Below are 57232 nucleotides of genomic sequence, written 5' to 3'. Positions count from 1 at the left end.
TTCGCGCCCTCAGGTACGATCGCCTGGTTGGCGCGGTTGGGCACGCCCTGCATGCGCTCGGTCTGGTAGAGAAGATCGGTGAACTCCGCCCGCGCGCGCTTGTAACCAGTGGTGTTGATGTTGGCGATGTTGTTGGCGATGACTTCCAGATTGGTCTGCTGGGCGTCCATACCGGTGGCAGCGATGGCAAGAGCTCTCATGTCAATATTCCTGCTGGGCTAGATCTGCATCTTGGTAATGTCGAGATAGGCCGACACGATCTTGTCTCGGAGCGCGATGGCGGTCTGTAGCGATTGTTCTGCCGACAGCATGGCATCGACGACTTCACGCGTATTCGCCTTGCCCTGAATGCCTTCGAACGAAGCCACTTCGGCCTTTTTGAGGTTGTTCATCGCGTCGACGGAGATGTTGCTGAGAACGCTTGCGAAGCTCTGGCCGGTCTGCTGGGCTGGCGTCGTCTGCTCGCTGCCGAAAATATTGTCGGTGAGCGAGGAAACGCTGCCGGCGCCGCGCGTCAGCGAAAGGGAGCCGAGTTGTTTGATGCCGTCGATCATTGCGATGCCTTCAGAAGGTCGATGGTGGAAGCGACGAGGTCGCGTGTCTGGCGGATGACCTGAAGATTGGCGTCGTATGTGCGGTTTGCCTCGCGCATATCGGCCATTTCGATCAGGATGTTGACGTTCGGCATCTTCACCATGCCGTTGCTGTCGGCGGCCGGGTTGCCGGGATCGTATTCATGGGCGAAATCACCGCGGTCGACGCCGAGCTTCTTCACGGTCACGCGCTCCACGCCGCTCACGCGGTCGAGCTCTGAACCGAAAGTGACGGTCTTGCGGCGATAAGGGTCTGCGCCGGGGGTATCTCCAGTCGATCTTGCGTTGGCGATGTTTTCGGAGACGATGCGCAGTCGGGTGGACTGAACTTCCAGGCCGCTGCCCGCGATCTTGCTCGCCGCACTCAAGGGATCCATGGTTTACCTCTTAACCGTCATCAGCATCATGCGATGGAAGGATTTGACGAGATTGGCGTTCAGGTCGTACTGCCGCTTGATCTCGCCCGTCTTGGTCATTTCTTCCGCAAGAGCGACCGAATTGCCGGATTCCTGCATGCCGATCTCGTTGTTGACCGGGTTGTCGCGCACGGCGATGTTGTCGCTGAGCGTGCTTTCGCCGAAGTGGGCCGGATTGGTTCTCGCCATGCCGACCTGCTGGCTGGTGGCCTGCATCACCGCCTCGAAGGGGCTGACGTCCTTGGCGCGGAACTTGGGCGTATTGGCATTGGCGATGTTGGTCGCCACGACTTCCTGGCGCACGCTCAGCCATTCCGCTTGGCGGGATGCCAGTTCGAACAGTTGAATCGGTTGCATATACTTCTCCATCTCGTATGGCCCGAACCTACGGGGCTAATCTTGCGTCAGACTTGCGAGGAGAGATGAGGCGGGGCGAGAAGCCGAAAAGCGCTGATTGAAGTCGATTGAAATATCAAAAGGCGTGTCCGATACCAGACACGCCCTGAAGCATTGCAACAGATGAAAACCATGCCGAAGTCATCTCCGGACCAGAGGATCCATAAGCCACTGAAATTAATGTATCTTCGAGATAAGCCCGAGGATGACCGACTTGGGCCAAGAGTTTTCGCCAAGCCTTGAGTGCGCGCCCGAAGACGTCTGTAAGCCCGGTAGACGACGGCTATTTTTCCGGACGATAAGTCTTCCCGGAAGACGTTTCTATCAGCCACTCGCCGTCGCGCTGCTCGATCTTCGTCAGTAAGGCGTTGTCCGGCAGTGTCGATCCGACCCTGACCATATACATGCCGGATCCGTCCTCGATCAGCGCCCGGCCATTGGAAACGTGCAACAGGCGGAAGGACGTCTGGCCGGGGAAGGGCTGCTCCTCGACCCCGGCAGCCAGATCGTTCTGCTTTTCCTTGCCGCCCGCATTGACGGTCGCCGTCGTCAGCATGTCGGGCAGCTCCGCCGGCGGCGGGGTGTCTTCCTTGTTGCGGTTGGTCATGGCCATGGGCGAGACGCTGAAGACTTCCCGCGGGCCGGTATGGGGCAGATCGCGGGTGCGGTCGCCGCCTGCCACCTTCAGCCCAAACTTTTCCTCGTTGAAGAAGACATACCAGGGAAAGAAGGCTGCTGCGGCGGCGAGCGTGATGCCGGTCCAGGCGAGAAGGCGGTCCGGCGTGAAGAAGGCGGGCTTCGTGATCGCGCCGTCGTCGCGGCCATCCTTGTTCCGTTTTTTCGTCACGGCGTCAGCCTCTCATTCTCGGGGTTACCTGCGGCTGACCGTTCTGCGCGCCGTTCCGCAGGGCGGTGGCGAGATCAGCATAGGCATCCTGTGCCGCCGGTTCGCTCGGCAGCTGCTTCAGTGTTTCGTAGATGATCGGAACCTGCTTCACGGCCATGTCGAGATCGGGATCGGTGCCCGGCCGGTATCCGCCGATGAGGCGCAGGTCGCGGGTCTCCTCGAAGCGATGGACCAGCGCCTTGAGGCGCGAGACCAGCTTCTCCTGATCCGGCGTCCAGGCTTTTTTGGCGAGACGCGAAATAGAGGCGAGCGGATTGATCGGCGGATAACGGCCTTCCTCGGCGAGGCTGCGGTCGAGCACGATATGGCCATCGAGAATACCGCGGGTCGAATCGGCAATCGGATCATTGTGATTGTCACCATCGACCAGAATGGAAACGATGGCGGTGATGGTGCCGGTGCCTTCGGCGCCCGGGCCTGCCCGCTCCAGAAGACGCGGCAGCTCGGTGAAAACAGAAGCGGGATAACCGCGCGCCACCGGCGGCTCGCCGGAAGCGACCGCCACTTCGCGGATGGCGTGGGCAAAGCGCGTCACGCTGTCGATGATGAGAAGAACGTTGTCGCCCTGATCGCGGAAATGCTCGGCGATGGTCACCGCGGAAAGGGGCGCCATCTTGCGCAGCATCGGGCTTTCATCGCTCGTTGCGACAACGGCAATCGACTTGCTCATGTTCTCGCCCATCGTATCTTCGATGAACTCACGCACCTCGCGTCCGCGCTCGCCGACCAGCGCGATCACCACCTTGTCGAAGGCATCGGCCTTTGCAAGCATGGAAAGCAGGGTGGATTTGCCGACGCCCGAGCCGGCAAAGATGCCCAGGCGCTGGCCGAGGCACAGCGGCGAGAAAATATCGATAGCGCGGACACCCGTCTTGAATGGCGTCTCAACGCGCTTGCGCGTCATCGAAGGGGGTGCGTTGTTGGAGATCGAACGGCGTTCGATGCCGGGCGCGAGCGGTCCCTGGCCGTCGATCGGCTCGCCGAGCGCGTTGATGGTGCGGCCGCACCAGCTGTCGTCGGGCGCGACGCGGAAAGCGCCCTTGCGGATGACGGTGTCGTGAATGCCGATCGGTTCGCCAGGCTCGATGGGGCAGACGTAACAGATATCCGGCTCCACGCGCACGACTTCGCCGAGGTGAATGCCGGTCGCGCTGCGGTGGGCGACAAATTCTCCAAGCCGCACATGCCGTGAAAGGCCCGAAACCGTGTAGTGCCCGGCGGCGATGGTGCGGACATGGCCACCATGCGCCACCGAAAATTCCGGATCGGCATAATGTGCCGCCAGTCCCGCCAGCTGCGCGAGCTTCGGCGAAATGGCGTCAGCCGAGAGCATGGATTCCGGCATTGTCATTCGTCAGTTCCTTAACGCGCGCCGCCGAGCGTCTTGATGCCCTCACCGAAGGTCGATTCCGTATCGCGCATCAGCGAGGAAATGCTTTCAAAGGCTCGGTTGACCTGGATGAGCTGCGTCATCTGAGAAATGCCGTTGACGTTGGACTGCTCAAGATAGCCCTGAACGACGCCGACTTCATGATTGTTGACCACCGGAACCGGTTGGGCGACCGGCTTCACACCACTATTGGGGTGCCGCAGGAAACCTTGAGAAAAATCCGCCTGGAAAATGCCAAGCGAAGCGACGGTAGCGTCATTCTGTCGGATTGCTCCATCAAGGCCGACGGTGATCGGGCCGCCATTCGGATTAAGGCGGATCGGACCGCCGCCGGCGTCGAGGACGGGATAACCGCTGGACGAGATCAGCGCACCATCTGGACGCATGGTGAAGCGGCCGTCACGGGTGAGGATCTGGCCATCGGGCGTATCCAGCGAGAACCAGGCGTCGCCCTTGATCGCGAAATCGAAGGAATTGCCGGTCTGCTCGAAAGCGCCCTGACGGGTGGAGAGATAGTCGTTGCCCTGCGATACGAAAGCGACCTTGGCGTTCATGTCATTGTGGTTCTTGGCGATCATCTCGTCGAATTTAACTTCGGAGCCGCGAAAGCCGACCGTGTTCACATTCGCCATATTGTCGGAAATGGTGGTGAGACGGCGCTCCAGCGCGATCTGCGAGGACAGGGCGACGTATAGTCCGGATTGCATATCATTTGCCTCCGAGTTTCAGGGAGTTGATGGAGATCAGCAGGTCGGGAGAAATGCCGTAGCCGCTGGAGGAGCCGAAAACGGCCAATGGGTCGTAGGTCGTCGAGGGATTTTGCATTTCCCACATGATGGTGAAGCGCTCGAGCAACTTGCCCACCTTTTCAGGATCCTGCAGATCCTTGATGTTGATACTTTTTTCGATCAGCGCCGCCTGTTTTTCGATATCGGACGCGGCAACGGCGTCGGGCAGGTTGAACGTCGTGCGGAACACCTGCGCCAGCGCATCATCGGCAAGGAAATCGAACCCCGATTTGATCGTTGGCGCCTTGCGCTCGAAATAGAGAGCGAGACGGACGCCGTTATTTTCGTCGCCCGCTTCCTGTTCCAACGTCTGGCGTGCGTATTTGCTGATAACGCCCGATTTTGCGGCTTCCATGGAGGTGGCCGCCGCACCGAGGCCCGCGAAATCCAGTGATTTTGCAAGATCGGCGTAACGGCTGTCGGACAGCTTGTTGGCGAAGGCGTTCTTGTCGCTCGTGCCTTCGGTCAGCACCTTGCGGATAAAGGCCTTCGCGTAGGCCATATCTTCAAGGCCGTGGGCTTTCAGCGCATAATTGTAAAGACGTGTATCGGCCATGAAATCGTCGATGGATTTCACGTTGCCGATCTTTGAGCGGTAATACTCGGTCTCGCGCGCCACGTCTGGCTGCGTCGACACCCGCTCCAGCGATTTGCCGATATCCTGACTGATCAGTCTGTAACTGGTGTAGGTGGAAGTCACTGAACCGCCGCTCTGGTTTGATCCCGTTCTCAAGGCGCACGTCCGCCTTTGTCGACATCATGCATCGGTTTGCTTGTGCGAAACTGGCTGCAGAAGGAGAGGGGCTCGGGGCTGGCCGACAGGTTCACGCAAGCCACATTTTCTAGACAGAGCGCCATGGAACACTGTTCGAGCGTGGTCGATCAATGAATATTGTAATTGGACTTATAATCACCTTCGGCTGCATCATCGGCGGCTATATGGCGATGGGCGGTCATCTCAACGTGCTGGTTCAGCCGTTCGAATTGATGATCATCGGCGGCGCCGGCCTTGGCGGCTTCATCATGGCAAACCCCATGAAGGTCGTGAAGGACTCAGGCAAGGCGCTCGGCGAGGCGTTCAAGCACTCGGTCCCGAAGGAGCGCAACTATCTCGACGTGCTCGGCGTGCTGTATTCGCTGATGCGCGACCTGCGCACAAAGTCGCGCAACGAGATCGAAGCGCATATCGACAATCCCGATGAGTCCTCCATCTTCCAGAGCGCGCCGTCGGTCCTGAAGAACAAGGAACTGACGTCGTTCATCTGTGATTATGTCCGCCTCATCATCATCGGCAATGCCCGCAGCCACGAAATCGAGGCGCTGATGGACGAGGAAATCGAGACCATCCTTCACGACAAGCTGAAGCCTTACCACGCTATTACGACCATGGGCGACTCCTTCCCCGCCATCGGTATCGTCGCGGCGGTTCTCGGCGTCATCAAAGCCATGGGCAAGATCAACGAATCGCCGGAGGTTCTCGGCGGCCTGATTGGCGCGGCCCTCGTCGGCACCATGCTCGGCATCATCCTGTCCTATTCGATCTGCAACCCGCTGGCATCGCAGGTGAAGATCGTGCGCACCAAGCAGCACCGCCTCTATATCATCGTCAAGCAGACGCTGATCGCCTACATGAACGGCTCGGTGCCGCAGGTTGCGTTGGAATACGGTCGCAAGACCATCTCCAACTACGAACGGCCGTCAATTGACGCCGTCGAGCAGGAGATGATGAACCCCGGCGGCGAAAACAAGGCGGCATGACCATGGCAAAAGCTGCAGCGCAGAAAGCTCCCGCCATCGACACGGCCTTGCTTGCAAAACTCACGGGCGGGCTCACCGACCGCAAGACGATCGCCAAGATCGGGCATGATATCGGCCATCTCTACAGCGAATTCCTGCCCGATATCTTCCACAGCGAAACGGGCATAGCGATCGAAGTCGAGTATATCGGGTCCGAATCGGGCTTGATGACGGATCTCATCGCCAATGTCGGGGATAATGTTGCGGTTGCCGATTGTTCGTTGCGCAACTGGTGCCCCAATTTCATGATGACTGTTGGCAATGGCTTCGTCATTGCACTCATGGAGCGCATGCTCGGCGCGGCTCCTGACAGTATCGGCGAGCCGGATGAGCGCAGCCTTTCCCATATCGAGCTCGATCTGGCGGCCATGGTCCTTGGCCGCATCGGGGGTGTGCTACGGTCCGGTGTCAACGCCCCGGGCGGATTTGAGGCAACCATCGATCCGCCTTTCAATTCCAACGGCAAAAGCGCCTTCGATGAGATGATCGCCGGCGTTTATGGCGTGACCATCCGCATGAAAATCGATATCGGCAAGGTGTCGTCGGAATTCTCGCTGATCGTACCGCAGCGTCCCCTGCTCAAGACCTCCATCGTCGCTCCCAAAGCTTCTGCTCAGGCCTTGAAGAAGCAGGAAGAATGGATGGAGATGATCTCTGAACAGGTCAAGCGATCGCAGGTCACGCTGGAGGCACGCATCAAGCTCGAGACGCTGACACTGCGCACGATCTCGAAACTGGTGGCCGGCGATGTCATTCCGTTTCAGGCCATGACCCAGGACGATATCGGTGTTGAGGTCAGCGCCAACGGCTCCAAGCTCTATAATTGCGAATTCGGCAAGTCTGGCGACCGCTACATGGTTCGGGTCAAGAACAATGTCAGCACGGACGACGAGATATTACGACATTTGATGGGTTAAAATCCTGACCGACCTTTCGGGGTTTGGGCAGGCTGACGCAAGTTTCAAAGGGAATAATCAGCGCATGGCTACGAAGAAAACACCCCTGACCGATGATGCGGCGTTGCCGTCGTTCGAAGACGGCGGCGACCTCGACCAGGCTATCGGCGATCTGCGTGGCGTCCTCAAGACGGATGCGGAAGGTTCGCTCTCCGATTTCGGCGACTTTGGCGATTTCGGGGGCACGGACGAGGTTTCGACGGACACGGACCTTTCCGCCTTCGGTGGCGGAGCGGCCGATTTTGCGATGGACGATTTTGCTGCCGCCCCGCAGGTTGCGGGCGTCAAGGCACCGCTTGGCAGCGGCCTGTCGGAAAACATGGAAATGATCATGGACATTCCGATTGATGTCCAGATCGTTCTCGGCACCAGCAGAATGCTCGTTTCGGGGCTGATGAGCCTTGAGGAGGGCGCAACGATCGCGCTTGACCGCAAGATTGGCGAGCCGGTCGAAATCATGGTGAATGGCCGCCGTATTGCGCGCGGTGAAATAACGGTTTTGGAAGACGACGATACGCGCTTCGGCGTAAAATTGATTGAAGTATTAAGTACGAGAAAAGCCTGATCCCTGTGGGGACGGAGAGGAAAGACCATGATGGACTTCGAGGATTTCGGTAATCCCCTTGCGGGCAAGCCGTTGTCTCAGGCCGACAAGGCGGCCGCGGTGCTGCTTGCCATGGGCAAGGGTGTCGCCGGCAAGCTGCTGAAATTTTTCACGCAGCACGAATTGCAGATGATCATTTCCTCGGCGCAGACGCTCCGGGTCATTCCGCCGGACGAACTTGCGCAGATCGTGGCGGAGTTTGAAGACTTGTTCACCGAAGGCACGGGCCTGATGGACAATGCCAAGGCAATCGAGAGCATTCTCGAAGAGGGCCTGACCCCTGAAGAGGTGGACAGCCTTCTCGGTCGCCGCGCGGCGTTCCAGGCCTATGAAGCATCGATCTGGGACCGCCTCCAGGAAGCCGAGCCAGAATTCGTCAGCAAGTTCCTGTTGCGCGAGCATCCGCAGACCATCGCCTATATTCTTTCCATGCTGCCCTCATCCTTCGGCGCCAAGGTTCTCCTGACCATTCCGGAAGAACAGCGCGCCGATATCATGAACCGCACCGTCAACATGAAGGAAGTCAGCCCGACGGCTGCGCAGATCATCGAGAAGCGTGTGGTCAATCTCATCACTGAAATCGAGGCCGAACGGAATGCCGGCGGTTCCACCAAGGTTGCGGATCTGATGAACGAACTGGAGAAGCCGCAGGTGGATACATTGCTGAGCTCGCTCGAGACGCTCAGCAAGGAAGCGGCCAACAAGGTCAAGCCAAAGATCTTCCTGTTCGACGATCTCATGTTCATGCCGCAGCGCAGCCGCGTCCTGCTGCTCAACGATGTTTCGGCCGATGTTCTGACGATGGCACTGCGTGGCGCCACGATGGAAATCAAGGAATGTGTGCTCTCCAGCATCAGCCCGCGCCAACGCCGCATGATCGAATCGGACCTCGCGGTTCCGCAGGCCTCGCTCAACACCCGCGAAGTGGCCATCGCCCGCCGCGCGGTGGCGCAGGAAGCAATCCGGCTGGCAAATTCCGGCCAGATCCAGCTGAAAGAAGCAGCGACCGAGGAGCAGTCGGCCGCAGCGTGAGCGGAAGCCGGTTGATAACCGGGCTTAACCGCGGAGCCGGCCATTGCGATGGCCGGTCCAGGGCGCTAGTTTCGGGATGACGGCCTGCCGGGAGCGGCGGGCCTTTTTTATTTCGGGAACGTGCCTTGGCAGACGATCAGGACAAGGACAGTAAAACAGAAGACCCGACGGAGAAAAAACTCCGTGATGCGGCGGAAAAGGGCAATCTGCCCTTTTCACGCGAGGTGCCGATTTTCGCCTCGTCACTTGCCTTCTACTGTTATCTTGTTTTTTTCCTGCCGGACGGCGCCGGCCGTCTCGGCGTCACGCTCAAAGACCTTTTCGGCCAGCCTGAGCAGTGGAACCTCAGCACCAGGCCGGATGCGCTGTCGCTGCTTTATTTTCTCGGAACGTCGATGGCCTATCTGCTGATGCCGGCGATGCTAATGTTCATCGTCTTCGGGCTGGCATCGTCGTTTCTCCAGAACCTGCCGTCGCCCGTGCTGGAAAGGGTGCGGCCGCAGTGGTCGCGCGTCTCGCCCGCGAAAGGCTTCACGCGTATCTACAGCAAGCAGGGTTTCGTCGAATTCGGAAAATCCATTTTCAAGATCATGATCGTTGCGGTCATCATGTTCTTCGCCTTGCGGGGTGACTTTTACAGCCTCATCGATCTGATGTTTTCCGATCCGCAGGTTATTTTCGTAAGAGTGATCGAGATCGTCAAGAAGATGATGGTCGTCATCCTGCTTTCAACCGCCTTGCTCGCCGCCGTCGACGTTCTGTGGACGCGCCATCACTGGTTTAGCCAGCTGAAAATGACGAAGCATGAGGTGAAGGAAGAATATAAGCAGTCGCAGGGCGACCCCGTGGTGAAATCACGCCAGCGTTCGATTGCCCGCGACCGTGCGCGCCGCCGTATGATCAACAATGTGCCGCGCGCAACGCTGGTCATTGCCAACCCCACTCACTTCGCGGTGGCGCTTCGTTATGTTCGTGAAGAAGGTGACGCCCCTGTCGTTGTCGCCAAGGGTCAGGACCTTATTGCATTGAAAATCCGCGAGATTGCGGAAGAGAACAATATCCCCGTTTTTGAGGACCCTCCGCTTGCACGCTCCATGTTTGCGCAAGTCTCGGTAGATAGTGTGATTCCACCAGTCTTTTACAAGGCTGTGGCTGAGCTCGTTCACCGGGTTTACGCCATGAAGTCATCGAAAATACGGGTTCAATAAAACCAATGAAAAAATCCGCCTATTCCGAACAGCGGGAAATGATCGTCGCAGAGGCGATCAACCCGATCGCCACCGAACTTCGATTGCTAGACCCGGCCGACCTGATCTCACTGCTCCGATTCGAGTGCTACGGCAGTATCGCCGACCTCGTTTCTTCCGCTGCCGAGCTTTATTATCATCCCGGCACAATCAATTTCGGTGCTGGCGGCGAATATAAGCTTGAATGGGAAGGTGCCCCGGAGATCGTTCTCGATCTTGAGCTGAAGCCGAAGGGCGCGACGGTTTATGCGCAGTTGACGCTGGCCAATCAGCACGCGGCGATCGAGATCAATCATGTCTCGTTTCAGAACCCTTCGGAAAACCCGGATGAAAACACCGAGTTTCTCCGCAGAAGCCTGACGGCCGCCCGATTCGTGTCTGCTCAGCAGGACGAAGCGGCGTAAACGGCCCCACACTTAAAGCACCCCTTCATCTCCGTTGTGCCCTTTGAATCAGGGGCGCAGCGGTTTTTCCGTTGCGAATGAAGCCGAGCTTGCCCCAAGCCTGCCGGTTTGTGCGAAAGCTGGCTGCGGGAGGGACGAACGCCTTGCAAATCAACCCTGATGTTTGTTACCAATCGCGTTAACGATTTGTTAACGAACGGCAGGTCGCGATGGCCCTTTCGTCATCGCCGATGCGCATGATGCTTCTGCTCGTTGTCGGCACCGCGCCGGATTTTTTCTGAAATTTTCAGTTGGGTGGACCCCATGACCAGCATTTTGACCAATGCGGCGGCGATGGCCGCGCTGCAGACATTGCGCATGATCGACAAGAACCTCGAGACAACGCAGGCGCGCGTTTCATCCGGCTACCGCGTCGAAACCGCGGCCGATAACGCCGCCTACTGGTCCATTTCAACGACGATGCGGTCAGACAATACGGCCCTCTCCGCCGTGCAGGACGCCTTGGGTCTTGGCGCCGCCAAGGTCGATACCGCCTATGACGCGCTGGAGAGCACGATCGAGGTCGTTAAGAAGATCAAGGCCAAGCTGGTCGCTGCCTACGGTGTGGGCGCTGACCGCAGCAAAATCCAGGACGAAATCAAGCAGTTGCAGGAACAGCTGAAGAGTACGTCCGAGTCAGCCTCCTTCTCCGGTGAAAACTGGCTGCAGGCCAGCATCAGCAATGGCGGCACGCCGCCGGTGGAAGAATCGATCACGAAAAAAGTCGTCGCCTCCTTCACCCGCACGGGCGCAGGCAATGTCGGCGTCACCACGGTTGATTATGTGCTCGACGGCAGCACCGTGCTGTTCGATCTCAGCGGCGGAAAGCTTGGCATTCTCGACAAGAACGCGGTTTTCGTCAGCAAGACGGAGAGCGAAGTTACCCAGACTTCGACCACCGCGGGCAAGGCGACGAATGCCGGCTATGTCGTCGAGAAGCTCAGCGACGCACAGATCGGCGCGCTCAACGCCGGGGCGGCCGATACCAACACCGATCCGAATGTCTACAGCGCCGGGGGCGTCAATTATCTTCGTCTCGCCGAGAACGCCTGGGTGAAGGTGACGGCGACCAACCCGTCTGCCGGTGCCACCACCGTTTCTCCCGCCTATCGTGATACCAGCGCCACCGACTGGTTTTATGACCTCGCGGGCGCGCCGACGGCCGCCAGCCGCTCACTCGCCTTTTCTGTATCCACGCTCGATCTCGGCAAGCTTGATGTGGTCGCCGCGGCGATGGGTGGTTTTGCCGGCGGCGGTACGACCTATACCGATGCCGACGCGATCGACATGATGATGTCTTTTGTTGATGGACAGCTCGAGGCGATGACGAGTACGGCCTCCAGCCTCGGTTCGTTGCAGAGCCGCATCAGCATGCAGGACAATTTTGTGTCCAGCCTGATGGATGTAATCGACAAGGGCATTGGCCGTCTTGTCGATGCTGACATGAACGAGGAATCGACGAGGCTGAAAGCGTTGCAGACGCAGCAGCAGCTCGGCATCCAGGCGCTCTCCATCGCCAATGCCAACGCGGAAAATATCCTCCAGCTCTTCAAGTAACGGCTTCGGCCGGCGTTGGTTCGCCGGGATGATCGGCACAGGCTTGCCGTTCAAGCCCGCCTTCATCCTCGCACAAGTTTGAACACCTAACGTCGGTCGATATGAGCGGATCGCATGGCGCGATCTGCCGGAAACGTGGACGAGACGGGCAGGGTAGCAAGGATGACGGTAATGCCGCCAAACGGCTTAGAGCATTTCCAGACGACGGAGATCGCGGTTTTCCCTCCGGGAAGGCCGCGAGGCCTCAGCGATTCGCGTTACCAGGAAACCAGCTCTGCTCGCATTTCCCTTTTTGTTGGGGGGCAGGCATGAGCGCGTCCATTGCACGGTTTTTGAAAGATTTCGGCGAAACAAAACCGCAGCTGCCGGCACCTGCCTTCGGCGACGTGTTCACCGACACAGACCTGATGTCGGGCTTTGCCGATAGTTCTTCCGGTTTTGCCGATCTTGGCCCCGTCGACATCGAGAGCGAGAAACAGGCAGCGTATGAGCGCGGCCGCGCCGACGCGACGCGCGAGCTCACCGAAAAGATGCAGGCCGAGCGCGAGGAGCTGCTTGCCGCGCATGCGGCAGAGTTGGAAGACCTGCGCACTGTCTATCTCGAAGAGACGGCTATTTTTCTGTCTCGCGGCCTGCGTGAGGGCATCGATGCGATCGCCGCCAATCTGAGCGACCAGGCCGCCGCCATTCTCGCCCCGCTTTTGACGGAAAAACTCTCGCTAAAGGCGGTTTCCGCGCTTGCAGATGTCGTGCGCGCCGCCATGCCCGATGGCAAGGCCGTCACACTCGTCGTGAAGGGTCCGAAAACTCTGTTCGACCAGTTGAAGACCCAGCCGGGCTTTGAAGAAGAAACGATGAAATTTACCGAAACGACCGATATCGATCTTTCCGTCGAGTTGGATGAAAGCGTGTTCGTGACGCGCATGTCCGCCTGGGCGTCCAGTCTTCGCAAGGTGATGAAATGAGTGAAGGCGAAAATCACCACCACGGCAAGAACGAGATCATCATCGTCAAGCGCCACAAGGGCGGGCACGACGGCGCCCATGGGGGTGCCTGGAAGATCGCCTATGCCGACTTCATGACGGCGATGATGGCGTTCTTCCTCGTCATGTGGCTGGTTAACGCCGCCAACGAGGAAACCAAGGCCTCGGTCGCGAGCTACTTCAACCCTATCAAGCTTTCCGACGAAAAACCCTCGTCCAAGGGGCTCGAAAAGCCTGTCGATAAGGAAGAGGGCGTCGAGAAAAAGGACAAGTCGAATATCAAGGCGGAGAATGTCACCAAGGGCTCTGCCGCCGCGACTGGCGAAGACCTGACGTCACAGACGGGCGAGCAGTCGAATTTTTCCGAGGCTGACTTTTTTCAGAACCCCTATTCCGTGCTGGCGGAAATCGCCCAGCAGGTGGGCCAGCAGGCCAATGTCAGCGCCAAGGGCGAGGGCGGCGCTGCCGATTCCGGCCCGGCGACGGGCGCAAGCGGCGGCGAAGCCTATCGTGATCCTTTCGACCCGGATTTCTGGACCCAGCAGGTGAAGATCACCCGCTCCGACCAGAAGCAGGTTCCGGTGGAAACCACCCAGGCTGCAGAGGCAAAACAGCAGGATGTGGCGGCCAGGAACGATGAAAAGAGCGTTGAGACGGTCGCGCTGGCGCAGGCCGATACCGCTGTCGACAAGGCGGCGAGCGACAAGCCTGCGACTGGCAAGACGGATGACAGCAAGCCTGCCGAGATCGCGGCCGTGGTGCCCCAGCAACGACCGGACGCCACCGAGCAGGCAGCCCTTGCCAGACCCGCTCCGGACGAGCCGAGCAAGGCCAGCGATGCCGAATGGGACAAGGCCGACAAGCTGCGCGAAGAAATCGAGAAGCAGATATCGGGCATCACCGGCAAGCTTTCCGAAGGTCTGGTGGTGACGCCGTCCGAAGGTGGATTGCTGCTGACCATTTCCGACCAGACGGAAACGCCGATGTTCAATATTGGGTCGGCCGTTCCCCGGCGGGAAATGGTTCTGGCCATGGAGAAAATCGGCAAGCTGCTGCAGGAGCGCGGTGGCAGCGTCGTGATCCGGGGCCATACCGACGGGCGGCAGTTCAAGGGCGAGGCCAACGACAATTGGCGCCTCTCGATGGATCGCGCGCACAGCGCCTATTACATGCTGGTGCGCGGCGGGCTTTCGGAAGAGCGGGTGAAGCAGGTCTCAGGTTTCGCTGACCGCAGATTGCAGGTGCCGGCAGACCCGCTGGCGGATGCAAACCGCCGCATCGAAATTCTGCTTGAGGCTGATCGGGGGTGAGTGTGACGAAAACCTCGAAACGCTGGCTTCTTCTTGCGGCGACGCTTTGCGGTCTCGGTTCCGAGCCGAGCAAGGCGTTTTCGCAGTCGCAGGACAATCTCATGCCCTATGCCATGCTGCGCTCCCTGCAATTCGTGCAGGACTCGGTGGCGATGGGTGACCATTCTGCATCCGAAATGCAGCGGTTCCTGCTGCAGACCATCGATGAGCGGCTGAGAAGCGCCCCCTCGGCCATCTTCAAGGATCCACGCAATGTGGATGCGGCGCTGATCTATGCGATGAGCGGTGGCAATCCGGCCACGCTGGAATTGCTGGTCGCGCGTGACGTGGACGGCAATTTCGACAGCCGCGTGGCCGACATTCTGCGTAAATATCTCTCCGGCAAGGGAACACTTGTCGCGCAGAGCATCGCGGCCATGGTGCCTGAATATCGCGGCAAGCGGATCGGTGCTTATCTGGCCCTGATCGGCGGCAACGTCACGATCCCGCGCGATCCGCTGGCTGCACTCGGCTTTTATGATATCGCCCGGCTGGAAGCGCCGGGCACGATCGTCGAAGAAGCGGCATTGCGTCGTTCGCTCGCCATTGCGGTGGAAGACGGCGATGCTGCGCGTGGCGTCAATTATGCCCAGCGTTATGCCCGACGGTTCCTGCATTCGCCTTATGCCAGCCAGTTTGCAGATCTTCTGGTCTCGCTTGTCGTCAAGCGCGCCGATGCCATTGGCGAGGAGGCGATCCAGGATACCTTCGCCATGATGGATACCGAAAGACAGAAGGAAGCTTACCTGCGCCTTTCCCGTCTCGCGGCAATCAGCGGTAAGGATTCCCTGGCGCGGATGGCGGCCCTCAAAGCCAAGGCGCTGTCCCCCACGCAGCCGGGTGAGCCGGAAGTGCAGGCAAATCTCTATGAAAGCCTGTCGAATATCGGAACACCCGACGTGGTGAGCGCGATAGAGACAATAGGACAAATTCCGGACGAGCAGCTTTCGGATCGGGACAGGGCATTGCGGGAGGCCGCAAGGGCCATTGCAGAACAGGTGGTACGCCCGCCTTCGCCCCACTCCGGGACAGGCGGAGACAGCGCCACCGTTAAAGACACAGGGCGCAATGCGCCCGAAAACAAGGCGACCGCTGCCGAGACCAAAAGCATATGGCGGGTCGAAACCCAGAAGGTTGACGATCACAGCGAGGATGTCCGGCAGCTCGTGACGAGCGGTCGCAGCAAGCTCGATGAAATCGACAGCCTGTTGAAGAAAGGCGAGGGGGCACCATGATCGACGCAGCCATCAACGCGGTAGTGAATGCGCCACCACCATCCGATCCGCGCGCGGGCAACGTCCGGGATGACGCAAATGGCGGCAGCTTTGGCGATGCTCTTTCCAACGTCCGTGACGACCGCCAGCCACAGGCACTGCATTCGCGCCACCAGCAGGATGAAAACCCGGCTGAAGAGCAGCAGGCACAGCCTGAAGGGGAGGCGGAGAAGATGGATGTTCCGGTGAAACGGCCCTCGACGTTCCTGAATGCGCTCGTCAACGATCATGTTGGCGAAGGGCGTGCCAATGAGACATTGGCCGAGTTCCAAAGCGCCGTGAAGACGCTGGGGAAACCCGAGAACACTAAACCCGGTAAGAAAATCCGCGACGATGAGCACAAGGACGCCGAGAAAACGGCCGATGTGATCGATCCGAAGCTAGCTGCCCTGCAACTGGTCGCGGCCAATGCGGCCGATGTGGCGACAGCCAAGACGCCGCTTGAGGAAATCGCCCAGGCGATTGCCGGAAAGGCCGATACGGTCAAGGCCGACAAGGCCGAACCCGTGCGCAGCAAGGTGGAACATTCGGTCAAGGACATGCCGAGCCGGATTGATCCGACCGCTAAAGATGCAGGATCGGCATCGGAAAACGAAGGCAATTCCTCGGCATTCCGTTTCTCATCACCACGCTCCGGCGCGCCCCGCGCGCTTGATATGGGCACGGTGCAGCGTGAAGGCCGCGTCGAATTCGATGCGCGGGAAAGCGGCGGCAAGGCCGCCGATACGATAACGGTCCTCGATTCACGGCGTTTCATTGGCCTTGCGCCCTCAACAAATGCCTCGGCCCTGACCGGCCTGATCGCCAATGATCCCGAATGGGTGAGCGCGATGCATCCGGGTTCGTCGCTCTCCAACGCCGCGGCCCAGAGCAGCACCGGCCAGGTGGTTCATACCCTGAAGCTGCATATGACGCCGATCGAGCTAGGATCGGTGACGATGTCCTTGCGCCTTGCCGGCGACGAGCTTGCCGTACACATGACGGTGGAGAGTGTCGCAGCCTATAAAAAGCTCCAGGACGACAGCAAGAGCATCCTCGAGGGCCTCAAGGCGCAGGGTTTGACCGTCGATACCATCACGATCAGCATCGCTTCTTCTGACAAGAGTGACCAAACGGGCACACAGGGCAACAATCAGCAAAATCAGCAGGCGCAGCAACAAGGCCAGCAAGCAGCGGCCGGGCGCAACCGTGACGAGTCCGGCGCACGCGACGGCCGGCAGGGCAATGGCAATAATTTGGGGGTGCATAATGAAGGCATGGATGGCGCTCTTGGCTCTGCCCGCTCTTCTGCTGACAATGGCGTCTACCTCTGAGAAGGCATCGGCTTCGGCAACCTCAGGCGTATGTGAAAGAGAGATCCAGTCGGCGGCGCGCAAATATGGCGTGCCGGAGGGAATTCTCTATTCGGTGGGGCTCACAGAGACCGGCCGCAAGGGCCGGCTTGACCCAAATGCGATGAATATCGAAGGAAAACCGGTATTTGCCGCCTCGACCGAGGAAGCTTTGATGACTTTTGAGGCGGCAAAACGCAGCGGCGCCAAGCTCATCGACCTCGGTTGCATGCAGATAAATCACTATTTCCACGGCGAAAATTTCACTTCCGCGCGGGAAATGTTCGATCCGCGCCGCAATGTGGAATATGCCGCCATGTTCCTGCGCAACCTCCACAACAGGCATGAAACCTGGACGATGGCCGTCGCGCGCTATCACGCGGGCCCGAACAACGACCCGGCACAGAAGAAATATGTCTGCCGTGTCATCGCCAATCTCGTGGCGACCGGTTACGGAAAATGGACCTCGAACGCGAAAAATTTCTGCGACGCATAACAACCTGAAATTGCTTCTTTGAAGTCAAAGACTCGCAAACGGAAATGTGGCGAGAGAGAGCCCGAAAAAAGGCGGATCAAGCGTTTTTCGCATTTTCGAAAATTTTTGCACAAAAATTTTGTACCATATATGGTTAACAACCACTATATGTAGATCAAATCGGCACATAATAGTTAATCAATTATTAATAACTATCGATGATTTCCTACAGTTGTGACGGAATTCGCCGATTCGTACCAATGCCTCATTGGAAAACACCACACTGATTCGGAGGCGGACGAATGATCGTAGTGGTTGATGAGCGCGAGCTCGTTAAAGACGGCTATACATCTCTATTTGGGCGTGAGGGCATTCCCTCGACCGGGTTTGATCCGGTCGAATTCGGGGAATGGGTCACGACGGCGGCGGAAAGCGATTTGGCAGCTGTGGAAGCCTTCCTGATCGGCCAGGGCGACCGGAGCTTCTCATTGCCGAAGGCGATCAGGGATCGCACGACGGCACCGGTGATTGCGGTGAGCGACCAGCCATCGCTGGAGGCGACGCTCGCATTATTCGACAGCGGCGTCGACGATGTCGTGCGCAAGCCTGTCCACCCCCGTGAAATCCTCGCACGTGCGGCGGCTATCCGCCGCCGGCTGCAGGTTATCTCGAATTTCACCGACGCCGGACCGATCCGGGTCTTCTCCGATGGACGTGACCCGGAAGTCGGCGGCGAAGTTTTTCCCCTGCCGCGCCGCGAGCGCCGCATCCTTGAATATTTGATCGCCAATCGCGGACGCCGCGTTTCCAAGGCGCAGATTTTCAATGCCATCTACGGCATCTTCGATGACGACGTCGAAGAAAACGTCGTGGAAAGCCACATCAGCAAGCTTCGCAAGAAGCTGCGCAAGAAACTCGGCTACGATCCGGTCGATTCCAAGCGCTTCCTCGGCTACAGCATTGATTGGCAATGATTTTCATTGACCCGCGTGGTCCTTTTTCAAACGCGGTATTTCAGACAGCTTCACGCAAGCCAAACGCTTTACCTTCTTCTTGAAAGATGACCACGAGGGTTTTTGAATGAGTATTTTCGGCACTATGCGAACCGGCGTGTCCGGCATGAATGCACAGGCGAACAAGCTGGGCACCGTGGGCGACAACATCGCCAACGCAAGCACCACCGGCTACAAGCGCGCATCGACGTCGTTCTCCTCGCTCGTTCTGCCCTCCTCGTCGGGCAGCTACGCTTCCGGCGGTGTGCAGTCCAACGTTCGCTACAGCATTTCGGAGCAGGGCAACCTCTCCTACACCACGTCGAGCACGGACCTTGCCATTCAGGGCAACGGCTTCTTCGTGGTTCAGGATGGATCGGGCACGCCTTATCTGACGCGCGCCGGCTCCTTCCAGAAGAACTCGGAAGGCTACCTGGAAAACGCTGCGGGCTTCCAGCTGATGGGTTACCCCTACGGTTCCAACCCCCCTGCTGCCGTCGTAAACGGTTTCACGGGTCTTGAAGCCATCAATGTCAACAATTTCGGCCTGACGGCATCGCCCTCGACGCAGGGCAGCTTCCCGGCCAATCTTAATCGCGATGACAAGGCCGCGACGGCACCGCTTCCAAGCGGCAACACTGCGACTGCGGCATTCGGCAACAAGACGTCGTTGACGGCATTCGACAGCGGCGGCGCAAAGGTGCTTTACGATTTCTACTATACCAAGACAGGCGACAACACCTGGGAAGTAGCGGTTTATCGTCAGGATCAGTCGACGAATGGCGGTTTCCCGTATACGGCAACGCCTGCCGCTAACCTTGTCCAGACAAAGGTGGATCTGGAATTCGATCCTGTCACCAATAAGCTGACCACCGCGTCTCCGAAATCGATCGTCATCAACGATCAGGTGAGCGGTGTGCCGCAGGCGGTCAATATCGACCTGTCGCAGATGACGCAGTTTTCGGCGAAGTTCACGCCCGGCACAGCCGTTCTGAATGGTAACGGCCCGAGCCAGATCAAGGACGTCGAAATCGGTAAGGACGGTGTCGTGACGGCGGTCTATCAGGATGGCGGTCGCCGCAACATCTACCAGCTGGCGCTGGCAACCGTGCCGAGCGTCGACAATCTGAGCCCGCAGAACGGCAACGTCTATCTGCCGAGCAACGAGTCGGGTGTCGTCACCATCGGTTTTGCCCAGACGGGTAGCTTCGGCTACATCCAGAAGGGCGCGCTCGAAGGCTCGAACGTCGATATCGCCAGCGAACTCACCGACATGATTGAATCCCAGCGCATCTACACAGCGAATTCGAAGGTCTTCCAGACCGGATCGGATTTGATGGACGTCCTGATCAATCTGAAGAGATAGTAATTCCTACGGGGACAGATGAATGTCGCTCACGTCAGCAATGAATACTGCGCAGTCGATTTTCAATAACACAGGTAAGCAGACCGACGTTACTTCGAAAAACATTGCCAATGTCGGTAATGCGAACTACGTCAAGCGTACCGCCATTCTCGGCACGACCATGGCTGGAGCGAGTATCGTCTCCAACGGTCGTGCCCAGAATGAAAGTCTTCTCAGGCAGACGATTTCCAGTTCCTCTCTCGCCACCGGGCAGAGCGCCGTGCTGAGCGGCCTGGAGGAGATGAAGAGCGTTTTCGGCGGCAACAATTACGAGAGTTCGCCAGCCAACTACATGAAGGAATTGCTCAAAAGCCTCGACGGTTATGCCGCGAAGCCGAGTGATGCCGCTTTGGCCGCAACGGCCGTCACCTCCGCGACGGATGTCGCCAGCTCCCTGAACAAGGCCTCAAGCGAATTGCAGGCGATGCGTCTGCGCGCCGATAAGGAAATGGCCCTTCAGGTCGACAAGCTGAACGGTTTGCTCGCAAAATTCGAGGAAGCCAATAACGAGGTCAAGGCACAGACCGCGATCGGCGGCGACCCAAGCGACGCTCTCGACCAGCGCGAGACGCTTCTCAAGGACATTTCCTCGATCATCGGCATCAATGTCGTGAACCGGCCCAACAATGATGTGGCGCTTTACACGACCGATGGGGCGACGCTCTTCGAAATCGTGCCGCGCAAGGTGACGTTCAACGTCCAGCCGGGCTACGACGCGACGACCACCGGCAATGCCATTTACGTCGATGGCGTTGCGCTCAAGGCCGCCACCGGTGCCAACACCACGGCCGCCGGCTCGCTTCAGGGCCTGATGCAGGTCCGTGACGATCTGGCGCCGACAATGCAGAGCCAGCTTGACGAAATCGCCCGCGGTCTCATCACCATGTTCGCTGAAAAGCCGGCGGATGCGACGAGCGGCCTGCCGAACATGCCCGGCCTCTTCACCTATGGCTCGCCTCTGGCGACGACCATTCCGGCAGACGGAATTGTCTCTCCCGGGCTCGCAGCCAGCATTACCGTCAACCCGGCGTTAATTATCTCCAAAGGTGGCAATCCGGAATTGTTGCGTGACGGCGGCATCAACGGTACCGATTATGTGATCAATACAGCAACGTCGGGTGGAACCGGTTTCTCCACGCTGATCCGCAGCTATGTCACTGCTTTCGACGCGCCCATGAATTTTGCCGCGTCGACACGTATCGATACGAATACCAGCATCCTGAAATACGGCACCAACTCGATGGGGTGGCTGGAGCAGGAGCGTTCCGGCGCAACTTCGGCAAACGAAGCAAAAAGCGCGCTTTATGAGCGCTCCGCCACCTCCTACTCGAACAATACGGCGGTCAGCCTGGATGAGGAGCTCTCGTTGCTCATGGACATCGAGCAATCCTACAAGGCCGCCACGAAACTCGTGACCACAGTCGACGAAATGCTCAAGTCGCTGATGGACATGGTGAGGTAAACGATGAAAACGTCATTCATTTCATCGCTGGCAATGCAGAACAGCATGCGCAGCACCATCCTCAAGGCTCAGGTTGAGATGACCGGTCTCAACACCGAGCTGACGACGGGCAAGCATGCCGATCTCGGCCTGACGCTGGGCGCAAATACGGCCCGCAGCCTCGATCTCAACCGTGATGTCGACCGCATTTCCTCGCTGGTCAGCGTCAACTCGATTGCGACGCAGCGCCTCAAATCCTCGCAGACCGCGCTGGATGGCATGGCGAAAGCTGCGCAGGAGATCCAGAAGGTTCTCGTCCCCAATACGAGCAGTGAAGCGCCGACGCTGACGACGGTTGCCCAGACGATCTCGAATGCCTTCAACAACTTCACCAGCTTCGCCAATACGGCTGTCAACGGTGAATATCTGTTTTCCGGCATCAATACGGATGTGAAGCCGGTTGACGACTATTTTGCACCCGGCTCTCCGCTGAAGGCAGCCTATGAAACGGAACTGAATGCCTATATGGCGGCGCAGACGCCACCGGTCGGCGATTTTGCCAGCCTGTCGAAAGCGCAGGTCGAAGGCTTCATGACGCATATCGAAGGCGTCTTCAAAGGCACGACGACGGTCACAAACCCGCCGCACACCAGCCTGACGGCCGGCCAGAACTATGATTTCTGGACGACATTCGGCTCGAAGGCGAGCGACACCAACATGACAAGCCGTATCAGCCAGAACGAGATCGTCGAAACATCCACCAACAGCAATTCGCAGGGCATGCGCTATTTCGCACTGACCGCAATGACGTCGATGACTTTCCTCGATCCGAAAGTCGACAGCGGTATCCGCGAAATGGTCGCGATGAAGTCGGTGACGAATATCGGCTCGGCCATCAACGGTCTGAACCAGCAGCAGAGCCAGCTCGGCCTTTCCGAAAGCCGTGTCTCGAAAGCCAATGAATCGCTGGAGGCGCAGAAGAAGATCATCGAAACGCATCTCTTGGATATCGAGGGGATCGATACCTACGAGGCGAAGACCCGTCTCGATCTGCTGCAGCAGCAACTTGAAATCGCATACAGCCTCACGTCGCGTCTGCAAAAAATGAGTCTGGTGAACTACCTCTGATGAACAGGGGTGGCGGCAGATAAAGGATACATGAATGTACCAGTTTTCCTACGCCGAAATCATGGAGGATGGTGTCGCCAACGCAAAAGATCGCGAGCGGCAGGCGTTGACCAAATCGATCGAACTTCTGGTGGAGGCGAGGGACTCCTCCTCCCAGCGACCGACGATCGAAGCACTTTTTTACACTCGACGGGTCTGGATCCGCTTCATTGAGGATCTTAAGCAGCCGGACAATCAGCTTGCAATCGAACTCAGAGCCAATCTGATCTCCATCGCGATCTGGATTTTGAAAGAGTGCGAACTGATCCGGAAACGTCAGTCGACGAATTTCCAGGGCATAATTGACGTGACAACCATCATCAGGGATGGACTGAAATGAAAAGTACACTTCGGATTTCGCTGAAATCGGGCGAAAAGATCTTCATCAACGGCGCAGTTCTGCGCGTCGATCGCAAGGTCGCGCTTGAATTCCTGAACGATGTCACGTTTCTGCTCGAAAACCACGTGCTTCAGCCCGAGCAGGCGACCACGCCGCTTCGGCAGCTTTATTTCATCGCGCAGATGATCCTCATCAACCCGGAAGGGCGCGACCAATCCACCAATATGTTCCGCAAGTCGGTCAGCATGCTGCTGAACTGCTTCCAGCATGACGAGGTTCTGGCGGAACTGAAGCGGATCGACGGGCTTGTGGCATCCGGCAAGGCTTTCGAAGCGCTCAAAGCCATTCGCGGTCTCTACCCGATCGAGGAGAAAATCCTCAACAATCAGGAAATGACCCCGGCAACCATCGAACAGATTCGCAAGGAGATCGCACCATGGCGGTAGATGCAGTCAATGCGGCAGCGGCAAACCCCTGGGCGAATGCCGGTGCCAGCAGCAGCGATAAGAATGCGGCCTCGCTGAACTATGACAGCTTCCTGAAGCTCCTCATCGCACAGATGAAGAACCAGGACCCGACCAGCCCAATGGATGCGGGCCAGCAGATGTCGCAGCTCGCAAGCTTCTCGCAGGTCGAGCAGACGATCAAGACCAACACGCATCTGAAGAGCATGCTGCAGGCGGAAGCCCTGACGCGCGCCTCCGACCTGGTTGGCAAGACCGTCAAGAGCGCTGACGACAATGTTACCGGCGTGGTCAAGGAAGTGCAGGTCTATTCCGATGGTATCGTCGCGGTCACCGAAGCCGGTGATAAAGTGCTGGTGCAGGCCGGCGTGGTCTTCTCCAACGGCCCGATCACGACTAAATCTACAGGGACAACCACCGATTCGAACAATTCGGCCGGTTCCTGATATCGAGGCGGCATGATGCCGCTTCCATGAAACAAGGATGCGACGATGAACGAGGCCGATGCGCTTGATATCATGCAGGCGGCAGTCTGGACGGTTCTCGTCGCGGCCGGTCCGGCGGTTCTCGCCGCCATGATCGTCGGCGTCGTCATTGCCTTTATTCAGGCCCTGACCCAGGTTCAGGAAATGACGCTGACCTTCGTTCCCAAGATCGTCACGATCATGCTTGTGCTGGGCGTCGCGGCCCCGTTCGTGGGTGCGCAAATATCGCTGTTCTCCAATCTCGTCTTTTCGCGCATCCAGTCCGGCTTCTGATGCCCGGCCGCCGTGGCTGCCACCTTCGCGCAAGCTTCAGCGGCTAGGGATAGGCCTGAAGCATCGGGCCGAACGGCGTTCGCTTTTCGAAAACCGGTGCCGCGGAACCGTGCGGCGGCTTTTCCGTCGCCCTTCTCATGAAGAGACAGGACGAATTCATGGCGCAACCACCAGTCATATCCCTGCCCAAGGTCAGTCCGAGCACGCGCGACATCGGATTCGCGCTGGGCATTGTGGCGATCCTCTGCGTCCTCTTCCTTCCCATTCCGGTCATGCTGGTGGACATCGGCCTCGCCTTCTCCATCGCGCTCTCGGTTCTGATCCTGATGGTCGCGCTCTGGATTCAACGGCCGCTGGATTTCTCGTCTTTTCCGACCGTGTTGCTGATCGCGACGATGATACGTCTGTCGCTGAATATTGCGACGACGCGCGTCATCCTGTCCCACGGCAATGAGGGCCCAACGGCGGCCGGCGGCGTGATTGCGGGCTTCTCGAGCCTTGTCATGTCCGGCGATTTCGTGATCGGTTTGATCGTCTTCCTGATCCTGATCACCGTCAACTTCATCGTCATCACCAAGGGTGCGACGCGTATCGCGGAAGTCGGCGCGCGCTTCACCCTCGACGCCATCCCCGGCAAGCAGATGTCGATCGACGCGGATTTGTCGGCCGGCATCATCGACGAAAAGGAAGCCCAGCGCCGCCGTCGTGAACTGGAAGAGGAAAGCTCCTTCTTCGGCTCGATGGACGGTGCCTCCAAATTCGTTCGTGGCGATGCCATCGCCGGTCTTATCATCACCGCCATTAACGTCTTCGGCGGTATCATCATCGGGTATTTCCGCCACGGCATGCCGATTGGCGAAGCGGCTGACGTTTTCGTCAAGCTCTCGGTCGGTGACGGTATCGTCTCGCAAATTCCGGCCCTGATCGTCTCGCTGGCAGCCGGCCTCCTTGTCTCCCGCGGTGGTACGGCTGGATCGACCGACCAGGCCGTCGTCAACCAGCTGAGCGGTTATCCGCGCGCCCTGATGGTCTCGGCCATGCTGATGGGACTGCTGGCCATCATTCCGGGCCTGCCGTTCCTGCCCTTCATCTTCCTCGGCGGCATCATGGCTTTCGGCAGCTGGTATATTCCGCGCCAGGCGGAAGCCGAAAGTGCGCTTCGCCGGCAGGAAGAGGAGAACAAGGTTCTCCAGAACACCGAGGCGGAGAAAGATTCCGTCAAACAGGTGCTGAAGACCGCCGAGATCGAACTGGCGCTCGGCAAGCAGGTGTCGACGCGCCTCCTCGGTGCCCATCAGGAACTGGCATTCCGCGTCGGCAAGATGCGCAAGAAATTCGCGAGCCAGTATGGCTTCGTCGTACCGGAGATCAAGGTGTCCGACGACATCATGATCCAGGAAAAAGCCTACCAGATCCGTGTCCACGGCACGACCATCGCTTCCAGCAACCTGCGTGTCGGCGATGTTCTCGTGGTGACGGGGGCAGGGCGCAAGCCAAGCATTCCAGGCGACGAAATTCGCGAACCCGCCTTCGGCATGCCGGCCGTCTCGATCCTCGAAACCTTCACCGAAGATCTGAAGCGCGAAGGCTTCCATCCGATCGACAACGTCTCCGTGGTGCTGACGCATCTGAGCGAAGTCATCCGCAACAATCTGCCGCAGCTTCTGTCCTACAAGGACGTCAAAATCCTCATCGACAGGCTGGATCCCGAATACAAGAAGCTGGCCGACGAAATCTGCTCCTCGCACATGTCCTATTCCGGCCTGCAGGCGGTGCTGAAACTGCTGCTTGCCGAGCGGGTGTCGATCCGCAACCTGCACCTCATCCTTGAAGCCGTCGCCGAACTTGCGCCGCATGTGCGCAAGACGGAGCAGATCGTCGAACATGTGCGGGTGCGCATGTCGCAGCAGCTCTGTGGCGACCTCGCCGACAACGGCGTGCTGCGGGTGCTGCGACTCGGCAACAAGTGGGACATGGTCTTCCATCAGGCGCTGAAGCGCGATCAGAAGGGTGAAATCGTCGAGTTCGACATCGATCCCCGCCATCTCGAGGAGTTTTCCGAGGAAGCGTCGAAAGTTATCCGTGAATTCATGGATCGCGGCCTGCCCTTTGTCCTTGTAACCTCGCCGGAAACGCGGTCCTATGTGCGCATGATTATCGAGCGACTCTTTGCGACCCTGCCGGTCCTCTCCCATGTGGAACTGGCCAAGGGTCTCGAGATCAAGATTCTGGGCGCCATTTCATGATAACCGACCCGCAGGGAACAATCATTGCATTGTTCCTTGCCATCTGCCGTATCGGCGCATGCTTCATGACCATGCCGGGTTTTTCAAGCTCGCGCATTTCGCCGCAGATACGCATGCTGCTCTGTGTGGCCGTGTCCATGGCGCTGTTGCCGGTGCTGTGGGACACGATTTACCCCAAAATCTCCGGTGCGAGCCAGGGCACCGTTGTCGGGCTTATAGCGACGGAAATCCTCATCGGTGCGATGTACGGCCTGATCGCGCGCTTCTACACCCTCGGTTTCCAGTTCACGGGGGCGCTCATCGGCGCCTCAATCGGTCTCAGCGCACCCGGCGGTTCCGATCCCATTGAAGATGCGCAGGAAAACCAGATCGCCAACTTCATCACCTTCGGCGGCCTGCTCATTCTCTTCATGATGGACTTCCATCACATCGTCCTTAAGGCGCTGGTGGATTCGTACAATGTTACCCCTGTCGGTGCGCTTATCAGCGGCCAGAAGATGCTGATCACGCTGACCGACACGCTGAGGGCTTCATTTTCCATCATGCTGCGGCTTGCGAGCCCGTTTGTGATCTACGGTTTGATGTTCAACGTTGCCGTCGGCCTCATCAACAAGCTCGCGCCGCAAATCCCGGTCTTTTTCATATCGACGCCCTTCATTCTCGCGGGCGGCATGTTCATGCTCTACCTTTCGGTCGCAGCTCTCATCCGGCAATTCGTGGATGGGTTCGGTCCCGTCTTCATCGGTTTCTGATCGGGGGAAACGCCATGGCTTCTGACAAACGCTCGGACAAGCTCAAACGTCTGGTGACGGTCCAGCGCCACATGGAAAAAATGGCCGAGGTCGAACTGGCCGACACCACGCGGGCACGCACCGAAGTGGCGCAATCCATGGAAAGCACGCTGGAAGCGATGAATTCCCTGGAGCCGGTGCACCAGACGTTTTCCCGGCATTATCAGGGTCGCTACGGCCGTCTCGTCGTGCAGGACCGGCAGCTTGAAGGCGTCCAGCATTTTCAGGAAAACAAGGTTCTGAAGGAAAAGACCAAGGCCGACAGGCTTGAGGACAGAATGCACGTCGCCCGCGATCTCGAAGACCGCGAAGCAGACGATAATGCGATTTACGATTTGTTAGAAATTACGAATGTTGCCCGTTCAACACCAGCCTCCAGCAAGGTTGGCGATTCATAGTCTCCCCGTTGTTGCATCGCGGCGTTCTTGAACACACTGCCCGCGATGTTTCTTGATTGAGTGAACGCGCCGTTTTGCGTCGGCTCGTTCATCGGCTCGGGAGTTCGGGACGTGGCGATATCGGTTATAAGCGATCTGGTGATGGATGTGGTTCGCGCGGCGGACCCTCTGGAAGTACAGGTCGCCCAAGAAAAATTGAAGGCGAACAAGGCGGCGTTTGCCGCGACCAGCCTCGCCGATTCCGGCAAGGGTTTTGGTGCCGCCGTCGATATGCTGGATGGCGCCTCCTCTAAGGCTGGCCTCGGCAATACCAATATTCGTTCCGCGCGCACCGAAATTCCCGAAACATATCGCAAATATGAGGCTTCGGTTCTCCAAACCTTCGTCGCCAACATGCTGCCGAAAGACAGCGAAGAGGTTTACGGCAAGGGTAACGCCGGCGAAATCTGGAAGAGCATGATGGCCGAACAGTTTGCCGACACGATTTCCAGAAATGGCGGTGTCGGCATTGCGGAGCAGGCATACAAGGATGCGCTTCGGAAGGCTGAAAGCAAAGGCATCACCGACGTATCGATGAATGAAAAAGACCATAATGCTGCAATTCGGATGGTGGCGGAGTTCGAGCGGCAGGTCCTCGGCGTTTCAAATGACAAAACGGACGAGGCTTGAGAATGATAACCCCAAACGAGGAGACAAGCATGGACCTTATGTCGAACGACCACCGTATCCAATCCGTTCTCGGCCGCCTTGAGATGATCATCGACAACGAGAATGAAAATATCGGTAAGGACCCCAGGTTCGATTTTAAGGTCTCCAATGCCCATAAAAGCCGTTGCCTCTATGAGCTGACGATGCTGGTTCGTGACACGCCGCACGAGGAAATCGCTGCCGGCTACATGGAGCAGGTGAAGGGCATCAAGTCCAAGCTTGCGACCAATGCGAGCCGCGTCGAAGCACATCTCAACGCGGTCCGCGCGGTCGCGGATCTGCTCAAGAACGCGATCCAGGAAGCCGACACGGACGGCACCTACTCGCAGGAACAGTTCATGTACGGTGCCGCCTCCTGATGTTGAAGCTTCTTCTCACCGGCGTCTGGGTTTGCGCCGTCACGCTCGGCGCGGTGTATTTCTCCGTCCAGTTGGCGTCGGCGCCCGCGCCGGATGAGGCGGAGGCGAAAAAGGCCAATCTGCAGTTGGTGAAAGGCGAAAGCATCACCATTCCCGTCATCAATGATGGCGGGGTGAACGGCTATTTTCTGAGCCGGATTTCGCTGCGCGTCGACAAGGCCAAGATGGCCAAGATTGAGCTGCCGGCAACGCAGCTGATGACCGACGAGCTTTTCACGCTGCTGGCCGGTTCTTCCATGGTCAATATCGGCAACATCTCGACGTTCGACCCCGAGGCCTTCAAGCAGCGCATCCGTGAGGGGTTAAACAAGAAGCTTGATGACGAGGTGGTCGAAGACGTGCTGATCGAGCAGCTCGACTATCTGTCGAAAGCCGACATCCGCGAGCAGAACGGCAACGGCACGCCACGCTCGGTCAAGCTCGTCGAAGGCGAAAAAGCAGAAGCCGCAAAAGAAGCTGCTCCGAGCCATTGAGGGCGACGGCGTGATGGCCGTCCGCCTTTCGATGCGGCAAAAAAGGCATTCGTCCGGTTAACGGTCTCTTGCGGCAGCCCACGATATTCGAGCGATTGCTTTCAGGCTAAATTCAAGCCGAGCCTCTATAACGAACCCATCAGCCACCGACCCGCAGGCCATCCGGCCGCGTCGGCGGGGATGGGTCTGAAATTGGGGGTAGCAATGAGTTTCGCGTCGGATTTCGCGCAACCGGTATCGCAGCGGACTGTTCACGGCTTGCGGGTCTGTGACCTCGACTGGAATGGCGCTCTGGAGCTGGTCAGCAGCAGGGCGTCGGCCGCAAACGGCCATACGATGCTTTCCTTTCTGACAATCGATAAGGCGAAGCTTTCGCTGAAAAACAGTGCGTATCGGCAGGTTCTGGAAAGCTGCATGCTTCTGCCGCAAGGCAAGGCAACAAGGGCTGCTGCGCGTCGCGACGAGGGTGAGCCTCTGTCCGCCCCCATCGACGGCGTCGCCTTCACCATGGCGTTGTTGACCTACATGGCGGTGCCGAAGCGCATCGGTGTTGCAGGCGACGATGGGGCGCAGGTCGGTGAGGTTCTCGCGAGGTTGCGCGCCCACGCGCCCTGGCACGATTTCGTCATGCTGAACCGGGATGCGACGGGTGTTAAGGTGGATGTGTTGCTGGCGGGAATGCTGAAGGAAGAACAGGAAACATGGCTGCACCGCACCGTCAGCCACGAGGATGCGCGGCTGACGATCGCCGTTGGCCCGCTGTTCAAGGTCCTGATCTCTGAGGTCGCCGGCATGCCGGAGATTTTCCGCAAGCTCCACATGAGCTGGCTTTACAGCCTCTGCGCCGAGCCCTGGCACATCGCGCTTGGTAAGGGCTGAATGCTGAAGGGCCGCCCGCGTTAACCATTTGTTTGCCACGATCCTTTAACCTCTCGTAAGGTTTTGACAGTCGCCCGTTGCGGGCGGCGCCGAGGGTGGCAGACGAGTTCAGATGGTTGATGACAATCCGGACATGATGGCGATTCGCCCTGACGAGGATGCTGTCGCCGCGCCGTCTTCTGAGTGGCGCAGACATTGTCGCCGGCTCCTGACGGCCGGTTGTGTGGCAGCAGCAACAATGGCTGGCGCTGCCCTTCCACTTTTCCTCGTCGATTCCGGTTTTCGCGGTTATGTCTCGCAGGCTCGCATCGAGGTAACGCAGACCGCCTATGATGCTCCCGACGCCTCACGTTTTCTGGCAATGGCACGCCGCACCCTGCTTTCGCCCTCCGGGCTTGAGCGCGTCACCGCCGATCTGAAGCTGACGCCAGCCGATATGGTCGGCGTTCGCAATCAGGGCGAGCTCGGCCTGCTTTTCGACCTTTTGACCGGCGGTCAGGGCCGGGTGGTGTCTCCGCGGGAGGCATTGAACGGCGCCGTGGGCGAGGCCATCCGCCTGGAGCTCACCCCGGATGAAAACACGCTCGTCGTGACCGCCAAGGCCGCCACGCCTGAGACCGCCATGCGGCTGACGGATTATCTCTCCATGCGCGTGATGGCGGATGGCAAAGCCGGCACCATGACGCCCGCCATGCGGATAATGGAAAACGCACGTAAAAAACTGGATGAGGCGGAAGCTGCCGTCAACGGTTTTCAGATGCGCCATGGCGATGCGGTGCTGACGGAAGTGCAGCAACTCGAGCAGCAGTTGCGTGACGTGAATGAGGGGCTGGCGCGGTCCGGTCGCGAGCAGCAGCTGGTCAAGGCCGATCTCACGGCAGCTGCCGCTCTGAAGCCGAATGATGTGTTTTCCAAACCCTTACCCGCCGGTGCGGCTTTTTCTGCACTTGAGGATATCAGGCAAAAGCACGCGAGCGCCAGCATGGCGCTTGCCACCGTTTCTGTCGACTATGGTCCGAAACATCCCCGCCGCATCGCCGCCCAGAACGCGGTGGATGCCGTGCAGGCGCTTGCGGCTCCAGCATTGCGGCAAGTGCTCGACGGGCTGCGGGCGGACGAGAAGCGCATCAGCCAGGAGATCGCCACAGATACCGCCGGGCAGAAGACATATCTTGATCGTCTGAATGCGCTGGGTGTCGCGCCCGGTGAATTCTCCAGGTTGCAGAATGAACTGGAAGCGGCGCGCAATACCTATCTGGAAGCAAGCGAACGCCGGGACCTGACGGCTTCCGCAACGCCCGCCATCGAAACGCGCCTGACGACAAAAGCTGGTCCGGGAGAATTGTCCCGGGACCTCACGCAGGCTGCGATGCTTGCGGGGGGCGGGGCCTTGATCGGCCTGCTGGGCAGCCTTTATCTCCTCAGCTATCGACGCCATGACGAAGAAGACGATGTTCTTCCGACTGCCGAAACCGGTGAGCAGCCAGTTTCCTTCGTTGCCGCGCCGCAATTTTCCGATTTCGAGCCGATCGAGCCCGCCGTATTCGACGACCTGCAGCCTCTTCCCGCAGAAGCGGATGCGAACGCTGACGAGGAAAGTTTTGCCGAGTATTACGGCGAGGCCGCAAACGACGCGGACGATATGCCGCTGGACGAACGCGTGCGTCAGGTACTGATGGGCAACCGAACCGTCAGAACGGCGGATCCCGCATCACCAGGGTTGCCGCCGCTTCTGGCAGAAGCCCTCTCCGGGGACTTCGATCATGCTCAGGCCGAAGCCGAGGAGCTGATGGAATTGCGACGGGAATTGGCGTTCCTGAAGGAGTGCCTTACCGATTACGCCGACCGCCGTGAAGGCTACCGCAAAACAGCCTGAAAACGCCGCATTTTAGCTTGCATTCCTGCGACGGGGGCACCATACGGAGCCTACGTAACCCAGCAGGAGCAGGACGCATGGCAGTTGTGATTGACGGGAAGGCGAAGGCGGCTTCGGTAACGGAGGCGGTCCGCAAATCGGCAGAAGCGCTTGAGACGGACATGGGCGTGAAGCCCGGTCTCGCGGTTGTCATCGTCGGGAATGATCCGGCAAGCCATGCCTACGTGAACTCCAAGAGCAAGATGGCCAAGCAATGCGGTTTCAACTCCATCCAGCACACGCTGCCGGAAGAAACGACGCAAGGTGAGCTACTTAAGCTGGTCGGCGAACTGAACGCCGATACTTCCATCCACGGCATTCTCGTGCAGCTGCCGCTGCCGAAACATTTCAATTCGGATGAGATCATCCAGTCGATCCTGCCGGAGAAAGACGTCGATGGTCTCAGCGTCTTGAATGCCGGCAAGCTCGCGACCGGCGATCTCGCCACCGGCCTCATCTCTTGCACGCCGGCTGGCGCCATGCTTCTGGTGCGCGGCATTCATGGCGACGATCTTTCCGGTCTCAACGCCGTTGTCATCGGCCGCTCCAACCTGTTCGGCAAGCCGATGGGCCAGCTGCTTCTGAATGCCAACGCCACCGTGACCATGGCGCATTCACGCACCAAGGACCTCGCCAGCATCTGCAAGACGGCGGATATTCTGGTCGCCGCTGTCGGACGTGCGGCAATGGTGAAGGGAGACTGGGTGAAACCGGGCGCGACCGTCATCGATGTCGGCATCAACCGCATACCGGCCCCGGAAAAGGGCGAAGGCAAATCCAAGCTCGTGGGCGATGTCGCCTTTGACGAGGCGAGCGCCGTCGCCGCCGCGATCACGCCTGTCCCCGGCGGTGTCGGTCCGATGACGATTGCCATGTTGATGGCGAATACGGTTATCGCTGCCTATCGCGCGCTGGGTCTGACCGCGCCAAAGTTTTAAGCCTGTCGCGTTCAATCGAACGATACGGCACAGGAATTTTTGTGCGCTGCCACTCACTTCCGTCATTCCGGCCTTGAGCCGGAATGCAGCCGACGCGCGTCTGCGCGGCAAGGCGACTCTTTTCAGCCCAAGGACTAGGGCTGGCTGGATACCGGCTCAAGACCGGTATGACGGCCGGGGGGATGGAGGCCAGACTTTACGTTCTCGGAGCCGGTCCCGTCGAGGCGCGCACCACAAGTTCCGCCTTCCAGAGTTCCTGATGTGGGTCTTTGTGGTCGTTCTTGATGTGATTGATCAAACGCTGACCCACACGCACCCCCGCTGCCCTCAGCGACGAGCGCGTGGTGGTCAGCGGAACGGAAAAATTATCGGGCTTGAGAAGCGGCAGCACGTCGTCGTGAGCGATGAGCGAAATATCCTTGCCTGGTTTCAGGCCCCGTTGATTGAGCGAGCGAATCGCGCCGAGCGCCAGCGCGGTACTGGCGCAGAGAATGGCGGTCGGCTTTTGCGGGCGTGACAGCAATGCCTCCATGCCGAGAAACCCTTCTTCATCCGTCATGCTGCTATGACGCGTGTTGGCGGGATCGAGCGAAAGACCATTGGCTGCCAGCGCCTTTTCCACGCCGAGACAGCGCCTGAAGGTGAAGTCATAACCCTCGGGGCCATTCAGCAGCCCGATCCGCTGGTGACCAAGCTGTAGCAGAAGCTGCGTCGCATCGCGAAAGGCGCCCTCGTTGTCAACGTCGAGATAGGGATATGTCTCCTCAACGCCAACCGAACGACCGTGCACGAGGAAGGGCAGGGAGAGCGACTGCATCATGGCGATGCGCGGGTCGTTATTCTTCATGTAGGCGAGATAGATGCCATCGACACTGCCGCTGGCGGCAAGCCCTCGAAGGGCGTCCCGCTCTTTTTCGGGTTCTGTCGGCATGATGACCAGATGGAAGCCGCTGCGCGATGCCTCTTCACCCAGCCCGCTCAGAAACTCGCCGAAATGCACGTCTGAACGGTGATATTCGCCGATCGGCATGACAAGGCCGATGGAGCCCACCTTGCCCGTTGCCAGCCGCTGCGCTGCCGCATTCGGCCGGTAGCCGGTCTTTTCGGCTGCCTCCATGACGCGGCGCCGGGTCTCCGCACTCACCTCAGGGTAGCCATTGAGCGCGCGGCTGATGGTCGTCTGCGAAATACCCAGCAGTTGCGACAACTGTTTAAGGTTCATGTCTGCGAATTCCTCCATGCGCGCTCAGGGAATCAGCCAAAAGCCACTCCTCACATTCCCAAAGCGCTTTAGATTTTTAACAGCCCCTTCCGCTTTTCTCAATCGAAAATGACGTCAATCTCTCTGAATTAATATGACTATTGATAAGGATATGCGCGGTTTCTACGCAAACTCCCTCTTGACTCCGTCTCGGCGACAATGAGATGAATAGGTAGCCAAAGCGCTTTGATTGGAAGAGCTGCGCTTTGAGCCTTTTATGTGATGGGAGGTAAATCACATGCGGAAGACTCTATTGGCGACGGCTGCTTCGATCGTGCTGCTGTCGGGTTCGGCCTTTTCTGCCGATCTGAAATTCGCGCCGGGCCAGGACACCAAATTCAACTGGAAAAGCTATGAGGACTTCAAGACGGCCCATGCCGACCTGAAGGGCCAGACATTGACGATTTTCGGACCCTGGCGCGGTGAGGACGAGGCCCTTTTCCAGACCGTGCTTGCCTATTTCGCCGATGCGACGGGCGTTAACGTTCGATACTCCTCGTCGGAAAACTACGAGCAGCAGATCGTCATCGATACGCAGGCTGGTTCGCCACCCAATATCGCCATTCTCCCGCAACCGGGTCTGCTGGCCGATCTGGCTGCCAAAGGCTTCCTCGTGCCGCTCGGCGACGACACGGCCAAATGGGTCGAGGAGAATTATGGCGCGGGCAAATCCTGGGTCGATCTCGGCAGCTACAAGGGCAAGGACGGCAACAAGGCCTATTTCGCGTTCCCCTTCAAGGCGGATGTGAAGTCGCTCGTCTGGTACGTGCCTGAGAATTTCGAAGAAGCGGGCTATAAAGTGCCCGAAAGCATGGAAGACCTGTTCAAGCTGACCGACCAGATCGTCGCCGATGGCGGCACGCCCTGGTGCATTGGCCTCGGTTCCGGCGGCGCGACCGGCTGGCCGGCCACCGACTGGGTGGAAGACCTGATGTTGCGCACGCAGCCACTCGACGTCTACCAGAAATGGACGACGAATGAGGTGAAGTTCACCGATCCGGCGGTTGTGGCGGCGATCAATGAATTCGGCAAGATTGCCAAGAACGAAAAATATGTGAGCGGTGGCGTTGCAGCCGTTGCCTCCACGGATTTCCGTGACAGCCCCAAGGGCCTCTTCGACATTCCGCCGAAGTGCTATCTGCACCATCAGGCGTCCTTCGTTCCCTCCTTCTTCCCGGCGGGTACCAAGGTGGGGACGGACGTTGATTTCTTCTACATGCCGACCTACGCCTCCAAGCCTGAGCTCGGCAAGCCGGTTCTGGGCGCGGGCACGCTTGTCACCATCACCAAGGAATCGCCCGCCGCAAAGGCGTTCGTCAACTTCCTGCAGACACCGATCGCCCATGAGGTCTGGATGGCACAGTCCAGCTTTCTCACCCCGTACAAGGGCGTGAATGTCGAAACCTATGCCAATGAGCAGATGAAGCGCCAGGGTGAAATCCTGACCACGGCGACGACCTTCGGTTTTGACGGGTCCGACCTGATGCCGGGCAAGATCGGCGCCGGTGCATTCTGGACCGGCATGATCGATTTCGTCGGCGGCAAATCCGCCGATCAGGTCGCGGCCGATATCCAGAAGGCCTGGGACGGCCTGAAATAACACCTGACGAGACGAGGCCCGGTGGTTCGCCGCCGGGCTTCTTCCGCATGAGCGGCCGACTGGATAAGCAGCGCGGCGCGGAGAGGATCAAGGGAGGGACCATGGCTCAACAACTCGTGTCTGCCATCGGCGTCATGGTGGCTGGCGTTTTCGCCTGTGCCGCCTATTACTGGTTATCGGACAAGGCGCTCCAGGTGATCTTCCCGGTGCGCTCGGGAGACGTCATTCATGCATCCCGAAATCTGAACCGCCGCGCCGCCGTCCGCCCCTGGCTGTTTATCGGCCCGGCGCTGATCCTGCTTCTCGTCTATCTGGTCTATCCCGTCATCGCCACGCTGATCCTGTCGTTTTACGACCGGTCCGGCAATGAGTTCGTCGGCCTCGCCAATTATCGCTGGGCATTCTTCGATGCCGGATTCCGCCAGTCGATCTTCAACAATATCCTCTGGCTGGCCGTCGTGCCGGCTGCTTGTACCTTCTTCGGCCTTGTGATCGCCGTCATGACCGACCGCATCTGGTGGGGCAACATCGCCAAATCCATCGTCTTCATGCCGATGGCGATCTCCTTCGTCGGCGCCTCCGTCATCTGGAAGTTCATCTATGAATATCGGGCAGAGGGCCAGGTGCAGATCGGTCTTCTCAATGCTGTCGTCGAGTTTTTCGGCGGTAATCCGCAGGTGTGGATTTCCATGCCCTTCTGGAACAATTTCTTCCTGATGATCATCCTCATCTGGATCCAGACCGGTTTTGCCATGGTCATCCTGTCCGCAGCGCTGCGCGGCATACCGGAAGAAACCATCGAGGCGGCCGTCATCGATGGTGCCAATGGCTGGCAAATCTTCTGGAAGATCATGGTTCCGCAGATCTGGGGCACCATCGCCGTCGTCTGGACGACGATCACCATTCTCGTGCTCAAGGTCTTCGATATCGTGCTGACCATGACCAACGGCCAATGGAACACCATGGTTCTCGCGAACCTCATGTTCGACTGGATGTTTCGAGGCGGCGGCGATAGCGGCAGAAGCGCTGTCATCGCGCTGGTGATCATGGCCGCCGTCACACCGATCATGATCTGGAACATCCGCCAGGCAAATCGTGAGATGGAGGGCCGCTGAGATGGATATCGTCAAACGCCTCCGCCGCGTCGGCCTGCCGCGCCTCATCGTCCATGCCAGCGTTCTGATCGTCGTGCTTCTCTGGCTCCTGCCCACGCTCGGCATTCTCGTGAGTTCGTTGCGCGACAAGGACCAGATCACCGTTTCCGGCTGGTGGACAGCATTTTCCAGTTCCGAACAGACCTCGGCGGTTCGTCTCGCCGATGCTTCCGTGCAGAAGCAGGACGGCAGCCGCTATGTCATATCAGGCAATGTCTTCGAAAACGGCCAGGGCGGCAAGGTCGCGGCCTTCGGCGTGCGCGTGCAGGAGCCGACAGCATTCAAGGCAGGCGAAGCCGCTGACATTGGCGATGGCGAGACGTTGCTGGTCAAGGAGGACGGCGGTTACGAATATAGCAAAGCCTCAAGTTTCGAGGGTTCGCGCGCCAAGCGCGTCTATATTTCCGTCGCCACCCCGCCTGTCTTCACGCTCGATAATTACCGCACGGTCCTGACCTCTGAGGGCATCGGCCAGTCCTTCGTCAATTCGCTGACGGTTGCTGTGCCTGCAACGATCATCCCGATCCTGATTGCCGCCTTTGCAGCCTATGCCCTGTCGTGGATGAGCTTTTCCGGCCGCAATCTGCTGATTGCGATGGTGGTGGGGCTGATTGTCGTGCCGCTGCAAATGTCGCTCATTCCCCTGCTTCGCATGTACACAGAAATCGGCAATATTTTCGGCGTCTCTTCCAAAGGCTATGCCGGCATCTGGCTGGCACACACCGCCTTTGGACTGCCGCTCGCCATCTATCTGCTGCGCAACTATATTTCCGGGCTGCCCAAGGAAATTATCGAAAGCGCCCGTGTCGATGGCGCAAGCGATTTCGAAATTTTCGTCAAGATCATCCTGCCGCTCTCTTTCCCGGCGCTCGCTTCCTTCGCCATCTTCCAGTTTCTCTGGACCTGGAATGACCTGCTCGTCGCCATGGTCTTCCTCGGAACGCAGAAGAACGAACTCGTGCTGACGGGTGCGCTCAACGCGCTGCTCGGTTCGCGCGGCGGCAACTGGGAAATCCTTACCGCCTCGGCCTTCGTCACCATCGTCGTGCCGCTTGGCGTTTTCTTCGCGCTTCAACGTTATCTCGTGCGTGGCTTGCTCGCCGGCTCCGTCAAGGGAGGCTGACAGACCATGGACGCCCATACCAGACAGGACAAATCAATGACCGCTTCGGTGACTTCCGCTTTGACGCCCAACAAGGACTGGTGGCGCGGCGCTGTTATCTATCAGATCTATCCGCGCTCCTATCAGGACTCCAATGGCGACGGCATCGGTGACCTCAAGGGCATTACCGACCGCCTCCATCACATCGCCAATCTGGGTGCCGATGCAATCTGGATTTCGCCCTTCTTCACCTCGCCGATGAAGGATTTTGGTTACGACGTCTCGAATTATGTCGATGTCGATCCGATGTTCGGTACGCTGGCCGATTTCGACGGGTTGATTGCGGAGGCCCATCGCCTTGGCATCCGCGTCATGATCGATCTTGTTTTGTCGCATACCTCGGACCAGCATCCCTGGTTCGTGGAAAGCCGCGCCAGCCGCAACAATCCGAAAGCGGACTGGTATGTGTGGTCGGACGCCAAACCGGATGGCACGCCGCCCAACAACTGGCTGTCGATCTTCGGCGGCTCGGGCTGGCAGTGGGATCCGACCCGCATGCAATATTACATGCACAACTTCCTGACCTCGCAACCGGACCTCAATCTACATAACCCGGAAGTGCAGGAAGAGTTGTTGAACATCACACGTTTCTGGCTGAAGCGCGGCGTCGATGGTTTCCGCCTCGATACCATCAACTTCTATTTCCATGACCTCGAGCTGCGCGACAACCCGGCGCTGGCTCCGGAGCGCCGCAATGCTTCCACCGCGCCTGCGGTCAATCCCTATAACTTCCAGGAACATCTCTACGACAAGAACCGCCCGGAAAACATTGCCTTCCTGAAGCGCTTCCGCGCGGTGCTGGACGAGTTTCCGGATATCGCCGCCGTCGGTGAAGTGGGCGACAGCCAACGCGGTCTGGAGATCGTCGGTGAGTATACGTCGGGCGATGACAAGATGCAGATGTGCTACGCCTTCGAATTCTTGGCGCCCGACGCGCTGACCCCGCAGCGCGTCGCCGATGTGCAGGCGGATTTTGCGAGAGCTGCGCCGGAAGGCTGGGCCTGCTGGGCATTCTCCAACCATGATGTCGTGCGTCATGTCAGCCGCTGGGGCGAGCATGTCGAGGACAAGGACGCTTTTGCCAAGGTCCTTTCGGCACTGCTGATGACACAGCGCGGGTCCGTCTGCATCTATGAGGGCGAAGAACTTGGCCTCACCGAAGCCGACATCGCGTTCGAGGATTTGCAGGACCCCTACGGCATCCAGTTCTGGCCGGAATTCAAGGGCCGCGATGGGTGCCGCACGCCGATGGTGTGGGATGCCGGCCATGCGCAGGCGGGTTTCTCGACAGCCGACAAAACGTGGCTGCCAATTCCGGCGGAGCACAAGCAGCGCGCCGTCAGCGCCCAGCAGGGCAATGAGGCATCCGTGCTGGAACATTACCGTCGCTTCCTCACTTTCCGCAGGCAGCACCCGGCTTTCGCGAAAGGTGGCATCGAGTTCCAGCCCGTTCAGGGCGAGGTGTCGAGCTACACAAGGACGCTCGGAAACGAAACCATTCTCTGCCTCTTCAATCTGTCGGCGACGCCGGCAAAGGCATCGCTGCCGGATGGGAACTGGGAGGTTCTGGAGGGCCACGGCTTTACAGCCGCGCTCGAAGGCAGAAACGTAGAACTTCCGGCGTGGGGCGCGTTCTTCGCCCGTTACGCCTGACAGAACAGGGAGGACCACCCATGACAAGTCTCGTTCTCAAGGATATCCGCAAATCCTACGGACAGGTGAAGGTGCTGCACGGCATCGATCTTTCGATCGAACAGGGCGAATTCATCGTCTTCGTCGGCCCCTCCGGCTGCGGAAAGTCGACGCTGCTGCGCATGATCGCGGGTCTGGAGGAGATCACCGGAGGCGAGATGTATATTGACGGACAGCTCGTCAACGAGATCCCACCTTCGCGCCGCGGCATCGCCATGGTGTTCCAGTCCTACGCGCTTTATCCGCATATGACGGTCTATGACAACATGGCCTTCGGCATGAAGATCGCCAAGGAAAACAAGCAGGAAATCGACCGCCGCGTCCGCGCCGCTGCAGAAATCCTGCAGCTGACGCAATATCTGGAGCGTCTGCCCAAGGCTCTCTCGGGCGGCCAGCGCCAGCGTGTTGCCATCGGCCGCGCGATCTGCCGCAACCCGAAGGTCTTCCTGTTCGACGAGCCATTGTCCAACCTCGATGCGGCGCTGCGTGTCGCCACGCGCATCGAGATCGCCAAGCTCAACGAGCAGATGGCCGAGACGACGATGATCTACGTCACTCACGATCAGGTGGAGGCGATGACGCTCGCCGACCGCATCGTCGTTCTGAATGCCGGGCGCGTGGAGCAGGTCGGTGCGCCGCTCGAACTTTATGAGAACCCGGCCAATCTCTTCGTTGCGAAATTCATCGGCTCGCCAGCCATGAACATCATCGCTGGCAAGATCGTCGGGACCGGAGAGCGGACATCGATCGAGCTTGCCGGCGGCAAGACGCTCGTCGTCAACGTTTCCACGCCGGGGAGCGAACAGGGCAAGGCCGCAAGCTTCGGCGTGCGGCCGGAAGATCTGAGCATCGTCACTGGCGACGACTATCTCTTCGAAGGGAAAGTATCGATTGTCGAGGCGCTTGGCGAAGTTACCCTGCTTTATCTTGAAGCACCGAAAGGGCAGGAGCCGATCATCGTCAAGGCACCAGGCATCGTTTCGGCTGCGAAGGGCCAGACCCTGCGTTTCGCCGCGCCGCAGGAAAAACTCCACCTCTTCAACGCCGAAGGCAAGACCTACCGCGTCTGACGCTTTAGGCTGAAGCCCCGGAACGCCACTCGTTTCGGGGTTTTCTCAGGTTTTTCGCCTGTGGAAAAACGCCGCGAATGTCCCACTTCCGGTCTGTTTAAGACGGCGCTGATATGAATTGTTAAAGACTATGGCCTAGTCTTGCTCCATTGATCGAGCATGGAGTCTGGGCGTGCAAAGCGGTACCGGTGTGATCAGGAACCATTACCTGAGCAAGGAAGAATCTTTCATGTATGACCGCGAAAGCCGGTTCCGCATGGAAGATACAATGAATGCCGCACGCATCGAATATACTGAAAAGGCTGTGATGCACATGGCGGCGCGCCGCTGCGATGTCATCCGCATTTCGCAGACCGAGGCAGTGCTGGCGCTGATAACGAAATATAACCTGCCGAACCAGTTCTATCTCGATATTCCCGACGCCCGCATCAGCAAGATCGGCTGCGTCATGCTGCGCGTCAACGCCAACAACACCATCCACGTCCGCTTCCTGCGCATGCTGACGCAGAAGGAACTGGACCGCATCTTCGTGTTCAGCACGCATCCGGCGCATCGTGACCGGAAGCTGGATATCAGGTCGTTCTGAGTTATCAGGGCGAAGCTCTTAAAGCCCGCCCTGACCCGTCTTGTTCATCCGAACATCCATCCCCGAATATCAATGGAACAGGACGCTGGCGCCCTGATCGGCGGGGCCGGCATTGCGGCGGAAGGGGGCGAAAAGTTCGCGGCCCATACCCCACTCATTGCCTGAGAGATCGGCACGCGCCGGTTCGCGCTTTGACAGTTCAGCGGCGGACACCAGCACCTCGAGCGAGCCGGAAATCGCGTCGAGACGGATGATATCGCCGTCGCGGATGAGCGAGATCGGACCGCAATCGGAAGCCTCCGGCGTCACATGGATGGCGGCCGGCACCTTACCGGACGCACCGGACATGCGCCCGTCGGTCACCAGCGCCACCTTGAAACCACGATCCTGCAGCACGCCAAGCGGCGGCGTCAGACGGTGCAGTTCCGGCATGCCGTTAGCCTTCGGCCCCTGGAAGCGGACAACGGCGATGAAGTCGCGATTGAGCTTGCCGTCCTTGAAGGCGTCCTGAAGCTCCTGCTGGTCGTGGAAAACGATGGCCGGCGCTTCGATGATATGGCGTTCCGGCTTGACGGCGGAAATCTTGATGACCGATTTGCCGAGATTGCCCGTCAGCATCTTCAGGCCACCGGTCGGCTGGAACGGGGCTTCGATGCTGGAAAGCACCTTCGGATCGTGGCTCTGTTCCGGGGAGGGCTGGCGGGTGACGGCCCCCTTCTCGTCAAGCATTGCATCCACTGTGTAGGCCGCAAGCCCCTGTCCGAAGACCGTACGGACGTCGTCATGCACGAAGCCCTGCTTCAGGAGCTGCTTGATGAGGAAACCCATGCCGCCGGCGGCGTGGAAATGGTTCACATCGGCAAGACCGTTGGGATAAACGCGGGCGAGCAGCGGCACGATGTCCGAGAGATCGGAAATATCCTGCCAGGTGAGGATGATACCCGCCGCACGCGCCATGGCGATCAGGTGCATGGTGTGGTTGGTGGAACCGCCTGTCGCATGCAGGCCGACGACGCCGTTGACGACGGATCGCTCGTCGATCATCTCGCCTGCCGGCGTGAATTCATTGCCCTGTGCGGTGATGGCGAGCGCGCGCTTTGTGGCCTCGCGCGTCAGCGCGTCACGCAGCGGCGTGCCCGGATTGATGAAGGAGGAACCGGGCATGTGAAAGCCCATGATTTCCATCAGCATCTGGTTGGAATTGGCGGTGCCGTAGAAGGTGCAGGTCCCGGGGCCGTGGTAGGATTTGGATTCCGCTTCGAGCAGCTCCGCACGACCGACCTTGCCTTCGGCATAAAGCTGGCGAATGCGCGACTTCTCGTCATTCGGCAGGCCTGATGTCATCGGGCCGGCGGGAATGAAGACCGCGGGCAGGTGACCGAAGGCAAGGGCAGCGATCACGAGGCCGGGCACGATCTTGTCGCAGACGCCGAGATAGAGAGCGGCGTCGAACATGTTGTGCGAGAGGCCGATGCCGGCAGCCATGGCGATGGCGTCGCGGGAAAACAGCGAAAGCTCCATGCCCGGCTGCCCCTGGGTCACGCCGTCGCACATGGCGGGAACGGCGCCCGCAACCTGCGCGATGCCGCCCGCTTCCTTCGCCGCATCGCGGATGATCGCGGGGAAGGTCTCATAGGGCTGGTGCGCCGAAAGCATGTCGTTATAGGCGGTGATGATGCCGAGATTGGGAACCCGGTCGCCGGCAAGGATGTCCTTGTCGGCGGGGGAACAGACCGCAAACCCGTGCGCGAGATTGCCGCAGGAAAGCACGGAACGATGAACGCCCTTGGAAACCTGCAGCCGCAGCCGCTCGAGATAGGTCTCGCGGTATGGCTTGGAACGTTCGACGATGCGGGCGGTAATGGCCTGAATGCGGGAATCGGCGGACATGGGCGTTCATCCTGTTCGTTGGTCGGCAACCGGCGTTCCGGGAGGTGAGCGGCCGGTTGTCGTGGTTCAGTCTTCATGTCTTCGGGGCGCTTGTCGCGGGCCGCAGAGGCGGCAGCCGCGGTGGGTTATGGCGCCCAGTATATATCCACAGGCGTCTCCGCCCGGTTCAGCACGGCACGAATAGGCATTTCATCCTCATCCTCACCGGACTGCGCTTTCTCCAGCGTTGCCTTCTTGGCCGCACCTTCGATGTGGAGCACCAGAAAACCGGCATCGTGCAGGCTGGAGAAGTTGAAGGTCAACCGCTCCTCGCCGGCAGTTTCCGCCGCCATGGTCAGGACGCCGCGCGGCTCATCGAGGTCAAGCGCTTCGTAGAGATTGTCTCCACCGGGGAAGAACGATGCCGTATGGCCATCCGTTCCCATGCCGAGAATGACGACATCGAACGGATCGCAGATCGCTTCGGTCTTGACGGTCGCAAGGGTTGCCGCGTCTTCCGGGGAAGCGGCAGGCTGGAATAGCGGCACGAAATAAGCCGCCTTCGCCTTGTCCTGCAACAGGTTCTCGGCGACGAGACGGTGGTTCGACCGGTCGCTTTCCGGTGGCACGAAACGCTCGTCCACCAGCGTCACGCTGATATTGGGCCAGTCGAGTTCGTGATGGGAAAGCGCCTGAAAGAACAGCTTCGGTGTCGAGCCGCCGGAAACCGCAATGCTTGCGGTCCCCCGTTCCTTGGTTGCTTCATCAAGGCGTTTGGCAACTTCCGCCGCGAGCGCTGTCGCCAGCGCTGCAGGGGTGTCGAAGACGTGGATTGTTTCGCTCATTGAAGGCCCTCAGTCGGCATCATGCCAGGTGCGACCGTCACGCTCGATCAGCGCGATGGAACCGCTTGGACCCCAGGTGCCAGCCGTGTAGCCCTGCACGCCCTGGCCCAGCTCTTCCCAGCTCTTCAGGATCGGGTCGACCCAGTCCCAGGCGGCCTCAACTTCGTCGCGCCGCATGAACAGCGTCTGGTTGGAGCGGATCGTGTCCATCAGCAGGCGTTCATAGGCGTCGGGGCTGCGCACGTTGAAGGCTTCGGCAAAGCTCATGTCCAGCGACACCTGACGCAGGCGCATGCCGCCCGGGCCTGGGTCCTTGATGAGCAGAGACTGCTTGACGCCCTCGTCCGGCTGCAGGCGAATGACCAGCTTGTTGGCCTCGATCTTGCCGGCCGCATCGTCGAAGATCGAATGCGGGATCTGCTTGAAGGTGACGACGATTTCCGAAACGCGGGTCGCGAGGCGTTTGCCGGTGCGGATGTAGAAGGGAACGCCGGCCCAGCGCCAGTTGGCGATTTCGGCCTTGATGGCGACGAAGGTCTCGGTGTTGGAAACGCCGCCTTCCAGCTCTTCCAGATAACCTTTGACCGGGCCACCGGCGGAAGCGCCGGCGCGGTACTGCCCGCGAACCGTCAGCTTTTCGACGTTGCTGGTGTCGATTGGCTTCAGCGAGCGCAGAACCTTGAGCTTTTCGTCACGCACGGCTTCGGCATTCATGGAAGCAGGCGGTTCCATGGCGACAAGGCAAAGCAGCTGCAGGATATGGTTCTGCACCATGTCGCGCAGCGCACCGGCCTTGTCGTAATAACCGGCGCGGCCTTCAAGACCGACCGCTTCGGCAACGGTGATCTGCACGTGGTCGATATGGGCGGAATTCCACAGCGGCTCGTAAAGCGCGTTGGCGAAACGCAGCGCCATCAGGTTCTGCACCGTCTCCTTGCCGAGATAGTGGTCGATGCGGAAGATCTGCTCTTCCTTGAAGACATGGCCGATGGTGTCGTTCAGCTCCTGCGCCGAAGCGAGATCGCGGCCGATCGGCTTTTCGACAACGATGCGGGTCGAGCGGGTAATCAGCTTGTGTTCGCGGATCTTGTCGGCGATATCGCCGAAAATACCCGGCGCCACGGCCAGATAAAAGGCGCGCACGCGCTCTTTACCCTCGTCCAGCAGCTTCTTCAGCACATCCCAGCCATTGCTGCCCTTGGCGTCAACGGGCACGTAAAATAGCCTGTTCAGGAACACTGCAACCTGGGCGTCGTCATATTCGCCGGCCTTCAGATGCTCCTTCAGCGCGTCCTGCGCGAATTTGCGATATTCCTCATGGGTCATGACCGAACGCGACGCGCCGATGATGCGGGTCGGCTCCGTGAACTGCCCTTCGATCTGCCGGTGATAAAGGGCCGGCAGAAGCTTGCGCTCGGCAAGGTCGCCCGTGCCGCCAAAAACGACACAATCAAAAGGTTCAACAGGAATGATCTGACTGCTCATATCGATTCTCTCGATCTTCAAGGGTTGGGGCATCCATAATCTAATCGATTTAAAAATGCCAGACTCAGTTGGGTGAAATTATGAATTTTGGTTTGGCCTTAGGCCGTATGTAGAATGGGTTGCGTTTCGGAACAGACCTTTTGCCGGTGGGGGCACGGAAAACAGGAACAATACCATGACTGCGGCGATACCCCGCCAGAACAGGTGGATGGCGCAAGTACGTCCGGTATCCTGGCTTTGCTCGATGCTATCCAACAACATCTGCGCTTCTTCGAATTGCCGCCCAGCAATCCGGATCTCTATTCCGCCGAGCGCAACAGCGTAATGCCAGAAGATCGAGGCGAATTGGCTCGGCAGCGCAACGGTTTGAACTCCATATGCCCGCAGGAAAGACGCCGTCACTGCCGTCTCAGCGAGCCCGTAGCCCGTGGCAATAGTAACAAGCCGGTCATCCGCTTTTTCCATCGAACCCCCTGTTTGAACCCCCTGTTTATTCTGAAGGATCAAAACCTGTCTCGCAACGCGAACCACGACAGCGCCAGAAAGAGCAACGGCGCACGGAGCGACGTGCCGCCGGGGAAGGCAGGGACTTTCAGCCGCGCGAAGGGCGCCAGCATGTCCTTTTTGCCGAGCACCAGATCGGCATAAAGCTTGCCGCAATAATTCGACAACATCACGCCGTGACCGGAATAACCGCCGATGGAGGTGACGCCGGGCATGACCTCGCGCACGAACACCGTGCGCGGGAGGGTGATGCCAACGGAGCCGCCCCAGGAATGGGTGATTTCGACAGCTTTCAGTTCGGGATAAATTTCCGCGATCTGCCGGCGGATATGGGTTGAGATATCGCGCGGCGTATCTGCCGTATAGGCCTCGCGTCCGCCGAACAGCAGGCGATTATCGGCAGTCTTGCGAAAATAGCGCACCACGAAACGAGAGTCTGCCACAGCCTCCTTGCCGGGGATGATGTCTGGATAGGCGTCGAGCGGTGCGGTCGCGCCGATGAAGGAGCGGATCGGCATGATATGGGCCGCCGTCACCGGCTCCAGATTACCGATATAGGCATTGGTGGCAATCAGCACCCGCGGCGCGGTAATCGTGCCGAAGGGCGTTTCGATGATTGACTTTCCGCCCACCTGCCGGATCGATTTCGCCGGCGTCATCTCGTAAATCTGAGCGCCGGCATCCTTTGCCGCTTTTGCAAGCCCGACGAGCAGCTTCAACGGGTGTATATGGCCGGTGCCGGTATCGCGCGTACCGCCGAAATAATGGGTGGAGCCGACACGTTTGCGCGCTTCGCCACGCTCCATGTAGGAAATATGCGGATAGCCGTAGCGATTGTTCATCGCATCGACGCTGCGGCGATAGTCGTCCTCGTAGCCCGCCTTGTGCGCCACATAAAGCTGCCCGGGTAGATACTCCATGTCGATGCCGCGGCTGCTGGCGAAGTCACGCACGTAGTTTTTGGCATCTTCGGCGATGTCGAACAGCAGCTTCGATTGCTCGAAGCCGATTTCCTGTTCCATCTCGTCGGGAAATGAGCGCTGACCGGTGCCGAACTGGCCGCCATTGCGGCCGGAAGCACCATCGCCAAAACGATGCGCCTCGATGAGGGCGACCGACACGCCGTTTTCCGCAAGGTTACACGCCGCCTGCAGGCCGGTATAACCGCCGCCGATGATCGCGACATCGACCTGCTTCGGCCCGTCGAGGGCGGGGTAGTCCGGCCGCTCGCCAACGGTTGCCTGATACCAGGATAGTCCCGGCGCAATCGGGCTCTGCCATGTCATGCTCGTGGTTCCTCACACGTTGAGAAGCAGGAACTCGCGCTCCCAGGGGCTGATGACCTGCATGAAGGTCTCGAATTCCCCGCGTTTCAGGCCGGCATAAAGGCCTACGAATTCGTGGCCGAAAATCCGGTCGAACTGCGCTTCTCCCTCGAGCAGGGCCACGGCTTCAAGCAGGCCGCGCGGCAGGTCGATCGAGCCTTCATTGGCCGTATCGGCGGTGGGTTCTGTCGGTTCGATGCTGTTGACGATACCGAGCCAGCCGCAGCCGAGCGAAGCGGCAAGTGCGAGATAAGGGTTGGCATCCGAACTCGGCAGGCGATTTTCGACGCGCCGCGCCTGCGGGCCGGAAATCGGCACGCGGAAGGCCGTCGTGCGGTTGTCATAACCCCAGGCATTGTTGACCGGGCAGGCCATGTCGGGCGTCAGGCGGCGGTAGGAATTGACATAGGGCGCCAGCATGACCAGCGCATTCGGCACGTAACGCTGCATGCCGCCGACGAAGGAGAAGAACTCTTTCGAGGGGCTGCCATCCGCATTGGAGAAGATATTGCGTCCGCTGTCGATCTCCACCACCGACTGGTGGATATGCATGGCTGAACCCGGCTGGCCCTGCATCGGCTTGGCCATGAAGGTGGCGTAGATGCCATGCTTCAGCGCCGCTTCGCGAATGGTGCGCTTGAACAGGAACACCTGGTCGGCAAGCTCGATCGGATCGCCATGGCGCAGGTTGATTTCCAGCTGCGCCGGACCTTCCTCATGGATGAGTGTGTCGATCTCCAGACCCTGCTTTTCGGAGAAGTGATAGATGTCGTCGATCAACTCGTCGAATTCGTTGATACCGGCGATGGAGTAGCTCTGGCCGCCAACGATGGAGCGTCCGGACCGGCCCTTCGGCGGATGCAACGGATAGTCGGGGTCGTCATTCATGGCGACGAGATAAAATTCGATCTCCGGCGCCACGACAGGCTTCCAGCCCTTTTCTGTGTAGAGCGACAGCACGTTCTTCAAAACGTTGCGCGGCGTGTAGGGCACGAAATTGCCTTCCGCATCCACCACGTCGCAGATCACCTGCGCGGTGGGGTCGGTTTCCCAAGGCACGACGGAAAGCGTGGAAAGATCAGGCACCAGCTTCAGGTCGCTGTCGCGCGGTTCGTAGCGGAAATTCGCCGTCTCATCGGGATATTCACCTGATATCGTGTGGCGATAAAGTGCCGAGGGGAGGGCGAGCGAAGTGTCGCCGGTGAATTTCGCCGTCGGCATCATCTTGCCACGGGGAACGCCGGCAAGGTCGGGCGTGATGCACTCGATGTCCTCGATGCCGCGTGCGCGCAGCCATTGCGCGGCTTCGCGCCAGGAGGAAACGCCACGGGTGGAGGAAAGGTCGAGGGGAGGGGACTTCTTTGCCATGGTTGCCTGTTTCTTCGGGCGGAGCATGGTTTTCTTCGCGGGCATGTATCACCGGGTCTGTGTTTCTGGTGGCGCCATCATAACCGTAGTTTGGCAATTGGCGAGGGGGAAAGCGCCATTGACAAGCGCCGGGACTTGGAAAAAGAGGAAGGAAACGGATCGAATGGAATGATGGCAGAGAAATGTGACGTGCTGATTTTGGGGGCGGGCGCCGCCGGCATGATGTGCGCCATCCGCGCTGGCCAGCGCGGCCGTTCCGTCGTCATTCTCGACCATGCGAAAGCGCCGGGCGAAAAGATCCGCATCTCCGGCGGTGGTCGCTGCAATTTCACCAATATCCATGCCGGGCCGAAGAATTATCTCTCTGCCAATCCGCATTTCGCCAAATCCGCGCTCGCCCGTTATACGCCGCGCGATTTCATCGCCCTTGTCGAAAAACACCGCATTTCCTGGCACGAAAAGACACTTGGCCAGCTTTTCTGCGACGACAGCGCCAAGGATATCATCCGCATGCTGCTCGGCGAAATGCAGGCGGTGAATGCGAAACTGCGGCTCGAAACATCAGTCTCGGCCGTCAGCCATGACGGTGACCGTTTTCGCGTGACGACCTCAGGCGGCGTCATCGAGGCGGAAAGCCTTGTCGTCGCGACGGGCGGCAAGTCCATCCCGAAAATGGGCGCGACCGGTTTTGCCTACCAGATCGCCGAACAGTTCGGCCTCAAGCTCATTGAAACCCGCCCCGGCCTCGTACCTCTGACGCTCGATCCCGCTTCGTTGGAAAAGCTCAGCCCTCTTGCCGGCGTCGCGGTTCCGGCCGAGGTTTCCCATGGCAAAACCGCGTTCGAGGAAGCGCTGCTGTTTACCCATCGCGGTTTGAGCGGTCCTTCGATCCTGCAAATCTCCTCCTACTGGCGTGAGGGTGATGTGATCCGCCTGAAGCTCGAGCCGCATCGTGATATCGCCGGACTGTTAAAACAGGCAAAACAGAAGAACGGTCGTCAATCGCCCCAGACGGCCCTGTCGGAAATCCTGCCGAAACGGCTTGCCCAGCATGTCGTCGACCAATCCGGCCTCACAGGCCATCTCGCCGACATGTCCGACAAGGTGCTGATAAAGCTGGCGGCAGACGTGCAGGACTGGCAGATCAAGCCCGCCGGGTCTGAAGGTTATCGCACCGCAGAGGTTACGCTCGGCGGGGTGGACACGACCGGCCTCGATTCCCGCAGCATGGCGGCAAAGGCCGTGCCCGGCCTCTATTTCATCGGTGAATGTGTCGATGTGACCGGCTGGCTCGGCGGTTATAACTTCCAGTGGGCCTGGGCGTCTGGTCAGGCGGCGGGCGAATTCGCGTGACTGTCTCTGGCCTTGGAGTAGGTTCGCAACTTTCTCCTCCGTCATACCGGCCTTGAGCCGGTATCCAGTCAGCCCAAGTCTTTGGGCTGAAAAGACTATTCTCGCCGCACAGACGTGCGTCGGCTGGACCCCGGATCTAGTCCGGAGTGACGGCGTATGATGAGGCCTGTTCGCCAAACTTGCTGGCTGAGTTTATTGTCCCTCTTCGCCCTTTTTAACAACCTGTTAACGGGCCCGGAGTCATCCTGACCAAATGCCAGCAAAGCGGGATCACATCTCGATCCCGCTGCACATGATGTCATGCTGGACGCCCTTAACAGGGCATGGGTCGGTTGAGTTTTTCGTCTGGAGCCCGCGCATGAACAGATCTGCACATCGCCGCCCTCGCGCCATTGCTATCGCCCGCACTGACAACGAGAGCCGTCAGCTGGCCTTTCGCCTGAGCCTCATCGCCGCCGGTGCTCTCGCAGCCCTGATAGCGCTCTTTTACTGATCGGCGGCCCTTCGCTCTTATCAAGCTGATTAGCGCGCTAAAAAGCCGCCATGGCCGAGACGCCTCGGCCATATCCCTGTAAAACTTTTCTTCCAACAGAATGGCCTCACGCCGTGTGCGCGGCCGCTGGTTGTCGATGATGGCCCGTGCTGCAAAAATCGCGTGCATGTCGCTCTCCTTCTAATGCGGAGGGCCATGATGCACGCCGTTTTTTGATTTATCTGCGCAAGAAAATGCGCTACGTTTTTCAATGATGAAAAACGTCACCTGGGATTCCTATCAGCTTTTCCTTGATGTGTCACGCAGTGGCGGCTTGACGGGCGCTGCCAGCCTGACGGGTTTAAGCCCCGCGACCATAGGTCGGCGCATGGTCGAACTGGAGGAGCGGATCGGCAAGGCGCTGTTCCAGCGCAGTCAGACGGGATACGCCCTCACGATGGACGGTCGTGTGCTGTTCGATAGACTTCAGGCCATGGAGAATGCGGCGCGAGATATCGAGGGATGGCAGAAGGCGTCATCGGCCTCGTCCATCGTGCGGATTGCCGTGGGCACCTGGAATGCCTGGCTCTTGACCAGCAACTTCTCCGCCATCTGCACGGATCGCGATGATTTCCGCATCGACCTTTTCATTGCCGAGCAGAGGGCGTCTCTGGCCCATCGCGAAAACGATATCGGTATCCGCGCTTTCGAGCCGCAGGAGCGTAATCTCGCTGCCATCAAGACGGGGGAGGTTGCCTACGCCCGTTACAGACTGCGAAACGCTGCCGTTTCTGTTGCCGATCGCTGGCTGGCGGTGGCCGAGGAAAATGCGATTTCAACCTACCTGCGGTGGCCGCACGAAAACCGTCGCAATCAGATCGTGGTGACGGTGAACCGGCCAACGGCGCTTCTCGATCTTGTCCTCTCAGGGGCGGGGATTGCGGTGCTTCCCTGTTTCGTCGGCGATGCCGATACGCGGCTGACGCGTGAGGGCGAAGAGCTCGGGGCGCTTCGCCACAATCAGTGGATCGTCATGAACAACGACGATCGCCACCGCCGCGATATCAGGACGGTGGCGGACCGGATGACCCGTCTCATCAAGGGGCATTCCGATCTTTATGCCGGGCGCAAAAGCCGCCCGGCATAACCGTTCTGCGGATCAGGCCGCAGCGCTTCCCTGCGCGACGATGACGGGGATCAGCAGATCGCCCCAGTTGCCGCCGCCACCATGGTGGCGGGCCGAGCGGACCAGCTCGACGGAAACACCGGCCTCGACGGCTTTCATGACGGCCTGGTTGAGGCGGTGCAGGTCGTTGGCCAGCATGCGGATGGCGGCCTGCTGATCCTGCGTCATGGCGGAGGACTGCTCCTCGGCGCGTTCCTTGACATGGGTCTTGATCGGGTTGTGGGCGTTCATGGCATTTCTCCTCTCATTATTGTCGGGGGTTTTTGATCCGGTTTGCAAGCCCTTCCCTGTAATGGGAAGGGCGGTTTTTTCGATTTATTCCGCCGCCGGGCGGAACTGGTCGTGCTCGGTGGATTCCTTCATGGCTGTCGTGGAAGACGTACCGCCCGAAATCGCCAGGGACACGGCGTCAAAATAGCCGGTGCCGACTTCGCGCTGGTGCTTGGTGGCGGTGTAACCATTCGCTTCCGCTGCAAATTCCGCTTGCTGAAGCTCGGAATAAGCCGCCATCTGCCGATCCTTGTAACCGCGCGCCAGTTCGAACATGCCGTAGTTGAGCTGGTGGAAGCCAGCGAGCGTGATGAACTGGAACTTGTAGCCCATCGCGCCTAGCTCGCGCTGGAACTTTGCAATCGTCGCGTCATCGAGGTGTTTTTTCCAGTTGAACGATGGCGAGCAATTGTAAGCGAGCTTCTTGCCGGGATGGACCTTGTGCACGCCCTCGGCAAACCTGCGCGCCTGCTCGAGATCCGGCTTCGACGTCTCGCACCAGATCAGGTCGCAATAGGGAGCATAGGCGACCGCGCGGGCAATGCAGGGCTCCAGCCCGTTCTTGACCTGATAGAAGCCCTCGACAGTGCGGCCGGCATCGTAATCCACGAAGGGACGGTCGCGCTCATCGATATCGGAGGTCAGAAGCTTGGCAGCCTCCGCATCGGTGCGGGCGATGACCAGCGTTGGTACACCCATGACATCAGCCGCAAGCCGCGCCGCCGTCAGGTTGCGAATATGCGCCGCCGTCGGGATCAGAACCTTGCCGCCGAGATGGCCGCATTTCTTTTCCGAAGCCAGCTGGTCTTCATAGTGAACACCCGCCGCACCCGCCTCGATGAACGCCTTCATGATCTCGAAGGCGTTGAGCGGCCCGCCGAAACCGGCTTCTGCGTCGGCAACGATTGGCGCGAACCAGGTGTCGACCGACAGGCCCTTGCCCTCTGCCGTCTCGATCTGGTCGGCGCGCTGCAAGGTGCGGTTGATGCGCTTCGCCAGCTCCGGCGCGGCATTGGCCGGATAAAGTGACTGGTCCGGATACATGGCCGACGCCGTATTGGCGTCCGCTGCAACCTGCCACCCCGAGAGATAAATCGCCTTCAGCCCGGCGCGGACCATCTGCATGGCCTGGTTGCCCGAGAGCGCGCCCAGCGCATTGACGAAATTCTCCTCGTTGATCAGCTTCCACAGCCGGTTCGCGCCCATTTCGGCCAGCGAATGGCGGATTTCGACGGAGCCGCGCAGCCGCTCCACATCGCCGGCGGTATAGGTCCGCTCGATGCCATCGAAACGCCCCTGCGGTGCACCCGGAACAAGCTTGTAAAAATCCGTCATACTTCTCTCTCCCAAGATAAATACAGTTTCAAGAACGGAGGACGGTGAGTTGCATGCGCCGCCGTTTGATGTGACTACATTTACATTTTCCTAGATTTGAGCGCCAGAACAAACATAAAAACAGTGACTTGAAAGAGGTCATGCTGTAGGATGCGTGACAGAGTGGCGCTGTAAAAATGTAAATTTTGTAAAATAGCGTGATCTGTCGAGTTTGTAACAGGCTTGTATGAGTCGACGAGGACGGAGGGGTGAGGGCGGTGTCGGAAAACAAGATTTTTGCAGGCCCGCGGGTACGCCGCATTCGCAATGGGCTGGGGCTGACGCAGACGGCCATGGCCGAGGCGCTGGCGATTTCGCCGTCCTATCTCAATCTCATCGAGCGCAACCAGCGGCCGCTGACGGTGCAGCTGCTTTTGAAGCTCGCCTCAGTCTACAAGGTCGATCTGGACGACTTGCAGGGCGAAAGTGCCGGTTCCGCCGGGCAGCTGCGAGAGGTCTTCGCAGACCCGCTGCTGGCGGGCGAGGTGCCATCGCCGCAAGAATTGATCGAGGTGGCCGATGCTGCGCCGAATGCGGCAAGCGGCGTCCTCAAGCTTTACCGGGCTTACCGGGAGCAGGCGCAGCGCCTGTCCGACCTCTCCGATCTTCTGGCGCGGGAAGGACATGAGACGGCGCTGTCTTCCACCCGCCTGCCGATCGACGAGGTGCGCCACGTCTTTGAAAACCGCCCGGCCTATCTCCATGCCATCGATGCGGCCGCGGAAGACCTTCATAAGCAATTGGTGATGGGAGATGATCTTGCCTCTGGATTGAGGGCATGGCTTCAGAAGAACCATGGCATCGTCGTCAGGACCTTACCGGTTCATGCCATGCCGAACCTGAGACGGCGCTATGACCGCCATTCCATGCGGCTGTTTTTGTCAGAGCGTCTGTCGCAGCCAGATCAGCTCCGTGAAATGGCGATGGAAACGTGTCTCCTGGCGCTTCGCGAAGAGATAGGCGCGGAACTGGAGGCGCTGGGCCTGAAAGGTGAGGAGGCACGGCGTATTGCTCGGTTTGAACTGGCGCGCTATGCGGCCCATGCGCTGATGATGCCCTATGGTTCATTCCTCGCCGCCGCGCAGCGGGCGAAATACGACGTCGACGTTCTGCGGTCGCGCTTTAACGTGTCATTCGAGCACGCAGCCAACCGGTTGGTCACCCTGCAACGGCCGTCGGCTCCGGCAATCTCGTTTTTCCTGATGGAAATCGACAACGCCGGAAACCGCTTCCGCCTTTCGGGCGCCACTGGTTTCCCGAGGGCGCGGTTCGGTGGCCTCTGTCCGCGGCTCAATATTCACGCCGCCTTCGCCCAGCCGGGACAGGTCCTGGTGGAGGCGGTTGAGATGCCTGATGGTGACGCCTTCCTCACGGTGTCGCGCACGCTGGAAGGCCCGCAGGCCGGTTTCGGCGAAAGAGTGCGGCGTACGGCTCTGCTCTTGGGCTGCGATTTCACGCAGGCAGGGGACACCGTCTATGGCCCGGCTGCTTCGGGGGCCGCCCCCGTTGCCATTGGTCCCTCATGCCGGCTGTGCGAAAGGCAGGGCTGCCTGTCGCGGGCGGAAGCGCCGCTTACGCGCCCGCTCGGGTTGGATGAAATGGTCACTGGCCTCAGTGTTTTCGACTTCCAGTAAGCTTTTCCACGCAATTTTCCGCGTGTGAAACACATGTGGTTGAAAATGCTGTGCTGCACATTTCCCGCTTGCTCCCTTTTGTTTTCCTTTCTAGTCTCGCTAAAAAAGGGGATCACGCTCCCACCGTAAGGATGCGTTAACAGGAGACATCATGAAAAACCGTTCTCTCCGTCTGACCTTGGCTCTCACCACAGTGCTTGTTGCAGCAGGTTCGGCAATGGCCCAGGAAAAGGTCGTCCACGTCTACAACTGGTCTGATTATATTGATCCCGCCATCCTTGAGGATTTCACCAAGGAAACCGGTATCAAGGTAGTTTATGACGTCTATGACGGCAACGAAGTGCTGGAGACCAAGCTTCTGGCCGGCAGTTCGGGTTATGATGTCGTGGCGCCCACGTCGCCCTTCCTTGCAAGGCAGATCAAGGCCGGCGTTTATCAGAAGCTGGACAAGTCCAAGCTGCCGAACCTCAAGAACATGTGGCCGGAAATCACGGAACGCCTGGCGCAATACGACCCCGGCAACGAATATGCCGTCAATTACATGTGGGGCACCACAGGCATCGGGTACAATGTCGCCAAGGTAAAGGCGGCGCTTGGCGATGTGCCTGTCGATAGCTGGGACGTGCTGTTCAAACCCGAAAATGCCGAGAAGCTGAAGGCCTGCGGCATCAACATTCTCGATGCCTCCGACGAGACTTTCGCGATTGCCATGAATTACATCGGCAAGAACCCCGACAGCAAGGAGACGGCCGACCTGGAAGCGGGCGGCGAGGTCTATTCCAAGATTCGTCCTTTCGCGAAAACCTTCAATTCCTCTCCTTATATCAATGACCTCGCCAATGGCGACATCTGCATTTCCATCGGCTGGTCCGGCGATATTCTCCAGGCCAAAACCCGCGCCGAAGAGGCCAAGAACGGGGTCGAGGTGAATTACGTCATTCCGAAGGAAGGCACCTATATCTGGATGGACAGCTTCGCCATTCCGGCAGACGCCAAGAATGTCGAGGAGGCCCATGCTTTCATCAACTACATGATGAAGCCTGAAGTCGCCGCCAAGGCCTCTGACTACGTGCAATACGCCAACGGCAACCTCGCCTCGCAGGCGCTGATGGATCCGGCTGTCGCCAAGAACCCGTCTGTTTATCCGAGCCCGGAAACGATGAAGAAGCTCTTCACGATTTCGCCCTACGGGCCAAAGGAACAACGTGTCCTGAACCGCGTCTGGACGCAGATCAAGACCGGCAGCTAACCGGACTTGGGTGAGGGTGGCGCCGTCCACCCTCTCTGCCCTATCAGGTGTCGATGAAATCTTGGGTGAAATGGGGCGGGCATGGCAAAGACACTCGGACCGGTCAAACGCAAATTCAGCCCTTGGGATAATCCAGACGCGGTGCCCTTCATCCGTTTTGAAAACGTCACCAAACGGTTTGGCGATTTTGTCGCTGTCAACAATCTGACTCTCGATATCTACGAGCGCGAGTTTTTCTCGCTGCTGGGTCCCTCGGGCTGCGGCAAGACCACGCTGATGCGCATGCTGGCCGGTTTCGAGGAGCCGACCGAGGGCCGCATCCTCCTGCAGGGCAAGGATATTTCCGGCGTACCGCCCTACAAGCGCCCAACCAACATGATGTTCCAGTCCTACGCGCTTTTCCCGCATATGTCGGTAGAAAAGAACGTGGCCTTCGGCCTTGAGCAGGACGGGCTGCCGAAGGCGGAGATCGCCGGCCGCGTCGAGGAAATGCTGCGGCTCGTCAAGCTGACGGAATTTGCCAAGCGCAAGCCAAGCCAGCTTTCCGGCGGCCAGCGCCAGCGCGTGGCGCTTGCCCGGTCGCTCGCCAAACGGCCGAAGGTGCTTCTTCTGGATGAACCGCTCGGCGCGCTCGACAAGAAGCTGCGCGAGGAAACCCAATTCGAGCTGATGGATATTCAGACCAATCTCGGTCTCACCTTCCTTATCGTCACCCATGATCAGGAAGAGGCGATGACGGTGTCGGACCGCATTGCCGTCATGGACAAGGGCAACGTCGTGCAGGTGGCAACGCCAGCCGAAATCTATGAAGCGCCGAACAGCCGCTACGTGGCCGACTTCATTGGCGACATCAACATTTTCGACGCCACGGTCGTCGCCAATGCCTCCGATATCGGCAAGC

58 protein-coding genes (2 of these 58 cut by a window edge) are annotated in these 57232 nt (G+C 59.1%); 40 read left to right on the top strand and 18 right to left on the bottom strand.

The features are described from left to right. The 8 genes from flgG to FS804_RS07125 form a co-directional block, all read right to left on the bottom strand. Window positions 1-200 carry the 5' end (the start) of a flagellar basal-body rod protein FlgG gene (gene flgG / locus FS804_RS07160; protein ID WP_063949698.1) on the bottom strand. 589 nt of this gene lie to the left of the window's left edge, so the window shows 200 of its 789 coding nt (coding positions 1-200); it begins with the start codon at window positions 198-200; its stop codon lies off the left edge, out of view. Window positions 201-218: 18 nt separating this feature from the next. Then, window positions 219-554: a flagellar hook-basal body complex protein FliE gene (locus FS804_RS07155; protein WP_144575861.1), complete on the bottom strand. Its 336-nt coding sequence runs from the start codon at window positions 552-554 to the stop codon at window positions 219-221. Then, window positions 551-970: a flagellar basal body rod protein FlgC gene (gene flgC, locus FS804_RS07150; protein ID WP_063949700.1), complete on the bottom strand. Its 420-nt coding sequence runs from the start codon at window positions 968-970 to the stop codon at window positions 551-553. Before flgC ends, FS804_RS07155 begins: the two co-directional genes overlap by 4 nt. A 3-nt stretch (window positions 971-973) precedes the next feature. Further along, entirely contained in the window at window positions 974-1366 is a 393-nt protein-coding gene (gene flgB, locus FS804_RS07145; RefSeq protein WP_144575859.1) for a flagellar basal body rod protein FlgB, read from the bottom strand. A gap of 322 nt (window positions 1367-1688) precedes the next feature. Next, window positions 1689-2252 carry a hypothetical protein gene (locus tag FS804_RS07140; protein ID WP_144575857.1) on the bottom strand — a complete coding sequence of 188 codons (564 nt, stop codon included), beginning with the start codon at window positions 2250-2252 and terminating at the stop codon, window positions 1689-1691. Window positions 2253-2256: 4 nt separating this feature from the next. Beyond that, a complete protein-coding gene (fliI, locus tag FS804_RS07135) occupies window positions 2257-3663 on the bottom strand; it encodes a flagellar protein export ATPase FliI (RefSeq protein WP_077224843.1) in 1407 nt (468 codons plus the stop codon). A gap of 11 nt (window positions 3664-3674) precedes the next feature. After that, entirely contained in the window at window positions 3675-4409 is a 735-nt protein-coding gene (flgF, locus tag FS804_RS07130; RefSeq protein WP_063949703.1) for a flagellar basal-body rod protein FlgF, read from the bottom strand. A gap of 1 nt (window position 4410) precedes the next feature. Next, the gene (locus tag FS804_RS07125) at window positions 4411-5190 is read right to left on the bottom strand and encodes a DUF1217 domain-containing protein (RefSeq protein ID WP_144576358.1); all 780 of its coding nucleotides are present in this window, start codon (window positions 5188-5190) and stop codon (window positions 4411-4413) included. Between the two features lie 185 nt (window positions 5191-5375). Here FS804_RS07125 and motA point away from each other — a divergent pair, with 185 nt between their 5' ends. The 29 genes from motA (at window position 5376) to folD (ending at window position 32872) form a co-directional block, all read left to right on the top strand. Next, the gene (motA, locus tag FS804_RS07120; RefSeq protein WP_063949705.1) at window positions 5376-6248 is read left to right on the top strand and encodes a flagellar motor stator protein MotA; all 873 of its coding nucleotides are present in this window, start codon (window positions 5376-5378) and stop codon (window positions 6246-6248) included. Beyond that, a complete protein-coding gene (locus FS804_RS07115; RefSeq protein ID WP_063949706.1) occupies window positions 6245-7204 on the top strand; it encodes a FliM/FliN family flagellar motor switch protein in 960 nt (319 codons plus the stop codon). The genes motA and FS804_RS07115 overlap by 4 nt, the downstream gene beginning before the upstream one ends. A 64-nt stretch (window positions 7205-7268) precedes the next feature. After that, window positions 7269-7808 carry a flagellar motor switch protein FliN gene (gene fliN, locus FS804_RS07110; protein WP_063949707.1) on the top strand — a complete coding sequence of 180 codons (540 nt, stop codon included), beginning with the start codon at window positions 7269-7271 and terminating at the stop codon, window positions 7806-7808. A 27-nt stretch (window positions 7809-7835) separates the two neighbouring features. Continuing rightward, complete coding sequence (gene fliG / locus FS804_RS07105) at window positions 7836-8879, top strand: flagellar motor switch protein FliG (RefSeq protein ID WP_063949708.1); 1044 nt, start codon at window positions 7836-7838, stop codon at window positions 8877-8879. Between the two features lie 125 nt (window positions 8880-9004). After that, window positions 9005-10087, top strand: coding sequence for a flagellar biosynthesis protein FlhB (gene flhB / locus FS804_RS07100; protein ID WP_144575855.1), 1083 nt, complete (start codon window positions 9005-9007; stop codon window positions 10085-10087). A 5-nt stretch (window positions 10088-10092) separates the two neighbouring features. Beyond that, on the top strand, window positions 10093-10530 hold the full coding sequence (locus FS804_RS07095; protein ID WP_063949710.1) for a hypothetical protein: 438 nt from the start codon (window positions 10093-10095) through the stop codon (window positions 10528-10530). Window positions 10531-10833: 303 nt separating this feature from the next. Then, a complete protein-coding gene (locus FS804_RS07085; RefSeq protein ID WP_144575853.1) occupies window positions 10834-12126 on the top strand; it encodes a flagellin in 1293 nt (430 codons plus the stop codon). Window positions 12127-12434: 308 nt separating this feature from the next. Then, entirely contained in the window at window positions 12435-13091 is a 657-nt protein-coding gene (locus FS804_RS07080; RefSeq protein ID WP_144575850.1) for a hypothetical protein, read from the top strand. Beyond that, window positions 13088-14419 (top strand): MotB family protein, encoded by a 1332-nt coding sequence (locus FS804_RS07075; protein ID WP_063949713.1) that lies wholly within the window; start codon window positions 13088-13090, stop codon window positions 14417-14419. Before FS804_RS07080 ends, FS804_RS07075 begins: the two co-directional genes overlap by 4 nt. Then, a complete protein-coding gene (motC, locus tag FS804_RS07070; RefSeq protein ID WP_144575848.1) occupies window positions 14416-15693 on the top strand; it encodes a chemotaxis protein MotC in 1278 nt (425 codons plus the stop codon). Before FS804_RS07075 ends, motC begins: the two co-directional genes overlap by 4 nt. Next, window positions 15690-17045, top strand: coding sequence for a flagellar hook-length control protein FliK (locus tag FS804_RS07065; RefSeq protein ID WP_144575846.1), 1356 nt, complete (start codon window positions 15690-15692; stop codon window positions 17043-17045). Before motC ends, FS804_RS07065 begins: the two co-directional genes overlap by 4 nt. Then, window positions 16993-17559, top strand: a complete 567-nt coding sequence (locus FS804_RS07060; RefSeq protein WP_186376690.1) for a lytic transglycosylase domain-containing protein — start codon at window positions 16993-16995, stop codon at window positions 17557-17559. Before FS804_RS07065 ends, FS804_RS07060 begins: the two co-directional genes overlap by 53 nt. Window positions 17560-17840: 281 nt before the next feature. Then, window positions 17841-18512 (top strand): response regulator transcription factor, encoded by a 672-nt coding sequence (locus tag FS804_RS07055; protein ID WP_063949717.1) that lies wholly within the window; start codon window positions 17841-17843, stop codon window positions 18510-18512. Between the two features lie 106 nt (window positions 18513-18618). Next, complete coding sequence (locus tag FS804_RS07050) at window positions 18619-19896, top strand: flagellar hook protein FlgE (RefSeq protein WP_144575844.1); 1278 nt, start codon at window positions 18619-18621, stop codon at window positions 19894-19896. A 22-nt stretch (window positions 19897-19918) separates the two neighbouring features. Next, the gene (gene flgK / locus FS804_RS07045; protein WP_144575842.1) at window positions 19919-21397 is read left to right on the top strand and encodes a flagellar hook-associated protein FlgK; all 1479 of its coding nucleotides are present in this window, start codon (window positions 19919-19921) and stop codon (window positions 21395-21397) included. Window positions 21398-21400: 3 nt separating this feature from the next. Further along, on the top strand, window positions 21401-22504 hold the full coding sequence (locus FS804_RS07040) for a flagellar hook-associated family protein (RefSeq protein WP_144575840.1): 1104 nt from the start codon (window positions 21401-21403) through the stop codon (window positions 22502-22504). A gap of 34 nt (window positions 22505-22538) precedes the next feature. After that, window positions 22539-22883 carry a flagellar biosynthesis regulator FlaF gene (gene flaF, locus FS804_RS07035; RefSeq protein WP_063949721.1) on the top strand — a complete coding sequence of 115 codons (345 nt, stop codon included), beginning with the start codon at window positions 22539-22541 and terminating at the stop codon, window positions 22881-22883. Further along, entirely contained in the window at window positions 22880-23329 is a 450-nt protein-coding gene (flbT, locus tag FS804_RS07030; RefSeq protein WP_063949722.1) for a flagellar biosynthesis repressor FlbT, read from the top strand. The genes flaF and flbT overlap by 4 nt, the downstream gene beginning before the upstream one ends. Continuing rightward, window positions 23320-23793: a flagellar hook assembly protein FlgD gene (flgD, locus tag FS804_RS07025; RefSeq protein WP_144575838.1), complete on the top strand. Its 474-nt coding sequence runs from the start codon at window positions 23320-23322 to the stop codon at window positions 23791-23793. Before flbT ends, flgD begins: the two co-directional genes overlap by 10 nt. A 45-nt stretch (window positions 23794-23838) precedes the next feature. After that, window positions 23839-24105, top strand: coding sequence for a flagellar biosynthesis protein FliQ (gene fliQ, locus FS804_RS07020; protein ID WP_003503352.1), 267 nt, complete (start codon window positions 23839-23841; stop codon window positions 24103-24105). 158 nt (window positions 24106-24263) lie between these two features. Further along, window positions 24264-26351, top strand: a complete 2088-nt coding sequence (gene flhA / locus FS804_RS07015; protein WP_063949724.1) for a flagellar biosynthesis protein FlhA — start codon at window positions 24264-24266, stop codon at window positions 26349-26351. Further along, window positions 26348-27103, top strand: coding sequence for a flagellar biosynthetic protein FliR (gene fliR / locus FS804_RS07010; protein WP_063949725.1), 756 nt, complete (start codon window positions 26348-26350; stop codon window positions 27101-27103). Before flhA ends, fliR begins: the two co-directional genes overlap by 4 nt. Window positions 27104-27117: 14 nt before the next feature. Further along, window positions 27118-27540: a hypothetical protein gene (locus FS804_RS07005; RefSeq protein ID WP_063949726.1), complete on the top strand. Its 423-nt coding sequence runs from the start codon at window positions 27118-27120 to the stop codon at window positions 27538-27540. A 111-nt stretch (window positions 27541-27651) separates the two neighbouring features. Beyond that, window positions 27652-28209 carry a rod-binding protein gene (locus tag FS804_RS07000; RefSeq protein WP_063949827.1) on the top strand — a complete coding sequence of 186 codons (558 nt, stop codon included), beginning with the start codon at window positions 27652-27654 and terminating at the stop codon, window positions 28207-28209. Window positions 28210-28238: 29 nt separating this feature from the next. Further along, entirely contained in the window at window positions 28239-28607 is a 369-nt protein-coding gene (locus tag FS804_RS06995) for a hypothetical protein (protein WP_063949727.1), read from the top strand. Further along, a complete protein-coding gene (locus FS804_RS06990; protein ID WP_144575836.1) occupies window positions 28607-29140 on the top strand; it encodes a hypothetical protein in 534 nt (177 codons plus the stop codon). The genes FS804_RS06995 and FS804_RS06990 overlap by 1 nt, the downstream gene beginning before the upstream one ends. 204 nt (window positions 29141-29344) lie before the next feature. Continuing rightward, a complete protein-coding gene (locus FS804_RS06985; RefSeq protein WP_063949729.1) occupies window positions 29345-30019 on the top strand; it encodes a WecB/TagA/CpsF family glycosyltransferase in 675 nt (224 codons plus the stop codon). A 112-nt stretch (window positions 30020-30131) separates the two neighbouring features. Continuing rightward, window positions 30132-31895: a GumC family protein gene (locus tag FS804_RS06980; protein WP_144575834.1), complete on the top strand. Its 1764-nt coding sequence runs from the start codon at window positions 30132-30134 to the stop codon at window positions 31893-31895. 77 nt (window positions 31896-31972) lie between these two features. Continuing rightward, on the top strand, window positions 31973-32872 hold the full coding sequence (folD, locus tag FS804_RS06975) for a bifunctional methylenetetrahydrofolate dehydrogenase/methenyltetrahydrofolate cyclohydrolase FolD (protein ID WP_144575832.1): 900 nt from the start codon (window positions 31973-31975) through the stop codon (window positions 32870-32872). A gap of 196 nt (window positions 32873-33068) precedes the next feature. Here the strand turns inward: folD and FS804_RS06970 are convergent, their stop codons facing one another. Further along, complete coding sequence (locus tag FS804_RS06970; RefSeq protein WP_144575830.1) at window positions 33069-34094, bottom strand: LacI family DNA-binding transcriptional regulator; 1026 nt, start codon at window positions 34092-34094, stop codon at window positions 33069-33071. A gap of 277 nt (window positions 34095-34371) precedes the next feature. Here FS804_RS06970 and FS804_RS06965 point away from each other — a divergent pair, with 277 nt between their 5' ends. The 6 genes from FS804_RS06965 (at window position 34372) to FS804_RS06940 (ending at window position 41397) form a co-directional block, all read left to right on the top strand. Further along, complete coding sequence (locus FS804_RS06965) at window positions 34372-35733, top strand: ABC transporter substrate-binding protein (protein WP_144575829.1); 1362 nt, start codon at window positions 34372-34374, stop codon at window positions 35731-35733. Between the two features lie 101 nt (window positions 35734-35834). Beyond that, window positions 35835-36848: a carbohydrate ABC transporter permease gene (locus FS804_RS06960; RefSeq protein WP_186376689.1), complete on the top strand. Its 1014-nt coding sequence runs from the start codon at window positions 35835-35837 to the stop codon at window positions 36846-36848. Window position 36849: 1 nt separating this feature from the next. Then, entirely contained in the window at window positions 36850-38010 is a 1161-nt protein-coding gene (locus tag FS804_RS06955) for a carbohydrate ABC transporter permease (RefSeq protein ID WP_144575827.1), read from the top strand. Between the two features lie 36 nt (window positions 38011-38046). Beyond that, window positions 38047-39702, top strand: coding sequence for an alpha-glucosidase family protein (locus FS804_RS06950; protein ID WP_063949829.1), 1656 nt, complete (start codon window positions 38047-38049; stop codon window positions 39700-39702). 20 nt (window positions 39703-39722) lie between these two features. After that, window positions 39723-40811 carry an ABC transporter ATP-binding protein gene (locus FS804_RS06945; RefSeq protein WP_144575825.1) on the top strand — a complete coding sequence of 363 codons (1089 nt, stop codon included), beginning with the start codon at window positions 39723-39725 and terminating at the stop codon, window positions 40809-40811. Between the two features lie 229 nt (window positions 40812-41040). Further along, a complete protein-coding gene (locus FS804_RS06940) occupies window positions 41041-41397 on the top strand; it encodes a hypothetical protein (RefSeq protein WP_063949736.1) in 357 nt (118 codons plus the stop codon). Window positions 41398-41466: 69 nt separating this feature from the next. Here FS804_RS06940 and edd read toward each other — a convergent pair whose 3' ends face one another. The 6 genes from edd to FS804_RS06910 all read right to left on the bottom strand — a co-directional run bounded on the left by edd (window position 41467) and on the right by FS804_RS06910 (window position 48838). After that, window positions 41467-43287, bottom strand: coding sequence for a phosphogluconate dehydratase (edd, locus tag FS804_RS06935; RefSeq protein ID WP_063949737.1), 1821 nt, complete (start codon window positions 43285-43287; stop codon window positions 41467-41469). A 125-nt stretch (window positions 43288-43412) separates the two neighbouring features. Further along, window positions 43413-44111, bottom strand: a complete 699-nt coding sequence (gene pgl / locus FS804_RS06930; protein ID WP_063949738.1) for a 6-phosphogluconolactonase — start codon at window positions 44109-44111, stop codon at window positions 43413-43415. 9 nt (window positions 44112-44120) lie between these two features. Further along, a complete protein-coding gene (gene zwf / locus FS804_RS06925; RefSeq protein ID WP_063949739.1) occupies window positions 44121-45596 on the bottom strand; it encodes a glucose-6-phosphate dehydrogenase in 1476 nt (491 codons plus the stop codon). 78 nt (window positions 45597-45674) lie between these two features. Continuing rightward, a complete protein-coding gene (locus tag FS804_RS06920) occupies window positions 45675-46061 on the bottom strand; it encodes a hypothetical protein (RefSeq protein WP_063949830.1) in 387 nt (128 codons plus the stop codon). Window positions 46062-46099: 38 nt separating this feature from the next. Then, on the bottom strand, window positions 46100-47386 hold the full coding sequence (locus tag FS804_RS06915; protein ID WP_144575823.1) for an FAD-binding oxidoreductase: 1287 nt from the start codon (window positions 47384-47386) through the stop codon (window positions 46100-46102). Between the two features lie 12 nt (window positions 47387-47398). Continuing rightward, a complete protein-coding gene (locus FS804_RS06910; protein ID WP_063949741.1) occupies window positions 47399-48838 on the bottom strand; it encodes a glutamine synthetase family protein in 1440 nt (479 codons plus the stop codon). Between the two features lie 123 nt (window positions 48839-48961). Here FS804_RS06910 and FS804_RS06905 point away from each other — a divergent pair, with 123 nt between their 5' ends. Further along, on the top strand, window positions 48962-50146 hold the full coding sequence (locus tag FS804_RS06905) for an NAD(P)/FAD-dependent oxidoreductase (protein ID WP_144575821.1): 1185 nt from the start codon (window positions 48962-48964) through the stop codon (window positions 50144-50146). Between the two features lie 313 nt (window positions 50147-50459). Here the strand turns inward: FS804_RS06905 and FS804_RS25440 are convergent, their stop codons facing one another. Next, the gene (locus tag FS804_RS25440; protein WP_144575819.1) at window positions 50460-50807 is read right to left on the bottom strand and encodes a hypothetical protein; all 348 of its coding nucleotides are present in this window, start codon (window positions 50805-50807) and stop codon (window positions 50460-50462) included. A gap of 85 nt (window positions 50808-50892) precedes the next feature. Here FS804_RS25440 and FS804_RS06895 point away from each other — a divergent pair, with 85 nt between their 5' ends. Next, a complete protein-coding gene (locus FS804_RS06895) occupies window positions 50893-51765 on the top strand; it encodes a LysR family transcriptional regulator (protein ID WP_144576355.1) in 873 nt (290 codons plus the stop codon). Window positions 51766-51777: 12 nt separating this feature from the next. On the opposite strand, the gene FS804_RS06890 is transcribed toward FS804_RS06895, so the two are convergent. Together FS804_RS06890 and aceA are read right to left on the bottom strand one after the other, a co-directional pair. Beyond that, a complete protein-coding gene (locus FS804_RS06890) occupies window positions 51778-52035 on the bottom strand; it encodes a hypothetical protein (RefSeq protein ID WP_003493954.1) in 258 nt (85 codons plus the stop codon). A gap of 84 nt (window positions 52036-52119) precedes the next feature. Continuing rightward, window positions 52120-53409, bottom strand: coding sequence for an isocitrate lyase (gene aceA / locus FS804_RS06885; RefSeq protein WP_144575817.1), 1290 nt, complete (start codon window positions 53407-53409; stop codon window positions 52120-52122). 257 nt (window positions 53410-53666) lie between these two features. On the opposite strand from aceA, the gene FS804_RS06880 reads away from it, so the two are divergent. The 3 genes from FS804_RS06880 to FS804_RS06870 all read left to right on the top strand — a co-directional run. Beyond that, window positions 53667-55082: a short-chain fatty acyl-CoA regulator family protein gene (locus FS804_RS06880; protein ID WP_144575815.1), complete on the top strand. Its 1416-nt coding sequence runs from the start codon at window positions 53667-53669 to the stop codon at window positions 55080-55082. A gap of 151 nt (window positions 55083-55233) precedes the next feature. Then, window positions 55234-56331 (top strand): polyamine ABC transporter substrate-binding protein, encoded by a 1098-nt coding sequence (locus FS804_RS06875; protein ID WP_144575813.1) that lies wholly within the window; start codon window positions 55234-55236, stop codon window positions 56329-56331. Between the two features lie 81 nt (window positions 56332-56412). Further along, window positions 56413-57232, top strand: partial view of an ABC transporter ATP-binding protein gene (locus FS804_RS06870; protein WP_144575811.1) — the 5' portion only. 338 nt of this gene lie beyond the right edge of the window; 820 of the gene's 1158 nt are visible here — the first part of the coding sequence; its start codon is at window positions 56413-56415; its stop codon lies off the right edge, out of view.

The organism is Agrobacterium sp. DE0009, assembly GCF_007680755.1.
In the GTDB taxonomy this organism is placed as follows: domain Bacteria; phylum Pseudomonadota; class Alphaproteobacteria; order Rhizobiales; family Rhizobiaceae; genus Agrobacterium; species Agrobacterium tumefaciens_B.
Note: the sequence above shows the minus strand (reverse complement) of the source record. Positions and strands in the feature narration are given on the sequence as shown.

Coding starts and splice junctions, on each gene's coding strand:
- FS804_RS07155 (WP_144575861.1), bottom strand. CDS start 554: ATGATCGACGGCATCAAACAACTCGGCTCCCTTTCGCTGACGCGCGGC.
- flgC (WP_063949700.1), bottom strand. CDS start 970: ATGGATCCCTTGAGTGCGGCGAGCAAGATCGCGGGCAGCGGCCTGGAA.
- flgB (WP_144575859.1), bottom strand. CDS start 1,366: ATGCAACCGATTCAACTGTTCGAACTGGCATCCCGCCAAGCGGAATGG.
- fliI (WP_077224843.1), bottom strand. CDS start 3,663: ATGACAATGCCGGAATCCATGCTCTCGGCTGACGCCATTTCGCCGAAG.
- flgF (WP_063949703.1), bottom strand. CDS start 4,409: ATGCAATCCGGACTATACGTCGCCCTGTCCTCGCAGATCGCGCTGGAG.
- motA (WP_063949705.1), top strand. CDS start 5,376: ATGAATATTGTAATTGGACTTATAATCACCTTCGGCTGCATCATCGGC.
- FS804_RS07115 (WP_063949706.1), top strand. CDS start 6,245: ATGACCATGGCAAAAGCTGCAGCGCAGAAAGCTCCCGCCATCGACACG.
- fliN (WP_063949707.1), top strand. CDS start 7,269: ATGGCTACGAAGAAAACACCCCTGACCGATGATGCGGCGTTGCCGTCG.
- fliG (WP_063949708.1), top strand. CDS start 7,836: ATGATGGACTTCGAGGATTTCGGTAATCCCCTTGCGGGCAAGCCGTTG.
- FS804_RS07095 (WP_063949710.1), top strand. CDS start 10,093: ATGAAAAAATCCGCCTATTCCGAACAGCGGGAAATGATCGTCGCAGAG.
- FS804_RS07085 (WP_144575853.1), top strand. CDS start 10,834: ATGACCAGCATTTTGACCAATGCGGCGGCGATGGCCGCGCTGCAGACA.
- FS804_RS07080 (WP_144575850.1), top strand. CDS start 12,435: ATGAGCGCGTCCATTGCACGGTTTTTGAAAGATTTCGGCGAAACAAAA.
- FS804_RS07075 (WP_063949713.1), top strand. CDS start 13,088: ATGAGTGAAGGCGAAAATCACCACCACGGCAAGAACGAGATCATCATC.
- FS804_RS07065 (WP_144575846.1), top strand. CDS start 15,690: ATGATCGACGCAGCCATCAACGCGGTAGTGAATGCGCCACCACCATCC.
- FS804_RS07060 (WP_186376690.1), top strand. CDS start 16,993: ATGGCGCTCTTGGCTCTGCCCGCTCTTCTGCTGACAATGGCGTCTACC.
- FS804_RS07055 (WP_063949717.1), top strand. CDS start 17,841: ATGATCGTAGTGGTTGATGAGCGCGAGCTCGTTAAAGACGGCTATACA.
- FS804_RS07050 (WP_144575844.1), top strand. CDS start 18,619: ATGAGTATTTTCGGCACTATGCGAACCGGCGTGTCCGGCATGAATGCA.
- flgK (WP_144575842.1), top strand. CDS start 19,919: ATGTCGCTCACGTCAGCAATGAATACTGCGCAGTCGATTTTCAATAAC.
- FS804_RS07040 (WP_144575840.1), top strand. CDS start 21,401: ATGAAAACGTCATTCATTTCATCGCTGGCAATGCAGAACAGCATGCGC.
- flaF (WP_063949721.1), top strand. CDS start 22,539: ATGTACCAGTTTTCCTACGCCGAAATCATGGAGGATGGTGTCGCCAAC.
- flbT (WP_063949722.1), top strand. CDS start 22,880: ATGAAAAGTACACTTCGGATTTCGCTGAAATCGGGCGAAAAGATCTTC.
- flgD (WP_144575838.1), top strand. CDS start 23,320: ATGGCGGTAGATGCAGTCAATGCGGCAGCGGCAAACCCCTGGGCGAAT.
- fliQ (WP_003503352.1), top strand. CDS start 23,839: ATGAACGAGGCCGATGCGCTTGATATCATGCAGGCGGCAGTCTGGACG.
- flhA (WP_063949724.1), top strand. CDS start 24,264: ATGGCGCAACCACCAGTCATATCCCTGCCCAAGGTCAGTCCGAGCACG.
- fliR (WP_063949725.1), top strand. CDS start 26,348: ATGATAACCGACCCGCAGGGAACAATCATTGCATTGTTCCTTGCCATC.
- FS804_RS07005 (WP_063949726.1), top strand. CDS start 27,118: ATGGCTTCTGACAAACGCTCGGACAAGCTCAAACGTCTGGTGACGGTC.
- FS804_RS06995 (WP_063949727.1), top strand. CDS start 28,239: ATGGACCTTATGTCGAACGACCACCGTATCCAATCCGTTCTCGGCCGC.
- FS804_RS06990 (WP_144575836.1), top strand. CDS start 28,607: ATGTTGAAGCTTCTTCTCACCGGCGTCTGGGTTTGCGCCGTCACGCTC.
- FS804_RS06985 (WP_063949729.1), top strand. CDS start 29,345: ATGAGTTTCGCGTCGGATTTCGCGCAACCGGTATCGCAGCGGACTGTT.
- FS804_RS06980 (WP_144575834.1), top strand. CDS start 30,132: ATGGTTGATGACAATCCGGACATGATGGCGATTCGCCCTGACGAGGAT.
- folD (WP_144575832.1), top strand. CDS start 31,973: ATGGCAGTTGTGATTGACGGGAAGGCGAAGGCGGCTTCGGTAACGGAG.
- FS804_RS06970 (WP_144575830.1), bottom strand. CDS start 34,094: ATGAACCTTAAACAGTTGTCGCAACTGCTGGGTATTTCGCAGACGACC.
- FS804_RS06965 (WP_144575829.1), top strand. CDS start 34,372: ATGCGGAAGACTCTATTGGCGACGGCTGCTTCGATCGTGCTGCTGTCG.
- FS804_RS06960 (WP_186376689.1), top strand. CDS start 35,835: ATGGCTCAACAACTCGTGTCTGCCATCGGCGTCATGGTGGCTGGCGTT.
- FS804_RS06955 (WP_144575827.1), top strand. CDS start 36,850: ATGGATATCGTCAAACGCCTCCGCCGCGTCGGCCTGCCGCGCCTCATC.
- FS804_RS06950 (WP_063949829.1), top strand. CDS start 38,047: ATGACCGCTTCGGTGACTTCCGCTTTGACGCCCAACAAGGACTGGTGG.
- FS804_RS06945 (WP_144575825.1), top strand. CDS start 39,723: ATGACAAGTCTCGTTCTCAAGGATATCCGCAAATCCTACGGACAGGTG.
- FS804_RS06940 (WP_063949736.1), top strand. CDS start 41,041: ATGTATGACCGCGAAAGCCGGTTCCGCATGGAAGATACAATGAATGCC.
- edd (WP_063949737.1), bottom strand. CDS start 43,287: ATGTCCGCCGATTCCCGCATTCAGGCCATTACCGCCCGCATCGTCGAA.
- pgl (WP_063949738.1), bottom strand. CDS start 44,111: ATGAGCGAAACAATCCACGTCTTCGACACCCCTGCAGCGCTGGCGACA.
- zwf (WP_063949739.1), bottom strand. CDS start 45,596: ATGAGCAGTCAGATCATTCCTGTTGAACCTTTTGATTGTGTCGTTTTT.
- FS804_RS06920 (WP_063949830.1), bottom strand. CDS start 46,061: ATGGAAAAAGCGGATGACCGGCTTGTTACTATTGCCACGGGCTACGGG.
- FS804_RS06915 (WP_144575823.1), bottom strand. CDS start 47,386: ATGACATGGCAGAGCCCGATTGCGCCGGGACTATCCTGGTATCAGGCA.
- FS804_RS06910 (WP_063949741.1), bottom strand. CDS start 48,838: ATGCCCGCGAAGAAAACCATGCTCCGCCCGAAGAAACAGGCAACCATG.
- FS804_RS06905 (WP_144575821.1), top strand. CDS start 48,962: ATGATGGCAGAGAAATGTGACGTGCTGATTTTGGGGGCGGGCGCCGCC.
- FS804_RS25440 (WP_144575819.1), bottom strand. CDS start 50,807: ATGCACGCGATTTTTGCAGCACGGGCCATCATCGACAACCAGCGGCCG.
- FS804_RS06895 (WP_144576355.1), top strand. CDS start 50,893: ATGAAAAACGTCACCTGGGATTCCTATCAGCTTTTCCTTGATGTGTCA.
- FS804_RS06890 (WP_003493954.1), bottom strand. CDS start 52,035: ATGAACGCCCACAACCCGATCAAGACCCATGTCAAGGAACGCGCCGAG.
- aceA (WP_144575817.1), bottom strand. CDS start 53,409: ATGACGGATTTTTACAAGCTTGTTCCGGGTGCACCGCAGGGGCGTTTC.
- FS804_RS06875 (WP_144575813.1), top strand. CDS start 55,234: ATGAAAAACCGTTCTCTCCGTCTGACCTTGGCTCTCACCACAGTGCTT.